Here is a 57,671-nt window from a genome sequence, read left to right as displayed (position 1 = left end):
GGCATTTTTAGCAGCCACTTTCAGCTGTTTATTAGCCAGATCGTAGATATAATAGTCGGACACACCTGAGCGACGGTATTTTCTCCTGAAATTGGTTTTGAAAACCAGGTGCTGCGCATCCTTTGACCATTGAAATGATTCATATGCAAATGGTGTTGATGAGCCGGGCAGGGTGATGCCTTTGCTGATAAAAACATTACGTTCCTTTAGCGTTGCAGGGTCTTTGATATTGATCGAGTCGCCTTCAATAAAGGAGTATTGATTACCTCCGTTTATCCAGTTAACACTTTTAGGACCAGATTTTCCCTTTAATTTGCGCCCTGCTGCCGAAGCATCGGCCAAACTGCTGTAAGTTGCTTTGTTTTGCGCTATTGATTGATGAGGCCATAGCATGCCAGAAACGCAAAGGCACATGAAAGCACCCTGCCAGAACTTTTTATTCATAATGAGGAGTTAAAACGTGCTAAACTAACAGAATTTCCCTATATGAACAACATATAACCAAATTGTTATACTTAATTTTTTCAGCTTAAAACGTATATTTACAGCTAAAATAACCGACCAATGCAAGGAAAAAGCCCCCAGGACTCCTATACGATAATGAATGAGCTGGTATTACCCAATGATACCAATACGCTAAATAACCTGATGGGTGGGCGTTTATTGCACTGGATGGATATTGCGGCAGCCATATCGGGTCAAAAACATTGCAACCGTATAGTGGTAACCGCCTCGGTTGATAATGTATCCTTTAAAAACCCTATAAAGCTGGGTGACGTGATCAGCATTGAAGCAAGAGTAACGCGTGCCTTTAATACTTCGGTTGAGATCAGGATGGATGTATGGGCGCAGAACATACCATCGGGCACACGAGTAAAAAGCAATGAGGCTTATTATACTTTTGTGGCGCTTGATTCAAACGGTAATACCGTATCGGTTCCTGAACTGATCCCCGGTACAGATGAAGAGATAGCTTTATACGATGGCGCCCTTCGCCGCAGGCAATTGCGCCTTATACTAAGCGGCAAAATGAAACCCGATGATGCTACGGAACTAAAGGCTTTATTTTTCGCTGCACAGCAATAGCATTATGGCCGCCAAGAAGAAACTCCCCTCACCCATTACCATACTTTTTATAGTAATTGTTATAGCGGCCATAGCAACCTGGCTTTTACCTGCCGGCGAATATAATTCACTTACTTATAGCAATAACACTTTTACAGTCTCGACTGCTGCCGGCGATAAAACACTCCCTGCCGCGCAGCATACGCTCGATAGCCTTAAAATACTGATAACGCTTGATAAATTTAAAAGCGGCGATATATTTAAGCCCGTTGCCATACCCGGCACCTATCATAAAATTAAAAGTAATAAGCAGGGCATCACTGAAGTGATAGAAGCACCGGTAAAGGGTTTGTATGATTCCAGCGACATTATATTTTTCCTGCTTTTTATAGGTGGCTTTATAGCCGTTTTACAGGAGACGGGGGCTTTAGAGCAAGGTATTGCCGCGCTATCTTACCGAATGAAAGGGCAGGAAGCATGGCTGATAATAATTATTACTTTCTTTTTTACTTTCTGCGGCGCGGCTGAAGGTATGGCTGAAGAAGGGCTTGCTTTTTATCCCATATTGGTACCACTATACTTAGCCGCGGGTTATGATCTGCTGGTACCATTAGCAGTAATATTCGCCGGGACAAATACCGGCAATATGGCTTCCTTTAGTAACCCATTCTCTACGGTTATTGCTTCCAATGCGGCTGGCATCAGCTGGACAGACGGCTTTACAGAGCGCGTAGTTTTCTTCGCAATAACTACAGCTATTACTATTTGGTATATTGTACGTTATGCCCAAAAGGTAAAAAAGGACCCGGCTGCCTCGCTTGTTTACAGGTTTGATGGCGCGGTTACCTCGCCATTCGCAGCTCTTGAACATGTGGAGGGCGCAAAAGTAAAACTGGGAGCAAAAAATGGCTTACAGATCTTCATTTTCCTCGCGGCTATCGGCCTGATGATCGGTGGATTTATCGCGGGCTGGTCGATGACAGCGGTAACAGCTTTGTTTGCAGTCGCGGCGGTATTAATGGCTGTTATAGGCCGGATACCCGAAAAGGTATTTATTCAGAAATTTATTGAGGGTGCAAAAGCGCTCTTATCCGTAGTACTGATAGTTGGCGTGGCCCGCGGTGTTACCTTTATTTTAAACGATGGCCATATCAGTGGTACGCTGCTGTACTATTCGGCTATGCTGGTGGGTAAAATGCCGGGGGTCGCATTTATACTAATGATGCTGGTATTGTATATGGTGTTTACGCTGTTTATCTCCTCATCATCGGGCATGGCGGTACTTACTATGCCTATATTTGGTTCGCTGGCGGTAATAATTGGTGTACCAGGTAAAGAGATCGTTAATGCATACCTCTTCGGCATGGGTATTATGGGGCTCGTCACGCCCACGGGCATGATGCTTCCATCGTTGGATATTGCAAGGGTAAGCGTTAAGGCCTGGCTGCGCTTTGCCTATCCGCTGATGATATTATTACTTATTGTTTCGGCGATATTTTTGGTGGTTGGGGTGTTGTAGTTTGTTGTTTGTTGGCGACAACGCCAACAAAGAGCGAACAAAATATGTAATTGATTATTATGACTAAACCTTACAGAGTTTTAACAATAATTGTAGTGGTACTTTTAGCATTAACTACCTTACACTTTGGTATTAAGTACTTAGGGGAATCGATACATCAAAAAGTTATTGCACACAAAAAAATGTATTGTTATGAAACTTATCACGAGGGTTATGTAAACCCAGCTATGTTTGTTAGAGATGAGTCTTTATGCGATTCATTGAAGCAATTCTACCAAAAACTAGAAAAAGGGATTCTAAGACCATATTTTAATTTTCAACCTTTTCTTGTTCCTTTAGATACCTGTGTTTATGTTTTAGGCTATGGTAAAGATTCAAGCATGGCAAAAATCGCTTTCTTTTACCAGTATAAAGGCCGGCATTTGTCGGCAACAGGTTATGTATATGCTCATACTTTGCATGAAAAGAGGATGTATAATGTAAAGAAATAATAAACAGCTTTTCCCATTTTAGCTTCTACCCTACTGTCATTTCGACCAGGTACGAGGAGAAAACTTATTCGATATACATATGGCGTATAGGTTCTCTCACTAACGTTCGAGATGACAAATACTTTTAAATGGGCATTCTATCTTTCTAAAATTCACTACATTTACCTAAACCTAAATAAGTTATGAAAAGATACCTGTTGCTTTTCGCGATGCTTTCGTTGCCGTTTATTTCACGTGCCGGCGCTAAGGATATAATGCCTGCCGATACCACATTGCACGTTGCTGCTCCGCATGATACCTTGCGGGATGGCTCATCCTACGAAAAAGCCATTATGATTGAGGCTACTACTGATTTCCAGGGTGTGAAAGATGAGTATGCATGGCTCAGGAAAAATTATCCGGGCAGTAAAACTACCAAGCAAGTATTAATGATGCACGATCAGAAGTCCTTTGATGTGCTGCACGTTATTACCGCAGATGGTAAAGAAATAGAGGTGTATTTTGATATCAGTAAATCGTTTGGGAAGATGTGATAAATAAAAAAACATGTCATTGCGAGGAGAAACGACGAAGCAACCTCGTCGCGTGTATATTGAACGCGACGAGGTTGCCACGCTATCGCTCGCAATGACATCTGGTAATTATAATGACTATTGAACTTACGCCATCTCCTCTTTTAATATCGTTAACGTATTCCCATTTTCTACATTACCAAAAAACGATACGCCAGCGGCACCATTCTTAAGCGCGTATTGAATACCCTGGCGGATCTCATCATCGCTTTTGAAATCCGACAAATATAAGCCTGCATACAGCGGAAATTTACCTGCTAAAAAGTGTGTTCCTTCTTTAACGGCATCGCCTATCCAGCTTACTTTTTCTTTATAAAAACCATGGTATATCATGGGGCAAACACCATCGAGGTTCCAGTTTGTCCAGTCCTGCCTTACGTTACGGCGGGCAACTTCGGGGGTCGGGAACACAGCTGCGGTTATCTTTTTCTTTTTGTCGTGGGCGATATCGCAAAGGCTGTTTACCACCCTGTTGATATTGCCATACCTGAATAAGCGCCATGAAAGGCTGGCCGACGGATATTGCAGCGAAGTTACATCAATACCATACTGATCTTTAAAATGGCTCTGGCACACATCGCAATAGCAAAAATCATAAGCTGGCAATTCCGTGGTTTGGTCGAGGTTGTAATGCTCCCAAAGATTTACCGGTAATATTACATCGCAATAGCGCACATAATCAAGGTGGATGCCATCTATATAATCCTTGTCCAATATATCGGTTACCTGTTGTTCTAAATACTGCTGTACTTCGGGGCGCGATGGGCATAACCAACGGTAATAATTCACATATGGCGGATGATCGGCACATGACTCACCATTCCTGTTCTTGCTATACCATTCCGGGTGAACGGTTACCAGCTCGGCACGGTTAAAGGTCCACATCCAGCGGTGAGCTTCCAATCCCTGCGCCTTTGCCGCGCGGAAATGTTTTTCGCTATCAGCCTCAAAAAAAACAGCATGAATACCGGCTTCCTTAAAAGCGGCATACCGCTTGTTAAGCATCTCCGGCGTATCTTTTGGGTCAGGGCCTATCCATACCCAATTTTTTATTTTTTTCTTTTTGGGCGATGCCAGATTTGCGGCCGCATTAGTTGTTAACGATAGTTGAGTAGCTACTCCTGCCAGCAGCCCGGCCTTTATAAATTCGCGCTTATTCATGTGATCTGTAGTTTATTGACTGTATGAGTCCTTCCTGGTTAATTGTCCAGGTTATTTTATCCTTATCATCGGTAATTAAGCCCATAAACTGGTGCTTAGTGGCTTCGAGTTGAAGCGTATTAGCCTGCTCGTTTACCGTTACCCTATCAGTAAGGCCGAGTTTATCGAGCGATAAAGCATATTCCCCATGTTGCCTGAACCACTCCTTTTCGCGGTAATAAATGAGCCATAAATAACGCTTTTGCTGTTCGGCATATGGCATAGTAAAGGTAACGTTATCATTGCTTTTGGTAAATAACAGGTATCCCCAGCGCTCGGGCATGTGCATAGCAATAAGGCCCTGCGGCGACCATACCCAATTGTGCTCCGGTTTATTATTGCCATTGCTATCCTTATCTTTTACATATTTACCGTTTATGGCTTTGGTATCCCACTCAACCCTCGAGAAATTAATACGCCATAGGGTACTGTCTTTTGGCGGGCGCGTATTCCAGCCTGTGCTTATTGACCTGAATGGGATGGCCATTTCTACCGTCCAGCCCCTATCTGTATCTGATGCATTATTAACGGTGCCCTGTACCTTAACTACCGACCGCATACCAGCAGCGTCCCAGCTAACCATAGGGTTACCGCTAACATTATAGGGTTTATTTAGAAACAGATCGAAGAGGGTATTTATGGCATTAACCTCTATCTCAAAATACTGGTGAGTAGTATTATTGGGGTTGATAAAGATCTCGAAATCATTATCATAATAAACAATATCATCATGATGTGTTTGGTAAGCCCACAGGTTTGGCTCCTGCAGTTTTGCAGCAATATACAGGCAGCTATCATCCCAAAGCATTTTTACCTGTGTTTTCAAGTATGGCTTAGGTTTCAGATCGCCCTCAATGTCCTGAAACTCCGCTGTCCAGGCCGCCTTTTGCCAAACCGCGTCATTAATATCGCCATCAATAACCGGTGGCGTATCAACATGGTGGATAACATAATTATCGGGCACGGTAAAAAGGTTTTCCAATCCTTTAAACGGCGATTGAGCTATTGCAGCAGGCACGGCAGAAAAAAACAAACCCGTTATTAATATACCTGTATAAAAAAGCGGTTTAACCCTTGATGTGTTAGTCATTGGGTTAAAATTAGTATTTTTTCACACAATTTAACAGGAAGATACTCCCTTATAACAAATATGTAGTACTTATTTAGGGTGATATTCGCACTTAGCTTCCCAGCTCAATGATGCGATCAAACTCCTCTCGTTTAAGTCCCATTACCGACAAACGACCTTGCCTTACCAAGCCAATATCCTTCAATTGCGTATCGGCTTTTATTTGCTCCAGTGTTACCGGGTTTTTCAGGCTTTCAACCGGTTCAAGGTCAACAACTACCCAGTTTGGATCTTCGGTAGTTGGGTCCTGGTAAAACTCTTTGGCTACTTTGGCTATACCTACAACAGCTTTACCCTCGTTGCTGTGATAAAACAGCACCAAATCGCCTTGCTTCATTTCTTTCAGGTTATTGCGTGCCTGGTAGTTACGCACGCCATCCCAAAAGGTACGGCCATCCTGGTTAAATTTTTGCCAGCTGTATTTTACGGGTTCACTCTTAACAAGCCAATAGTTCATTAGTATCAGAATTAAATTGAAGTAAAGATGTTAAAAAGAGATGATAATTTAAAGATGAATTTATGCAGACGTGTAGATGCAATCTACATGCATATTAGTCCGAAGTCAGGAGACTTCGGACAGCGCCTTGTCTTAGTTACTGATCGATTCCCTCTTAAATCTTCGCTTATATCTGGGAGTGCGTAATTGCAGTGATAGTTCTTTGGAGATTTTATCGTCATTAGCTATCAAACGTTTTTCCTGAACGGTGGTACTGATTAGTATTCCTGCAGATAGCAACACTATATTTTTGATAATGTACTGACCCAGCAAAGTTGGTGCAAACAAATTTGTTGTCCACGTTTCGTCAGGGAAAAAGAATAATGGCAGTGCAGTACCGGCCATCTGAAAATAAAGTAGCACCAGTATAAAGCTCAACCGGCGTTTAAATATTAAGCCTAATCCAATAATACATTCCCAGCAGGCCAGTATCGGAAGTGAGACCACTGGTTTGATATAACCAAAGCTTAGCTTTAAAATAGTTTTACCTGCTATAACTTCCGCGGCACTTAAGCCATGAAAGAATTTAAGTACACCAAACCAAAAGAAGACAATTCCGAGTGATACCCTTAAAATATCCATGCCATTCCTGGCTTTCCATTCAACTATAGTGGCTTCAGTAGCGATTACAAATTTGACTATTCTACGTATCATAGGTATGGCCCATCCTGATTAAACTTTTGCCGGCTATATTTTACGGATTCACTTTTAATAAGCCAATAGTTCATTTGTATAAGTATTATGAGGGGTAAAGATGTTAAAAAGAGATGGCATTGTAAAGATGAATTTATGCAGATGTGTAGACGCAGTCTACAGGCATAATGGTTCGAAGTCAGAGACTTCGAACAGCGTTTAGTGCAATATTTTAAACATCAACTCTTTCATCAAAGCACCATCATCAGCAGTTGATTCAACGCCCTTACTTTTCAGGTCGTACTCGCGCAGGTAACTGATGATCTGCATGGTTTTGCCGTAGCTGTAACTGCGGGCAGCCATTTCATAGTCCTTCACAAAATATGGGTTTACACCCAGTTCGCGGGCAAGGTTTTGTTGCGATTTATCCTTTACATAATGGTAAGCCAATACCTTACTGAAATAGTTATTCAGGTTACCCAGCATTAATACTATGGGGTTGGCTTTGGGGTTGGCCTCAAAATAATTGATAATGCGGTTTACTTTTAACACGTCTTTTTTACCAAGAGCGGTTTGCAGTTCAAACACATTATATTCCTTGCTTATACCGATGTTGTTTTGGATGAGATCAAGTGTGATCTCCTGACCGGGTGCTATATTAAGCATCAGCTTTTCCAGTTCATTGGCAATTTTTGAAAGATCGTTGCCCAGATATTCCGAAAGCATTAATGTCGCCTGCTGATTTGCCTTATAGCCTTTTTCATTTATGAAAGTTTCTATCCAACCGGGGATCTTACTATCATACAAGGGCGCCGACTCGTAAACCAGGCCATGTTTTTCAATTGCCTTGTATGTTTTTTTGCGTTTATCAAACTTGCCGTACTTATAGCAAAACACCAGTATGGTGCTTGGCAGCGGATTTTCAAGATAGTTTAATAAAGGGTTAATGCTTTTTTTATCGTCATCATCCTTACCCCATTTCATTTCCTGGGCCTCTTTTACCAGTACCACCTGGTAGTCGGCCATCATGGGGTAGCGCTTGGCAGCGTTTAGTACCGTCATTACATCGGTATCCTTACCATAAAGCACCGTCTGGTTAAACCCTTTTTCTGCCTCTGATAAAAGCTTATGCTCAACATAACTGCCTACCAGATCAATATAATAAGGTTCCTCGCCGTGCAGCAGGTACACAGGTTTGTATTTACGGTTTTTAAGATCTTTTAGTATATCCTCAGCAGCCATTTCAAAGTCAAAAATCAAAAGTAAAAATTCAAAAGCAATAGCGGAGGCTAAATCAAAAGTAAAAATTCAAAAGTCAAAAATATAGCTGCTATCATTCACTAAAATACCAATAACCATTTTGAATTTTTACTTTTGACTTTTGACTTAAATGCATGGATCAGTTACAACCGCTCACACTCCCGCCCTATCCTTTTAAAATAAGCGATAAAGATGGTGTGCTGACCATGTTTGACGAGATCCGGAAAAAGCACATTATCATCACTCCTGAGGAATGGGTGCGCCAGCATTTTGTGCAATACCTCATCAACCAAAAAAACTATCCAAAAACACTGATAAAACTGGAAGGCGGCCTTAAACTGCATGGTATGGCAAAACGCACCGATATAGTTGTGTTTAACCCTGCCGGGGAAAAGATATTAATGGTGGAATGCAAGGCGCCATCGGTAAGCATTAACCAAAAAGTATTCGACCAGATTGCGCGATATAACATGACGCACAAAGTAGCGCTGCTTGCCGTGAGCAATGGCCTGCAACACTACTATTGCAATATTGATTTTGAGGCCAGGCAATATGAGTTCATAGAAAACCTGCCCGATTACAGGGAGGTTAATACTCTTTAAACAGAGGTTGCAAGCGTGCTAATTTTCTCAAAAAGTTCATCAGGCTTAAATGGTTTTGATACATAATCATTCATCCCCGAATTAAAAACTCGCTCGCGTATATCAAACAAAGCTGATGCAGTAAGTGCTATGATGGGAATATTCGCCTTTTTAGGGTCGTGCATTTTCCTTATTTCAACGGCTGCATCAAAACCATTCAGTACCGGCATTTGCAGGTCCATTAATATAATATCGAAATCGCTGCTTTGTACCAGTTCAACCGCACGTTCGCCATTCTCCGCAATAGTTGGTGCCATGTTCCATTTTGAGAAAAGCTTTTTCATCAGCATTACGTTTACCAAATTATCTTCGGCTATTAATACACGCAAGCTGCTTAAACTATCGTTATTTTGAAGTTGCGCCTGTTTGTCTTCATCGCAGTGTTTAACGTTTCCTGCTGATACCGGGATCTCCATAGTAAACGAAAACTCCGAGCCTTCATCAACCTTGCTGGATACATTTATCTTTAATCCCTGTAATTCCAACAAGCGTTTTATAATCGCCAGGCCTAAACCTGTGCCGCCATACTGACGTGTTGCACTGATCGATTCCTGCGCAAATGGCTCAAATATGGCATCAAGGTTATCCTTGTTTATACCTATACCGGTATCCTTAACCATAAAATTCACAATAATGGAATCCTGCTTGTCTTCAACACAGGTAACATTTATCCATATATTACCTTTTTGGGTGAATTTTATGGCATTATTTACTAAATTATATATGATCTGCGCTAAACGTGTTGGATCACCGGATACTATTTTATTATTGAGCGTACAGTCAACATCAAGCTTATATAACAATCCCTTTTCTTCGGCCTTTAATTTTTGAGCGCCACAAATGCTTTGGATTAACTCAACCAAATTAAATTTAACCTGATCAAATACCAGTTTACCCGATTCTATTTTATCATAATCAAGCACATCGTTTACAATGCTCAGCAAATTGGTTCCTGAATATTTTAATATCTCCAGGTTCTCTTTTTGGTCATTTCTCGGGCTGTTCATTAAAAGCAGGTTGGTCATTCCTATAACCGCGTTTAATGGTGTCCTGATCTCATGTGACATGGTTGACAGGAACTCCGATTTTACTTCTGAGGACTTCTCGGCCCTTTTAATGGCTATTTCCAGTTGGGCATTTAACTCACATTGTGCTTTACTGGTTTTGTTAAGCTCTTTTATATTATTGTAAAAAGCACTGTAAAAGTGGCTGTGCATATAAAGTAACAGCACAAAATTGGCAATAATAGTAATAATAACCGTTGACTGATTTACTACCTCAGGCTGAAATGCGATATGATAAGGCATATTATACTGAATTGCCAGAAAAACCAATACTGCCACTATATTTATCATGGAGTAAAGTATCCCAAAGGCACGCCCAAGCATATAGAAACCGAAAATTATCACCAGTATAACTATCTGAACAGTAATAATATTTACATCCTGCAAGGTGATATAAATATTACCCAAATTAAGCAGTGTTGCCTGTATAAGCAAAGCATGTGATATGAATTTCCAATTTGGTTTATAGGTAAGTACCTTAAAAGAAACACCACATGATACCATCAAAATTATAATGATGGCTGTGTGTATTGGCTTGTGCTGAAAGTAAAGATTACCTGAAAGAGTGGCAAGCGCTACAAAAACTACCCCTAAACCATAATATAACAAACGGATACGGGCCTGATCAAGTACTGATTGGTCGTCTGAAAGTATATTATTAAGTGAGACATTTAAAAAATCCGGCTTTTTTCCCATGCCATTCTAAAAACAAAAATTGATAATAAAGGGTGAAGGATTTGATTAAAACACTACCGGGGTAATAGTACTGCTTTAATCAAATCCTTCACCCTTTCTACCATTTTATGCAATTAGTAAGCCAAAGAGGAAAGGCTCTCCTCCAGAAGTTTCAACTTAGCTTCGGCATCATTTTTTTTCTTTAACTCAACCTCAATTATTTCAGGTTTAGCATTATTCATAAAACGCTCATTACCAAGCTTTGCGTTAACTGATTTTAAAAAACCGTCGAGATATTCCTTTTCTTTCAGCAAACGGGCACGTTCCGCAACGGGATCCACGCTTTCATTTAGGGGAATATAAAATTCATCCGTGTGTACCATAAAGCTGATAGCGCCGCTTATTTTATCATCAACAATACTTAATTCGCTTATATTAGCCAGCTTTGCAATGATGGGTTCATAAGTTTTATAATTAAGCGCTGAACCCGATTTTAGCGATAGCCCCAATATTTCTTTTGGCGAAATTTGTTTACTGTTTCTAATATTTCTTATTTGCGCTATTACTTGTTTTACGCTCTCAGTTTCGGTAAGTAACTGGGTATTAGTTTCCCCATTGTTAGGCAATTGCGCAACAATACAACAATCCTGCTCGATCCTTTCCCCAAATAGCTCATCATGCCAAAGTTCCTCAGTAATAAAAGGCATAAACGGATGGAGTATTTTCAGAATATTTTCAAAGAAGGAAATGGTTTTCTGATAGGTCTCACTATCGATCGGATGCTGATAAACAGGCTTGATCATTTCAAGGTACCATGCACAAAAATCGTCCCATACCAGCTTGTAGGTAGCCATTAATGCTTCCGATAACCGGTATTGCGCAAAGTCGGCCTCAATCTCAACCAAAGCCTGGTTAAAGCGGCTATCAAACCATTCAATAGCTATTTGATTAGGGTTTGGTAAGCTGTTATCAACCTCCCAGCCTTTAATTAACTTAAAAGCGTTCCATATTTTATTAGCAAAGTTACGGCCCTGTTCGCAATAGCTTTCATCAAACATCAGGTCGTTACCCGCAGGTGAACACAGCAACATACCTACCCTTACGCCATCGGCGCCAAATTTTTCAATCAGGCCGATAGGATCAGGTGAGTTACCTAGTGATTTAGACATCTTTCTTCCCAGCTTATCGCGAACGATACCGGTTAAGTAAACGTTTTTGAACGGCACCGCGCCCCTGAACTCATGCCCTGCCATAATCATTCTGGCTACCCAGAAAAACAAGATCTCGGGTGCTGTTACCAGGTCGTTAGTTGGGTAATAATAATTGATATCAGCATTATTCGGATCTTTAAAACCATCAAAAACTGATATCGGCCACAACCATGATGAGAACCATGTATCAAGAACGTCTTCGTCCTGGGTTAAGTCTACTGTTGTGAGTTGAGAGTTGTCAGTTGTGAGTTTTTGAGCCTCAACCAACGCTTCTTCTGCTGTTTTAGCAATCACATACTGCCCGTTTGGTAAATACCATGCCGGTATCTGTTGCCCCCACCAAAGCTGGCGACTGATATTCCAGTCGCGCACGTTCTCCATCCAGTGACGATAGGTGTTCTCAAATTTTTCAGGGATTAGTTTTATATCGCCATCCAACACATAATCAAGCGCAGGTTTAGCCATCTCACCCATCTTGCAAAACCATTGCATAGATAGTTTGGGTTCAATAACCGCGTCGGTACGTTCTGAAAAGCCAACTTGAGATTTATATTCTTCAATTTTCTCTAATGAACCAGCGTCCTCTAATAGAGTCGCAATTTTTTTACGGGCGATGAAACGATCCTCGCCAACTAATATCTGCGCTTTTTCATTCAGTGTGCCATCATCATTTAAAATATCAATAACCGGCAGGTGATGTTTCATCCCCAGCTCATAGTCATTCAAATCATGCGCAGGCGTAACCTTTAAACAGCCAGTACCAAAATCCATGGTAACGTATTCATCTAATATAATAGGTATCTCCCTGTTAATTAAAGGAATAATAGCTTTTTTGCCATGCAGGTGAAAATATCTCTCATCATTCGGGTTGATACAGATAGCCGCATCAGCCATGATAGTTTCAGGGCGGGTGGTAGCGATGGTTAGGAAGTCGGAAAGTCCGGAAGATGGTAAGTCCGCAAGATCGCTTTCGGTCTTCCCGTCTTTCGGACTTTCGGACTTAACAGCATACTTAATATAATAAAGCTTCTGATTTACTTCCTTACGAATAACCTCTTCATCTGATACGGCAGTTTTTCCCTGCGGATCCCAGTTTACCATGCGCACACCTCTATATATCAGGCCTTTTTTATATAGATCAATAAAGGTATCTATAACGGCTTCCGATAGGTCATCATCCATTGTAAAACGGGTGCGGTCCCAATCGCATGACGCGCCTAATTTTTTAAGCTGATCGAGTATAATACCGCCGTATTTCTCTTTCCATTCCCAGGCATAGCTTAAAAACTCAGCCCGGGTAAGATCTTTCTTGGCTATGCCACGCTCTTTTAGCATGGCCACCACCTTTGCTTCAGTGGCTATGCTGGCGTGGTCGGTACCCGGTACCCAGCAGGCATTTTTACCCTGCATACGGGCACGGCGAATGAGCACATCCTGTATGGTATTATTTAACATATGGCCCATGTGCAAAACGCCGGTGACGTTTGGAGGTGGCATCACGATAGTATAAGGCTCACGCTCATCAGGCACCGACCTGAAAAACTTGTGCTGTAACCAATAGCTGTACCATTTATCCTCTGCTTCCTTAGGCTGATATGTTTTATTAGAAATACTCATAGGGTGCAAAAATAATTATTTTTAGTTCATAGTTGATGGTTCATAGTTGCATTTAGTTTTTTTTATAAAAGATTATTACTCTATTTCCATGATCTTGCTATGAACTATGAACCATCAACTATCATCCCAATTTTCTGCAACAATAATTTTACAAAAGCGCTGTTATACATACAAATGCACTCATTTTCATGAAAACATTACCTGTAAGGCCTTTAGTACATTACATCCTTAAAAAATCGGGGGTGTATGCTATAATTAATTGGTTTAATCGTTAGTGACATCCCCCTGCTTCACTCGTATTACCGATAAATTATTATCTTTAAAAGTTTAATCATGATCTCATTATGAATGTAAAGCCCTTTAACCTGGTGCTTGCCGGTGCATTATGCCTTTCGGTAAGCGCTTTTGCCTTTGATGGCGGTAAAAATCCTAAAACAAATCCTGTTCACCCTAAAAAATTTATTGACCCGGCTAATATGGACCAATCCATTAAACCCGGCGACAATTTTTTTGATTATGCCAACGGCAACTGGATAAAGAACAATCCTATCCCCGCTAAAGAAACCCGCTGGGGAAGTTTCAGCATATTGCACCAGGATAATACCGACAAATTATTAAAACTGCTGAATGAGGTTAGCGCAACTCCCGGCCAGCCAAAAGGAAGCCTGAAACAACGTGTGGGCGACTTGTATGCAAGTGGTATGGACACCGTTACAATTGATAAACTGGGCTACACGCCTATAGCAGGTGATCTGGCACGTATTGATAAGATAACCGACCTGAATGGCATTATCAGTGAAATAATATATGAGCGTTTAAACGGCATAGGAAGCCCGCTATTTGGCTTTGGTGTGGGCCAGGATGATAAACATCCTAATAAAAACATAGTGAACTTTAACCAGGGCGGCACAAGCCTGCCGGATCGTGATTATTATTTAAAAAGCAGTGCACGCAATCAGGCTATTCATGATGCTTACACAAAATACGTTACTACCCTGTTTACATTAACAGGAACCAATGCCGATGATGCAGCTAAAAATGCATCGACTATATTCAATTTTGAGAAAGTACTCGCTAAAGCGCAGTTAAGCCGTGTTGCCATGCGCGACCCTAATGTCACTTATAATAAATACTCGGTGACTTATTTCAGCAGCATTACCCCGCATTTAAACTGGGCGCAATTATTAACCGCGTTGAAAACACCGGGCCAGGATACCGTATTGGTTGCCGAACCTGCATTTTTTATGGCTGCTGATACTTTGTTGGCTTCTACCCCCATATCAGATCTGAAAGTATATTTAAAATGGAATATCCTTAAAGGATCAGCTGGTGCGTTAAGCGCTCCGTTTGTAAAAGCTAATTTTGATTTCAGCGCCGCTTTAAGCGGACAAAAAGTGCAGACACCACGTAACGAGCGGATGTCGGGCCTGGTTGATGGTAGTTTGGGTGAATTGTTGGGGCAATTATATGTAGAAAAATACTTTACACCTGCCGCCAAGCAATATATGATTGACCTGGTGAACAATCTAAAGGAAACCCTGGGCGACCGTATTAAACGCCTTGATTGGATGAGCGACGAAACCAAACAGCGAGCACTTAAAAAATTAGCTGCCTTTACCGTAAAGATTGGTTATCCTGATAAATGGCAAACTTATGATGGTGTTGTAATTGACCGTAACGATTATATGGGCAACCTAAGACGTTTAAGTACATGGAGATATAATTACAATGTTAGTCAGCTTGGTAAACCTGTTGATAAAAAACGCTGGGGAATGACGCCGCCAACAGTTAACGCTTACTACAACCCTGCAAATAATGAGATCGTTTTCCCTGCCGGGATATTACAGTTCCCTTTCTTTGATTTTGGTGCCGATGATGCTGTTAACTACGGTGGTATAGGCGCTGTTATCGGTCACGAAATGACCCATGGATTTGATGATCAGGGCCGCCAGTATGATGCTGATGGCACCCTGCGCAACTGGTGGACTACCACAGATGCCGATAAATTTAAAACCCGCGCCGACCAGGTAGTAGCACAATACAACGCGTTTACCGTGCTTGATTCCATCCATGTAAATGGTAAGCTGACCCTGGGTGAAAACCTTGCCGATCTGGGTGGTGTAAATATTGCTTACGAAGCATTTAAGAAAACCAAAGAAGGGCATTCAACCACAAAAATTGATGGTTTTACACCTGATCAGCGTTTCTTCTTGTCGTGGGCGCAGGTTTGGAGAAGCGCGCAAAGGCCTGAATCAGCCGCACAGCGTATCTTAACTGACCCGCACTCACCTGAGCAATACCGCTGCAATGCCCCGCTTACTAATATTGATGCATGGTATACCGCATTTAATGTAAAGCCTGGTGATAAGAATTATAAGAAACCGGAGGATAGAATTAAGGTTTGGTAAGTTTAGTCTGAAGTCTATAGCCTTAAGTACTGAGTCAAAGCCCTCTGTTTATTGGAGGGCTTTGTTCTTTATAAGCCAATTACTGACTTTAGACTTCTGACTCAAGTCTTACATACTATTCCATATCTTTGCCACAATTTATGATAATCCATCAGTTTTACGACAAAGGCTTAGCGCATGCCTCATACGCTGTTATCCACACAGGAAAAATGATCGTTATTGATCCGGCCCGTGACCCGCAGCCCTATTATAATTTTGCTACCCTGCATGAGGCCGATATTGTGGGCGTGATTGAAACACATCCACATGCCGATTTTGTAAGCTCACACCTGGAGATACACCAAACAACCGGCGCGATCATCTACGTAAGCAAGCTTACGGGCGCCGAATACCCCCACGAGAGCTTTGATGATGGCGATAGCATCGAGCTGGATGATATCCAATTAAAAGCTATCAATACACCCGGCCATTCACCTGATTCTATCTGTATTTTATTGCAGAATGAATACGGAAACGATGTAGCTATTTTCACCGGAGATACGCTGTTTGTCGGCGATGTTGGTCGCCCGGATTTGCGTGAGGACGTGGGTAATATCACCGCAAAAAAAGAAGAGCTTGCCCGCCAGATGTATCACTCTACCCGTGATAAGCTGATGAAGCTACCAGAGCAAACTACCGTTTACCCGGCGCATGGCCCCGGCTCGCTATGCGGTAAAAATATAAGCCCTGATCTGCACACTACCATCGGCCGCGAGTTGCGCGAGAACTATGCCCTGCAATTAATGGATGAGTTGCAATTTGTTAAAGCATTAACCGAGGACCAGCCTTTTGTACCCAAGTATTTTGGCTTTGATGTAGCGCTTAATAAGAAAGGTGCACCAGCCTTTGATGCCAGCGTTAACAGTGTTCCGAAAGTGGCTCACGATACCTTGCTTGAAAAAAACATATTGATTATTGATACCCGCCCTAATGAGGACTTCAGAAAAGGGCATTTAAAAGGCGCTATCAACCTGCAGGATGGTGGAAAATTCGAGACATGGCTTGGCTCAATAGTCGGTCCGGATGAACAATTTTATCTGATTGCCGGTAGCGAAAGTGAACTGGATACAATGATCGGTAAAACAGGAAAAATAGGATACGAAAAAAACATCAAAGCTGGATTACTGACGCCAGAGAACCTTCATGAAGTATCTACCGATCTTGATCTGGACGATTTTAAAGCAAACACCGATAACTACAACGTAGTTGATGTACGCAACTGGGGTGAGGTAAACGGCGGTTTGCTCTTTGATAATGCAACCACTATCCCACTACCTGAATTGCGTGAGCGTATAAAAGATATTCCAACTGATAAACCAATTGTGGTACATTGTGCTGCCGGTTACCGCTCTGCTGCGGCTACCAGTATTATAGCGGCTAGCATTAAGAATGTTCCGGTTTATGATCTGGGTGAGGAAATTACATCAATAGTAAATAATTAAAAAGGCTGTCATGTTGAACTTGTTTCAACATCCCACGTGCAAAGTTTACACCAGGCAGGTTAATCGTCCTGTGAGATCCCGAAACAAGTTCGGGATGACGGTGGGGATATATGAACTATCAACCATTAACTATGAATCCTGAACTAAAGATCGTTCAAACTGCCGATGGCTCCAATACTATCTTCAACAGCGAAGTTGGCGAAAACTACCATTCGCGTCACGGGGCATTGCAGGAGAGCAGGCATGTGTTTGTTGAATCCGGATTAAAGCATTTTTTATCGGCCAACAAAAACGATAGTGTAAGTATTTTAGAAGTCGGCTTTGGAACCGGGCTTAACTTTCTATTATCTGCCGATTACTGCACTGCTGAAAATATACAACTTGATTACACAGGCATTGAGGCGTATCCGCTCACAACAGAAATGATCGGCCAAACAGGTTACGATGCGTACTTAACCCCAACGTTATGGGATACATTCATTCATAATTACCCAAACTCATTACAACAGGAAGTTGAGCTAAATCCCAACTGCAAACTGCAAATCGCCCACTGCAAACTGTTAGATTTTCAGTCGCACAAGTTATACGATGTAATCTATTTCGATGCATTTGCTGCTGTACATCAGCCCGAAATGTGGGATGAAGCAGCGATCACCCATACCCTGAAATTTTTAAAATCCGGCGGTGTGTTTGTAACCTATGCTATTACGGGCAACTTAAAACGCACTATTAAGGGCTTAGGCCTAAAGGTTGAAAAAGCTCCCGGCGCGCCGGGGAAGAGGGAGATGTTGAGAGCGAGTAGATGTGCAGATTTGTAGATGTGCAAATATGCAGATGCGAACATATCTTTAGCTTATTCAATAAATCTATAATTCATTAATTCAATAATTGGCCAAAATCTGCACATTTGCATATACGCACATTTGCACATTAAAAATTTGCACATCAAAAACATGCCTTTAATCCCACCAATCACTGCCCCTACTCCTGCTACTGCGTTTGAAAGATTGCTCACCATTATGAATGACCTGCGGATGAATTGCCCGTGGGATAAAAAGCAAACGCTGGAGAGCCTGCGCCATTTAACAATTGAGGAAACCTATGAGCTATCAGATGCCATATTAAGCGGTGATATGCCCGAGATCCGCAAGGAACTGGGCGATATTATGCTGCACCTGGTTTTCTATGCTAAAATCGGTTCGGAAACTGGTGATTTTGATATAACCGGGGTACTCAATGGCATTTGCGACAAATTGGTTAACCGTCACCCGCATATTTATGGCGATGTGGATGTGCAGAACGAAGAGGATGTAAAACGCAACTGGGAACAGATAAAGCTGAAAGAGGGTAATAAATCTGTTTTAGGAGGTGTACCATTATCCTTGCCTGCACTTGTAAAAGCATCACGTATACAGGAAAAGGCCCGTGGTGTTGGGTTCGACTGGGAAGAAAAAAGCCAGGTATGGGCCAAAGTGGAGGAAGAATTACAGGAGTTTAAGGATGAATTTAATGTAGAGGATGAAAGCACTATCGACCATGAAAGGGCTGAAAGCGAATTTGGCGACCTGCTGTTCTCCCTCATTAACTATGCCCGCTTCATCAATATAAACCCTGAGGACGCTCTGGAAAAAACCAACCGTAAATTCATTAAGCGTTTTCAATACCTGGAAAGCAAAGCAAATGAAAGCGGCAAGCAATTACATGATATGAGTTTGGCCGAGATGGATGTATTTTGGAACGAGGCTAAGAAGTTATAATCAACTCTCAACTTATTGTCATTTCGACCAGAGGGAGAAATCTTCTGTAATAGACATAACCGTAATGCATATCGAAGAAGATTTCTCCCTCTGGTCGAAATGACAACCGGCTATTTAAACCTTATCGCCTTCACCGGCGATATTTTACTCACCAGCGTTGATGGTATGATCAATACCAACAAGCAAATAACCAAAGTACCCAAATTTAGCATTATCCCATCAAACCAGGTAAATTCTATCGGTACAAAGCTCATATAGTATGATGCCGGATCGAGTGTAAAAAAGTGGGTGTGCATTTGGAAAAAGCCCAAACCATAGCCTAAAACATTGCCCAATATTAAGCCAAGGCCGATCAGGTAAAAAGAATTATATAAAAATATCTGCTGAATGCTCCAGTTATTGGCCCCCATAGCCTTAAACATGCCTATCATTGATGTACGCTCCAATATCATGATCAACAGGGCCGATATCATGTTGATTACCGCTACAATCAGCATCAGCGTTAGCATTACTATAGTATTAACGTCCAACAGATTAAGCCACTCAAATATGGTTGGATAGCTCTGTATAACGGTATACGCTTTAAGTTTTGGCGATAATATCTCATCAATATCGGCGGCGGCAACTTGCAATTGCTCAAAATCATTTGCCCTGAGTTCATAACCGCCAATTTGGTTGGGATCCCAGTTGTTAAGGCGTTGTATTAATGACATCGCACCAACTACATAGGTTTTATCAACCTCGTCAACCCCTGAACTATATATCCCCACGATCTTAAACCGCCGCACGCGCATAGGCTGCTGTACAAAATACATGATCAGCTTGTCGCCCAGCTTTAGCTTAAGTCTGTTGGCTGTTTGCTCAGATATCATGATCTGTTTTTGCGCTTCCAGGGTATCGGTAAAATCAATAACGGTACCGGCTATCAGCGTTTTTTTGAAGAACGACCAGTCATAAGTTTTATCAACCCCTTTTAAAACAACACCCTCAATTTCGTCATTAGCCCTTATAATGCCCGTTTTGGTGGCGAAAGGCATAACGTAGGTAACCATCTTCGTCGCCAACGCTTTTCTAACAAAAGCGGAATCGGCTAAAAAGGGGGAGTTTTCGTAAGAATTATTCAGATCAAATTTTACTACCTGTATATCGCCCGCGAAGCCGCGGATCTTTTCCCTGATCTCTTTTTTAAAGCCACGTACTACGGCCAACGACAATATCATTACCCCAAGCCCGAGCATAATGCCTACTATAGCTATACGTACAATCAATTTTGAAAACGTACGCTTAGACTTAAAAGTAATACGACTGGCGATAAATGAAGCGAAGCCCAATGCAGAGATGTTTTTTGTACCTTCGCAAATATGCAGTTTTGCTGTTAAAAATGACGCCTAATTTATGATGATGAGGAAAAATATTCATTCGATCACTATAATAGCCTGTTTAATATCATATACTGTTGCCGCGCAAAACGTGCCTGCTGCCCGTCATAAAGCGTCGCACACAAAAACTGAAAAAATTATCCCGGGGGCCGACCAAACCCAGCTTTATGTTAATTACCTCAAGGGTAAGAATATAGGCATGGTGGTTAACCAAACTTCAGTAATTGGCGATAAACTGACACCGAGTGTGGATAGCCTGCTTAATCTTGGCATCAGCATAAAAAAGATCTTCGGCCCTGAACATGGCTTCAGGGGAAATGCCAGCAATGGCGCTACTGTAAATGACAGTACCGATCCTAAAACCGGTCTGCCGGTAGTTTCGCTATACGGCAATAAACATTATAAACCCACCCCGCAGGATTTAAAAGGCCTTGACCTTGTGATATTTGATATACAGGATGTTGGCGCACGTTATTATACTTATATATCAACCCTGCATTATGTAATGGAGGCCTGCGCCGAGAAAAATGTGGAGCTAATGATACTCGACAGGCCTAATCCCAACGGCTTTTATGTTGATGGCCCGATATTGGATACCGCATTTCATTCCTTTGTAGGTATGCACTCTGTGCCCATAGTACATGGCATGACCATTGCCGAATACGCTCAAATGATAAACGGCGAAGGCTGGTTAAAAAATCACGTGCAATGCAAGTTGAAGATCATTAAGGTTGCAGGGTATTCGCATAGTTCAAGTTATACTTTACCGGTATGGCCATCCCCTAATTTAAATTCGCAGCAATCTGTTTTGCTTTACCCGGGCTTGTGTTTGTTTGAGGGAACAACACTTAGTTTGGGCAGGGGAACCTATACGCCTTTTCAGGAGGTTGGGCACCCGGCTTTAAAGGATAAATATTCGTATAATTTTACGCCGGTTAGCATACCGGGCATGAGCGAAGATCCGCCGCAAAAAAACCAGGCTTGTTACGGCATCGACCTGAAGAATTATAATACCAACATCATAAAAACTACCGGCAGGCTAAATTTAAGCTGGTTAATTGAATTATATAAGGCGTTCCCTGATAAACAGCATTTTTTTAATGCGTATTTTGCAAAACTTGCCGGGGGCGATGAACTGAGAAAACAAATTGAGGCCGGCAAAACAGAACAACAGATCCGCTATAGCTGGGAGCCGGCGCTAAGCAAATACAAAAATATGCGCCGCAAATATTTGTTGTACAATTAAACAAATGTTTGTAAATTGTTACGTACTGTTTACAAACATTTGTGACTGACTTTTTTTACTGAATACATCACTTAATACCACGAAAAACCTTACCATGAGAATTGTATTTATGGGTACTCCCGCGTTCGCTGTAACATCACTTGATGCTTTAATTAAATCTGGCTGTGATATAGTGGGCGTTATTACAGCCCCTGATAAACCTGCTGGTCGCGGGCAAAAGATAAGCCAAAGTGCTGTAAAAGAATATGCAGTTGCAAATGATTTAAAGGTACTTCAGCCTGAAAAATTAAAGGACCAGGCTTTTTTGGATGAACTGCAGGCATTAGGGGCCGACCTATTTGTTGTAGTAGCTTTCAGGATGCTGCCCGATATTGTTTGGACTATGCCGATACGAGGAACTGTAAACTTACATGCATCATTACTACCCCAATATCGCGGCGCGGCACCAATAAACTGGGTGCTGATAAATGGCGAAAAGGAAAGCGGCGTTACCACCTTCTTTTTAAAACATGATATTGATACCGGTAACTTATTATTTACTGAAAAAATAACCCTGACCGGTAATGAAACTGCCGGCGAACTGCATGACCGCCTCATGAATAAAGGTGCAGGCCTGCTGGTAAAAACTGTTAAAGGCATTGAAAGCGGCAGGTACAGCGAATACCCGCAAAGTCAGCTGGTTGAAAATGAAGAACTAAAGCACGCCCCCAAAATATTTAAGGAAAATTGCCTTATTGACTGGAATCAGCCTACTGACAAAGTTTATAACCTCATCCGGGGCTTAAGCCCCATCCCTACTGCCTACACCTTACTCAATGGCAAAATACTTAAAGTTTATAAAGTTGAAAAACAGGAAACCAAGCCTGATATACAACCCGGCCATTTTGTAACCGACAATAAAACGTATCTATCATTTGCAACAGCTGATGGTTTATTAAACCTTGTTGATGTGCAACTTGAAGGTAAAAAGCGTATGGGTATTGAAGAGTTTTTACGGGGTGTTAAGCTGTAATTAATATTCCTCATTGTCATTTCGACCGGAGGGAGAAATCTTCTACGATTTGCATATTCGCCTTGCTAAAGAAGAAGATCCTTCACTAACGTTCAGGATGACAAAGGGATATATCCGACTCACGAATATCGGGCAGGGATGTCACCCTGAGCGGTAGTCGAAGGGTGAGCGCAGAGGCCTTTGCCCGCATACTTCGACTACCGCTCAGTATGACATCCTTTTTAATCTTCCAGATATCGTTCGGTATGACAAGGGTTTATGTATCAACCCAAAGTCAAAATAACGCCGCGTGTACTAACTTCTGCTTTATCTCGTTATTTTTGGAACGATTTTTAAATTACGGCATGGCAAATTATACCCATAGGATAGAACAGTTAAAGGCAGAAATCGAGCCCCTTCGCAAACAATTGATTGACCACAGATTATATAAACACATTAATTCACTTGCTGAATTAAGCGTTTTTATGGAACATCATGTTTTTGCGGTGTGGGATTTTATGTCGCTGTTAAAAGCCTTGCAGCAAAAACTCACCTGCACTACCCTGCCCTGGATGCCTGTTGGTAATGCCAATACCCGTTACCTGATCAACGAAATTGTTACCGGCGAAGAAAGCGACATGGATGAACATGGCAACCGTGTTAGTCATTTCGAGCTTTATTTAAACGCGATGGAACAGGCAGGTATACAGGCAAATGCCATTGACGACCTGTTTAATGAGCTTAACTACGGTAAAAATATTGACGAAGCCCTTATAGTTGCTGATATACCTTTAGCAGCCCGCAATTTTGTTCAGCATACTTTTGATGTAATTGATACTAACAAGCCGCATATACAGGCTGCAGTATTCACCTTTGGCCGTGAGGACCTGATACCTGATATGTTTATCAGCATAGTAAAAGAGATCAGTCAGCAGTTGCCTGGTAAAGTTGATACATTATTATACTACCTGCAAAGGCATATTGAGGTTGATGGCGACCATCACTCAAACCTCGCCTATCAAATGACGGCCGATCTTTGCGGTGAGGATGACCGTAAATGGAATGAAGCTTTAGTGGCAGTTAAAGAAGCACTGCAAGCCCGCATAGCCCTTTGGAATGGCATTTTGAATGCGATTAAAGCACATGTGGTGGTTGAGTAATGTCAAACATTGTCATTTCGAACGAGGTACGAGGAGAAACCTTCTGCGGCCTTGCATTAGCGCCATTTATTTTCGCAGAAGATCTCTCACTAGCGTTCGAGATGACAATTAGAATATATATTCTACAGCTTATTTAATTCATCAACCAGCATCTTACTTACCTTATTAAAATAGCGCTTTACACCATACCCCATTACGCATTGTACACCACGGGTAGCATTGGTTAAAAACACTTCATCGGCCTCGTATAATATATCGGGGTTAATTTGTGCTTCAGTTACTCCTATATTATTTTCAAGAGCGATTTTAATAATTACCTGCCGCATTATCCCTTCAACACAGCCCTCGCTTAATGCAGGGGTATATAAATGGTTTTGATACCACACAAATACGTTGGAGCTACCTGCCTCGCACAAAAATCCATTCTGATTTAGTAAAAAAACCTCGTCCAGCTTATTCTGGGCTTTAAAAATACCTGCCATTACATAGGTAAGCGAATTACAGGTTTTTATGTTCGATAAATAATTAGATGGCTTGGGCAGATCGGTAAAAATATCCATGATTAAACCTTTGCTATTCAAAAAATAGCGGGGCTCCTCAACGGGTGTTAGTTCAAGACAATAACCCATCCTGTTTTGGGTAGGCATATATAAACCCTCAGCATCGCGAAAAACGGTTAAACGCAGGCGGGCATGTTTGGCTTTGTTTCTTAAAGCCAGTTCTTCAGCCAGTTCCTTCAAAAACCAGGCATCCATTTGCGAGTAACCATCAATCTTAAGCGCTTTCATTCCGCGCTGCAAACGATCTGCATGCAGGTCGGCAAATTTGAGCTGCCCCTTCATCAGGCGCATGCTCTCAAACAAACCATCCCCATACCGGAATCCCCGGTTGGCTACGCTTAATAATTTGGTATCTGCAGGTACTATTTCCCCGTTAAAATTTATAAATGTCATCTTCAGATATGAGATTTGAGAACAAAAGTAGTTGTTTAAAGTTCTGCCTAATGTCAGAATCGATTAATTGGCCGGGAGATATTTTCTATCTCAAATCTAATGTCTCATGTCTGTGCAGTTGCATATTTCTGCCATTTTTGTAAAACCATTTCAAAGTCCTGTGGCAGCGGGGCTTCAAAAAACATACGTTTTCTTAATGTAGGGTGCACAAAGCCTAAGGTTTGCGCATGCAGGGCCTGCCGGGGCATTATCTCAAAACAATTCTCAACAAATTGTTTGTATTTGCTGAATACGGTGCCTTTCAATATCTTATCACCGCCATAGGTAGCATCGCTAAACAAAGGGTGACCAATATACTTCATATGCGCACGTATCTGGTGTGTACGGCCGGTTTCCAACTGGCATTCTATCAGCGTAACATAATTAAGGCGTTCAAGCACTTTATAATGCGTTACAGACCATTTTCCTTTCTCTGGATCATCATATATCGACATTACCCTCCTATCGGCAACGCTGCGGCCTATATAGCCGGTAACGGTTCCGTCCTGCTCCAAGTCGCCCCAAACCAGGGCTAAATATTTGCGGGTGATAGTATGCTCATAAAACTGGCGGGCGAGCCAGGTCATGGCGCGTTCATTTTTACTAATGAGCAACAGGCCTGATGTATCTTTATCAATACGGTGTACTAATCCTGGCCTGCCTTCATTACCCGGCAGGGTTGGTAATTGCTGAAAATGAAACACCAGCGCGTTTACCAAAGTGCCTGTATAATTATTATAACCCGGATGTACCACCATACCGGCAGCTTTGTTTACCACCAGCAGATCATCATCCTCATAAGTTATATTCAGGGGCAGATCTTCCGGGTAAACTTCTGTATCGCGCGGCGGGTGTGGTAGCACTACCGATATCACATCCAGTGGTTTAACTTTATAGCTCGATTTAATAGCCTTATCATTCACTAGCACATTACCCAGCTCAATAGCGTTCTGTATGCGGTTGCGGGAGGCATTCTCTACCCTGTGCATCAGGAACTTATCAATACGCAGCAACGACTGGCCCTTATCAACCACTATGCGTAGGTGCTCGTATAGGTCCTGTTCGTCCTGCTCGTTTATTTCCGCGTCATCAATCATTGGCGCAAAAGTAAACGTTTTACCGTAACTTTACTTTCCCGATGCCCACATACAAAAGTTTTTAATGAATATTGAACTTGAAATTTTCAGTCCCGTTCATCAGCTAAAAAATGAATTGTTTGACAAACAAGATCTAAAGGTTTTTATTAAGCGTGATGATCTCATCCACCCCCTGATTTCAGGCAATAAATGGCGCAAGCTAAAATATATCCTCAAAAAAGCATCCGACCAAAATAAAACCCACCTGGTAACCTTTGGCGGGGCCTACTCAAATCATTTACTGGCAACAGCGGCAGCTGCTGCAAAATTTGGTTTTAAAGCGACAGGCATTGTGCGCGGCGAAGAAGTTGAAAACGACACCTTGTTTTTATGCAAGCTGCATGGCATGCAATTAATTTTTGTTGAGCGGGAAAGCTACCGTGATAAACCTTCCCTGTTTAATAAATATTTTGCCGATGATGACGAAGCAATATTCATAGATGAAGGCGGCGCATCAGCCGAAGGCGCCAATGGCTGCGCCGAACTGGTTGATGAACTTACCGAAATTTACGATCATATCTTTTGCGCTTGCGGAACAGGTACAACCGCAGCGGGCATTATCAACGGCTTGCAAAAGCATCAGTTGAATACTGAATTTCATGCCATACCTGTGTTTAAAAATGGCGGTTTTATTAAGGATGAGATCGACAGATTCCTAATTACCCCAGCAGATTATCAATTACATACTGATTATCACTTCGAAGGCTATGCCAAAACTAATACCGAGCTAATCAATTTTATTAAAACTTTCGTGGCTGATACAGGGATATTGATCGAACCTGTTTATACGGGTAAGATGCTGTATGCCTTGTATGACCTGGCTGCTAAGAATTACTTTAAACCGGGGAGTAAGATTTTGGCAATACATACAGGTGGATTGATGGGGTTACTAGGGATGAAAGAGAAATTTTAACTTTCCTTTACAAATAGCGGTGAACTTATCGCGTATAGGTGTCACCCTGAGCGATAGTCGAAGGGTGAGCGCAGAGGCCTTTGTCCGCATACTTCGACTACCGCTCAGTATGACACCCTTTTCTAAATCTTCGAACACCTTGGTTTGGGATTTTTACGAAGAAATTCCGCCATCCGCACATCTGCACATTTGAAATATGCACATCAAATCATCCCGACCAATTTCGCTTTTGGTACAAAAACCAACTTTAGTTAATTTAAAGTTACTTTTTTGCAATTCGGTTCAAAAACCGCCTAAATTATTGTTTTTGGGCGGTTTTTAGTAGATTTGTATAAACACCAATTGATATGTATAACCTCCTAGTTTCACCAGAAAATGTACGGGCTTCGTTACAAAAGCATGTACTGGCCGATGGCTTCGACCTCACTTTTGATATGGAAAAAAGTAAGGGCGTTTATATTTACGATGCTAAGTATAAAAGAACCCTGCTCGACTTTTTTACCTGCTTCGCTTCTGTGCCCCTAGGGTATAATCACCCTAAAATGGTGAACGACGAGGAGTTCAAAAAGAACCTGATGTTAGCGGCCCTGACCAACCCATCAAATTCCGATATCTACACCACGCAATATGCGCAATTTGTAGACACTTTCGACCGTGTGGGTATTCCTGATTACCTGCCGCATGCTTTCTTTATTGCAGGGGGTTCGCTGGCCATTGAGAACGCCTTAAAGGTGGCAATGGACTGGAAGGTACAGAAGAACTTCGCGAAAGGTTATACCAAGGAAAAAGGATTTAAAGTGATCCACTTTGAGCATGCTTTTCATGGCCGCTCGGGGTATACATTAAGCTTAACCAATACCCAGCCCAACAAAACCAAATGGTTTGCCAAATTCGATTGGCCGCGGGTATCATTCCCCTATATTAAATTCCCTTATTCTGATACAAATCACGAAGATCTGTTAAAGAGAGAAGAGTTATCCATCGCCCAAATAAAACAGGCCTTTGAGGATAATAAGGATGATATTTGCGCCATTATAGTTGAGCCCGTACAATCAGAAGGTGGTGATAACCATGCCCGCAAGGAGTTTATGGAAAAACTGCGCATATTGGCCGATGAAAATGAAGCCATGCTGATATATGACGAAATACAAACCGGTGTTGGCTTAACCGGCAAATTCTGGTGCCACGAGCATTTTGGCGAAAAAGCCAGACCTGATATCATCGCCTTTGGCAAAAAAATGCAGGTTTGTGGCATTCTGGCGAGCAGAAGAGTGGATGAGATTGAGGATAACGTTTTCAATGTATCATCGCGCATTAATTCAACATGGGGTGGTAGTTTGGTTGATATGGTACGCGCATCCAAAATTATGGATATTATTGAGGAGGATAACCTGTGTGATAACGCCGCGCAAATGGGTGAATATTTACAAAGCCAGCTGCTTGATATTGCAAGCCGCAACTCCATCATAACCAATGTACGCGGCAAAGGACTGTTGGCAGCTTTTGACTTTCCGGATAAAACCACCCGCGATAAGTTTATTAACGTAGGTATGGATAATAACGTAATGTATTTAGGCTGTGGAAATAATAGTATCCGCTTTAGGCCGGCACTTATTATTAATAAGAGCCATATTGATGAAGGGCTCACTATTCTTGAAAAAATAAGCGGTAAATTATAACTTTTGTAATAATATTGCTACAAGTCCCTGTTTTTGACCCAAACAGGGACTTTTTTATTTTTAAAAATACTATAATCGTTTGATAACGTTAGTTGTGTATTAAATACCGAAAATAATACTTTTTATTTCGGGCGTTAAATACCTTAACTATTACGCATTTTTGTACAGAAAATAGCATAATAACATATCAGCAATTATTATGAGCAAACACATCGACAAACTAAAGAAACAACTTGCAGAAATAGCAGAAGTTGTAAATTCATTTAAATCAGAAGCCGTTCAGTTAAAAATAGTTGAAAAACTATTAGATGTGATAATTGATACCGAGAGAAGCGAAACGGAAGGGGTTGAGCTATTTACTAAAAAGGGTAAGCAACGATCAGACGATCATGATAACGACTCCGTAAATGGCCGTAAAAAACCGGGCGCTACAAAAGTTTTAAACCAACTGCTAAGCACCGATTTCTTTTATACCCCACGCTCAATAGCCTCTATTGCTAATTATTGCAAGGATAATTTCGATTCGGAATTTAAAACTTCGGAGTTATCGGGCATATTACTGAAGCTTGCGAATGAGCATAAGCTGAGAAGAGAAAGAAGCCACGATAATAACAGGTATGAGTATGTTTCTCTTTAGTCATTAGTCTAAAGTCTTTAGTCCTAAGTCAAATTTTCATATCCGACTCATGACTCTAAAGACCTTCGTTCGACTTTGGACTAACAATTAACGCAGATCAAACAAACTATCTACTCCAAAAATCTTCTTTGATGTAAAGCCTTCAGCATATTTCACCTGGATGCTTTTGCCAAACTCCAGTCCCCTGCCATCTATTATCTTAATAAACTCAGGCGATGAAATATAGGTTTGAGGCTCTCCTTTCCATTCGGGATTATAAAACTGCGATCCATAAGCCATTACACTATCAATCTTTTTATCCCAATAATCGGTAACATCTATTACTACATTAGGCTGAATGTATTGATCCTGAATAAAATGCAGTAATAAATGAGGTCGCCATGCTTGCTGCAGTTCACCCTCAAAATAAGTTTCTATTTTCCTGAGGCCCGATAAAAAAGTCGAGGTTTCAACCAGGTCGCTTGCACGCCCATGATCTGGGTGGCGGTCATAATGCGCATTGGTTATTATAATATCCGGCTGATATTTGCGGATCACTTCAATTACCTTTAACTGATATTCCTTGGTATTTTCAAAAAAGCCATCCGGTAATTCAAGATTATCCCGCAGTGTAAGCCCTAAAATCTCGGCTGCTGCCGCGGCTTCCTGCGCCCGTATCTCAGCTGATCCCCTGGTGCCCAGTTCTCCCCTGGTAAGGTCAACAATACCAACTTTTTTACCTAAGGCTATATGTTTTAAAATAGTACCGCCGCAGCCAAGTTCGGCATCATCCGGGTGTACGGGTAAAACCAGTATATCTAATTTAGTCATAAAATAAATTCAGTAATTACGTTTTTGCGGTAAGCAAACGCTCTATCTTTTTCCTGATCTTTGATGATGTAGGTTTAGTGAACGGAAAATAAAAATCAGTTATTAAGCCTGTTTTATCAATCAAAAACTTGTGGAAGTTCCAACGGGGTACAGAGTTGAGCTTGCCATTTTGCTTTTTATCGGCAAAAAACTTGTATAAAGGGTGCGCATACGGGCCTCTAACCCTTATCTTATCAAAAACAGGGAAGTTTGAACCATAGCTCTCACAAAAAGCGCCTATTGCCTCACCGTCCAAAGGTTCCTGCCCGCCAAAGTCATTTGATGGGAATGCAAGTATCTCAAAGTCACGGCCTGTAAATGCGTTTTTTAATGCTGCGAGGTCTTTTAGCTGGGGCGTAAAACCGCATTGGGAAGCGGTGTTAACTATTAATAGCACTTTATCCTTATATCCCTCCAGGCTTATCTCTTCACCGTCTAATTTTTGAACATCAAACTGATAGATGCTTTTGCTATCCATTATTAATTTTTAACAGAATCATAACCCGCTTGCTGAAGAATTGTTTCGATGTCCCGTTCTTCGTCCGGGTCGTACGTTTCTTTCAGGTTATGACCAAATATTTTGGCTACTGATTGCAGCATAAAAGCATCCAATCCGCCTTTTAATTGTGTAACTAACTCATAGCTGGTATTGCCGGTTTCCCTGTCAATCAGCTTAATTAAAACCTCACCCTGACTTATTGTCAGGTTCTCTATCTCTTTCTTAAATAAATCTTTTATCTGATCATTACAAGTAGTTATGAGCTGCTTTTGTTTGTGTTTATCGGCCGTAAGCGCCAGGTCACGTTGTAACTGCCTGTATCTCTGGCCCGCGAAGTGTGCGTATGGTATTACTTTATGTACATTATATACCAATCGGTTATAAGCATCCCTGTCAGCCTGGCTTTTAAACACACGCACATCACGAATATTAACCTGCTCGGTAACTATCCAGGGCACATATTCACCATCAAGAACAGTCATGTATGTTCTTATGGTATCATTTTTGCCTAATTTAGTTGGTGCAGGTTTTGGCGTTTGGGCCTTAACAACTCCAACCGCACAGCAAAACAGAATAAGGATACCAATAAATTTCATAATTTTACCTAATACAAAAATAATGCATTTTATTTTGTATTTTACAATTACCTGTTATTTATAATTTTGGTTACAAGTATATTACATTGCTTTTTGTTACGGAGAGATAGATGAAAGAGTTAGTGATTGATCTGGAAGTTGAAAAAAACGAGATATTAAAAAGATACCGCGCTTTGTTACGCGCGTGTAAATCTACCCTTGAAAAAGGTGATAAACGCATGATACGCAAGGCGTTTGATATGGCATTGGAAAGCCATGCAGCCATGCGCCGCAAATCAGGCGAGCCATATATATACCACCCTATTGCAGTAGCGCAAATTGCTGCCGAAGAAATTGGTTTGGGTACTACATCAATTGTGTGTGCCCTGCTGCATGATGTGGTGGAGGATACTGATGTTACGCTGGAGGATATTGAAAGGGAATTTGGTAAAAAGGTAGCCATGATCATTGATGGCTTAACCAAAATATCGGGCGTTTTTGATACCAACAGCTCATTACAGGCCGAGAATTTCCGTAAAATGCTGCTTACCCTGGCTGATGATGTGAGGGTGATACTAATTAAGCTGGCCGATCGCCTGCATAACATGCGTACCATGGAGTTTATGCCGCGCGATAAGCAGCTAAAACTTTCATCAGAAACTGTTTACCTGTATGCTCCCCTCGCCCACCGCTTGGGTTTATATGCCATAAAATCAGAGCTTGAGGATCTTTCCATGAAATATATGGAAAGGGAAACCTATCAGTTCATTAAAAATAAGCTGAATGAGAAAAAGGCTGAACGGGAGAAATTTATCCGTGATTTTATTGAACCGGTTAGAAAGGTAGTTGACGGGCAAGGGCTTTCAGCTGATATATTCGGCAGGCCGAAATCTATCCACTCTATCTGGAACAAGATGAAAAAGAAGTCGATACCCTTTGAGGAGGTATACGACTTATTTGCCATCCGGATAATACTGGACAGCACACCGGAAAACGAAAAGGCCGACTGTTGGAAGGCATACTCCATAATTACCGACCTGTACAGGCCAAACCCCGACAGGCTGCGCGACTGGATATCATCGCCAAAGGCAAATGGTTACGAATCGCTGCATACAACTGTTATGGGGCCGCGCGGCCAATGGGTTGAGGTGCAGATACGCACCACGCGCATGAATGAGATTGCCGAAAAAGGCTTTGCCGCACATTGGAAATATAAAGAATCATCAACCGATAGCGGACTGGACCTGTGGGTGCAAAAAGTAAGGGACCTGCTTAAAAATCCTGACTCAAATGCATTAGACTTTTTGGATGATTTTAAGATGAATCTTTTCTCTGATGAGATCTTCATTTTTACGCCAAAAGGCGCGCTTATTCAATTGCCGCTAAATGCAACCTCGCTCGATTTTGCTTTTGAGATACATACTGATGTGGGCGCAAGCTGTATCGGCGCCAAGGTGAACCATAAACTGGAACCGCTGAACTACAAGTTACAGAACGGCGACCAGGTGGAGATCATCACATCAAGCAAGCAAACCCCTAAGGAGGATTGGCTGAATTTTGTGGTTACCGCCAAGGCTAAAGCCAAGATAAAATCAGCATTAAAAGAAGAAAAACGCAAGATTGCCGAAACCGGCAAGGAGATATTGGAGCGTAAGCTTAAATCGTTAAAGATCACCTATAACTCCGAAAATATACATAAGCTGAGCTATTATTTCAAGCTGCCATCAACGCTCGACATGTTTTATAACGTGGCCAAAGGCCTTATTGACATGAAGGACCTGAAAGAGTATCAGGCATCAGAAAAAATAGTTGAAAACAAACCGCCTGACAGAATAGAGGTTGAGCAGGTACAAAGCCTGATCAGGAGTATTAAAGCCAAGGACAGTGATATGTTGCTGATTGGCGAGGATATGCAGAAGATTGACTACAAGCTGGCCAATTGCTGTAACCCTATCCCTGGCGATGATGTATTTGGCTTTGTTACCGTGAGCGATGGCATAAAAATCCACCGTACCAACTGCCCTAATGCCGCTAAACTAATGGCCAATTATGGCTACCGTATAGTAAAAGCTCGCTGGACCAATCAGCAGGAACTGGCATTTTTAACTGGCTTGCGTATTACCGGCATTGATGATGTTGGCTTAATAAACCAATTAACTACCGTAATATCCAACGATTTTAAGGTAAATATGCGATCAATTACTGTTGACAGCGATAATGGTATTTTTGAAGGTACTATTATGGTTTATGTAAATGACACCCATCACCTTGATAACCTGACCAAGAAATTAAAAACCGTAAAAGGTGTTACTTCCGTTACCCGCTTTGATTCGGCGGTGGAAAAAGCATCTTGATGTTGATTGGTGAATGGTTGATTAAGTGAATGGTTTAAAAACTACTCACCTAATCAACTCAATAAACCAATAACTAAAATTATCATTAACTTTACCCCTGTTAATAATTTATTATGCAGCAAGTAGAAACCATTGCATTGGTTAAAAATATTTTTGAGGCTTACCTCGAAAATAAGAACCTCAGGAAAACCCCTGAACGTTTTGCTATACTCGAAGAAATTTACTCCCGTAGCGATCACTTTGATGTGGAATCATTATATATCCACATGAAAAATAAAAAATATCGTGTAAGCCGTGCTACGGTATATAATACCCTGGAATTACTGGTATCGTGCGACCTGGTTACCAAGCACCAGTTTGGTAAAAACATGGCCCAGTTTGAGAAATCATACGGCTATAAACAGCATGATCACATCATTTGTATCAATTGCGGCAAGGTGGTTGAATTCTGCGATCCGCGTATTCAACAGATACAAAGCATGATGGGCGACCTGCTAAAATTTGAAATAAAACACCACTCTTTAAACTTATATGGTGATTGTGCAAAATTAAGAGCAGGTTTTTGTGACAGAAAAATATAACTTTGCCCCCTTTCATTAACATTCGATATAAAATTAATGGCTGTTGACGTATTATTAGGCCTCCAATGGGGCGATGAAGGTAAAGGGAAAATTGTTGACGTACTTAGTGCCGATTATGATCTGATCGCGCGCTTTCAAGGCGGACCGAACGCAGGGCACACCCTGGAGTTTGATGGTAAGAAATTTGTACTGAACACTATCCCTTCAGGCATATTTTTCAATAACACCCTAAACCTTATTGGTAATGGTGTGGTTATTGACCCTATTACCCTTAAAAAAGAAATAGAAAAATTGAAAGATGCCGGGCACGATCTTTTAGCGAAGAAAAACCTGGTTATAGCTAAAAAGGCACACCTTATTTTACCTACCCACCAACTGCTTGATGCAGCATCTGAAAAGAAAATGGGCGAAGGTAAGATCGGATCGACCTTAAAAGGTATTGGCCCAACTTATATGGACAAAACCGGGCGTAATGGCCTGCGTATTGGAGATATAACCCTGCCTGATTTTAAGGAACGCTACCAAAAGCTTGTTGATAAGCACGTATCAATGCTGCAATCCCTGTATGGTGATGTAGCTGATTTCTCTGAACGTGAAAAAGCATTCTTTGAAGCTGTAGATCTGATCAAACAATTCCCGCTGGTTGATTCTGAGCATTTGGTTAATGATTTTATTAAACAAGGCAAAAAAGTTTTAGCCGAAGGTGCGCAAGGTACTATGCTTGATATCGACTTTGGTTCATATCCGTTTGTTACTTCATCAAACACTACAACTGCAGGTGCATGTACCGGTTTAGGTATAGCGCCTAATAAAATTGGTGAGGTGATCGGCATTTTCAAGGCTTATTGCACACGCGTTGGCGGTGGCCCATTCCCTACTGAATTAAACGATGAAACCGGTGAAGAACTACGCCGTATAGGCCATGAATTTGGCGCTACCACAGGCAGGCCACGCCGTACCGGCTGGATAGATCTTCCTGCGTTAAAATATGCTATAATGCTTAACGGGGTTACCGAACTGGTAATGACAAAGGCTGATGTTTTAAGTGGTTTTGATAAGATCTACGCTTGCACTCACTATAACTATTTAGGCGAGGTTATCGATTATATGCCATATGATATATGCGCTGTTGAACCAATTCCGGTTTTAAAAGAAATTGATGGCTGGCACGAGGATATCACAGGCATTACTGAATTATCAGAAATACCTGCGAAATTGCAATCATACATCAAATTTTTAGAGCAGGAACTAGGTGTTCCGGTAAAATATTTATCAGTTGGACCGGACAGGGTTCAAACGTTGGAATTATATTAATAATTTCACTAAGGCTCGCGTCATTGCGAGATACGAAGCAATCTCTATACTGTACAAAGCGGATAGAAAGGCTTAGAATCTCCAATACCGACCTGCCTAAGTAGAGATTGCTTCGTACCTCGCAATGACGAGGGGCTATTTACAGGTTGATTAATTTGTAAAGTGATAACAAACACAAACGATCTTCAAAAATTCAAACAACAGGCCCTGCAATGGGCCTGTGTTTTTGATGCGGTTTGCTACCTGGATTCCAATAATTTCAATGATCCTTACTCCAAGTTTGATACGCTTATAGCCATTGGTGCAAGGCACGAACTGATAGCAGAATCAGGCAATGCTTTTGAGGCATTAGCCCAGTTTCGTGATGAAAATCAAGGTTGGATGACGGGCTTTTTCAGCTATGATCTGAAGAATGAACTGGAGCAATTAACTTCATCCAATACCGATCAGCTTGAATTTCCCGGCTCATATTTCTTTGTGCCGCAGTATCTCATCATTATAAAAGGTGATAAAATAGAGATACTGGCCGATGATTCTGCTTATGTTTTGGAGCAGATTGAGCAGCAATCGCTGAGTTTTCCACAACAATACCCTGCTTTAAATCTTCAATCCCGTTTTAGTAAAGATGAATATTTGAATGCAGCGGAGAAGATAAAACAGCATATCAGTCGTGGGGATATATATGTGACCAATTTTTGCCAGGAATTTTTTGCGGAGCATGCGGAGATTGATCCTTTAGCCACATTTTTAAAGCTGAACGCTATTTCGCCAAACCCTTTTGGTGGCTTTTTTAAGTGGAAGGGTAATTATATTCTATCAGCATCGCCCGAGCGCTTTTTGGCAAAACGGGGTAATAAGCTTATCTCCCAACCTATAAAAGGCACTGCAAAAAGAGGTAAAACTCAGCAGGAAGATGAGGCCATTAAACAACAATTAAGGACTCACACCAAGGAGTTACAGGAAAACGTAATGATAGTTGACCTGGTGCGCAATGACCTCACCAAATCAGCCAAACCGGGCACTGTTAAAACTGAGGAACTGTTCGGCATTTATAGCTTTAACCAGCTGCATCAAATGATATCGACAGTTGTGTGTGAACTGCAGGATGGCCTTTCAGTTATTGACGCCATAAGGCACAGCTTTCCGATGGGCAGCATGACCGGCGCGCCAAAGATCAGTGCTATGCGGCTGATGGAACAATACGAGCGCAGCAAAAGGGGCGTATACTCCGGCGCGATGGGCTATTTTAGTCCGGATAATGACTTTGATTTTAATGTGGTGATCCGCACATTACTATATAATTCAACTAAACACTATCTATCATTTCACACAGGCAGCGCTATCACCTACCATGCCAATGCAGAACAGGAATATAAAGAATGTTTATTAAAAGCGAAGGCTATTCTGGAAGCGCTGGGGCAACCCGCAGCTTATTAGTCATCCGAACACTAATATCCGAGCCATCAGCAAAAAAAACAGAGTATGGTTTTACACTTAAATAAGGCTCAAATTCTTTTCCATATAGACGAACAATATCACCCTCAAAAATACTGTCTTTAACTTCGGCTACCTGCCATGATATATGCTCAACCTGGTATTCCATGGTTAACTTATCACCTAATGCATTATAACCCCAGTAATGCTCAAAAATAAATTCCTCGGGGCTACCGGTTTGTATGGGTGTAAACGTATCGCTTACTATACCACCAAGTTTATTCCATTTGCCTTTTAATTTCCATTCGTATAAAAAATCAGTGTGATTCTTGCAGCAACGCGTGATGGAATGGCGCATAGGTAAGGCGCGGTAATGTTCATTATATAAATTATTGGCAATAAGAGCAATGAGGCTTTTAGGTACTATTTCACTAATAAAAACTGCTCCGCGTTTCCACTCCTTTCCATCAAAATGCTTTACATAAAAACGCAGGTTTACTTCTTCAAAGTTTATATGCTCTGGCCATTTTATGCCTAATACGCTGGTTTCTTTAAATAAAAAACCCACCATACTTACCAGGACTTTGCCTTGCCATAAGTCGAGAACGGTATAAGCCGGTAAATATGGTTTTAATATTTCCGGATCAACTTCGTAATTGAGCATCAACAGGTTTTTCCATTGTGCCTTTAAAAAACTGGAGGTGCTCATGCAGGGGTAACGCTTATTGAGCGCATATGTTTATCAGGTTGTTTTTCTCTTGAATAGATTCACTTTGGATTCTGTGCCTTTCAGCAAACGTTCAATATTTTTTTGGTGGGTAACTAATATCAGCAGGCACATACACATGCCATATATAATTACCGACCGTATATACATCGGGAAAACAAACGTTACGCAAATCGGGTAAGTAAAACCCGCTATAATCGAACCCAGGGATACATAACGGGTAATTAAAAGTACTGTAATAAATACGCCTACACACACTAAAGCGGCAGGTAAATTAATAGCCAATATCATCCCAAACAAAGTTGCTATACCCTTACCTCCCCTGAAACCTGCAAAAATTGGGAATAAGTGGCCCATTACCGCGGCAATACCTAATGCAAGCGCGTAATTAATATAAGCCGCAGAATTATAGGCACCTGTGGTTGATACCCCTATAAAAAAGGCAAGGTTGGTTGCCGTCCAGCCTTTTAAAATATCGATAAGCATTACCGGGATACCGGCTTTTTTCCCGAGTACCCTGAAGGTGTTTGTCGCGCCGGCGTTGCCGCTGCCATATTCACGTACATCCACATCAAAAAATGCACGCCCAATCCATACCGCAGTAGGGATCGATCCACACAGATAGGCCAGTATGAGCGCTGAAATCGGATAGATTGATATCATCTCACCACAATATTACTAAATTGAAATCATACTAAAATGATAAACTTAAATTAAAGGTAATAATTAGTAAACAGAGATTGGTTATTAGTGATTAGAACTTTGTTACAGTTAATACTAATCTCTAACCACTAACCTCAAATCACTAAATTACGCTTTCACCGCTTTTAAACTTAGGTCGAGGCTTTTTACAGAATGGGTTAAAGCACCAACGGAAATATAATCAACCCCGCAATCCGCATACCGGCGTATATTATCAACGGTAATACCTCCCGAAGCTTCCGTAATATATCTTCCTTCAATTATATTTACGGCAGTACAGAGCTCGTCAAAGCCAAAATTATCTAACAATATGCGGTCAACCCCACCGGTTTGCAGTACCTGTTCTACTTCCTCAAGGTTACGTACTTCTATTTCAATGGCTAACTTTTTGTTTAGGCCGGTCACATAATTGCGCGCACTTTCAATCGCCTCTCTAATACCGCCTGCATAATCAACATGATTATCCTTTATCAGTATCATATCATACAAACCAAAACGATGGTTTACCCCTCCGCCTATGCGTACTGCCCATTTCTCAAAGTAGCGCATGCCGGGTGTGGTTTTGCGGGTATCTAAAACCTTAGTGTTCGTGCCTTTTAACAGATCCACAATTTCGCGGGTTTTGGTGGCAATACCGCTCATGCGCTGCATGCAGTTCAACACTAAACGCTCGGCAGTTAAAATATTCCGCACATTGCCTTCAACCTCAAATGCTACATCTTTCGGTTTAACAACAGCCCCATCTTTTAAAAAGATATTCAGTTTAAACTGAGGGTCTATAACATGAAATATTTCGGCAGCCAGTTCAACACCAGCCAGTACGCCATAATCTTTTACTAAAAGTTTTGCTTTGCCAACAGCGTCGGCAGGTATGGTTGCCAGTGAGGTGTGGTCGCCATCGCCCACATCTTCTTTTAATGAACTAATGATAAACTGGTCTATAAGTTCTTTGTCCAAATCGTTGTCTTTTTTTTGAAAGCTCAAAAGTAAGAACAATTAGAATATTATTTAGCTTTTTCAGCTTCAATACGCAATTCAATAATTTTCATGGCGCCTTCCGTTTCATTAAGGGTATAGGCAATACGATAAGTACCACCTGTGCTTTTGAGGATTACCACTCCAAAAAGGAATTTTTGGTTGGAGTTTACCTTATGTAACAATTGCACATGCTGGGGTTTATTTTTGCTGAAGAAATTATTTAGAGCATCCTCTACCTGTCGTTTGGAATAGGTATTCTCCTGCCCCATTACAGTCATCTCAACTGTTGACGCGCAAAGCTTTACAATTTCGGGTGTGTTGCCCTGTTTTATGAAACCGGCTATATTATCAATTTTATCCGACTGAAAAGCAGCGGTAAAAATGAATAAGATAACAACCGATGACAAGTAAATAAACCTCATATTAATATATACGTAATATAGCTAAAATCTGCTTCAAAGAAAAATTGAACAGAGATAAATATTATTCCGTAATGTACAACGTGGCCTTTATATTTGCATTGTGGAAAAACAGAAAAAAGTTACATTAATTATACTAGACGGCTGGGGTTACGGCCGTAATGATGAGTCGAACGCTATATTAGCTGCTGATACTCCTTTTGTTGATTCTTTATTGGCGAACTACCCGCACTCAAAGCTGGAAGCATCGGGCATGGCAGTAGGTTTGCCCGAAGGGCAGATGGGAAATTCAGAAGTTGGGCACATGAATTTAGGTGCAGGCCGCGTAGTTTACCAGGAGCTGGGCCGTATACACAAAGCGGTTTTAGATAACGAATTACCAACCAACCCGGTATTAAAAAACGCTTTTGAATACGCGAAAGCCAATGATAAGGACGTACACTTCATTGGTTTAGTATCCGATGGTGGTGTACACTCGCATATAAAACATGTAAAAGGTCTGGTTGATGCTGCCGGTGTTTACGATCTGAACAATGTTTTCATACATGCTTTTTTAGATGGCCGTGATACTGACCCAAAATCAGGGTTAAATTTCATAACTGATCTTGAACAATATATTGAACCAACCCCGGTAAAAATAGCCTCGGTTATTGGCCGTTATTACGCTATGGACCGCGACAATCGCTGGGAACGCGTAAAACTGGCTTATGACCTGATGGTTAATGCCGATGGCGAAGCTACTCAGGATGTACTGGCATCGATAAAAAAATCATATACTGATGGTGTTACCGATGAATTTATTAGACCGATAGTACATGTTGATGCTGATGGTAAACCGCTGGCTGTTATAAAAGATGGCGATGTGGTGATCTGCTTTAACTTCAGGACCGACCGTGGCCGTGAGATCACTATCGCGCTTACACAAAAATCTTTCCCTGAATATAACCTGCACCCGCTTAACCTGCATTATATTACCATGACCACCTATGATGAGACATTTAAAAATGTACAGGTGGTATTTACCAAAGAGGATTTAAGCAAAACCCTGGGCGAAATTTTGGAAGAGGCTGGCAAAAACCAGATCCGCATAGCTGAAACGGAAAAATATCCGCACGTAACTTTCTTCTTCTCAGGTGGCCGTGAAAAGGAATTTGCTAACGAAAAACGTTTACTGGTACCATCGCCAAAAGTGGCAACGTATGATCTGCAGCCCGAAATGAGCGCGGAAGGTATACGTGATGCCATTATCCCTGAATTGATCAGCGGTTGGCCTGACTTTGTGGTACTGAACTTTGCCAATACCGATATGGTTGGCCACACAGGTGTATTTGAAGCCGTTGTTAAAGCCGCTGAAACTGCCGACAGGTGTACACAGGCTGTTGTTGAAACAGGCTTAGCTCATGGTTATTCATTCATTATCCTGGCTGACCACGGTAATGCTGACTACATGGTTAATGACGATGGATCGCCGAATACAGCACATACTACCAACCTGGTACCGTGCATTATAATTGATAATGATGTAAAATCAGTAAAAGATGGCAAGCTTGGCGATGTTGCACCTACTGTATTAAAACTTTTAGGCGTTGCCATACCTGCAGAAATGACCGGGAATGTATTGGTATAAATCAAAAACAAGGTTTGCAGTCGCTTTAGCAGCAGTTATATTCACTATAGCCTGTTTAAGCGCCTGCAAACCTGCTATAAAGGAAACCGGCGCCCAATTAAAATATTTTGATATAAAAGGATATTTTGAGAAGGATTCGGCACGCCTTAGCAAATTAAACCCGCTCGTTTTTAAAACGGTGGTGCATAATGGCGTTAGCGAAAGCAAAAAAGTACACATAGCAAACTGGGGCGCCGAACTGAACTTCTTTAAATCATCAGACATTAACAGGCCAGCCTGGCGGGATAGTTATACCATTGAGGCCGACAGCAATATTTTAATATACAGGGCAAAAGACATCGACCTGAAAACCCGGGAAATAGTTATTAAACTGGATAAAGGAAAAGTAAAATGGATATTGATAGGTAATTACACCAAGAATTTGCTGTATACCACCCGCGAAAAATTAAGCTATTTTCCTGATTCGCTTTATATGGTCGAAAAAATGCAGGCTGTAAGGGTGATAGGGATTAACAATTATAAGATAACCGGAGCTTTTACTCAATGATGAGCAACAACATCTGCCAGTTTTATTTTTGAAAGCTCCATTAAGGATGAGATATCAGACCGTGTAGGGTCGCTGCTCAATACCTTTTCAAAATCAGTAATTGAGGCTTTTAATGCATTAATAGCCCTGTTTTTATCGTAAAAATGTGGCGTTGGCTGTAGTTTAAATACAGCATAATCACGGTAGGCTATACCCCTGTTCTGGTAAAATTTAATATCTGAGGGGTCGGTGTTGATTTCTATGGCTTTGGTAAAGTCATATATCGAGCCTAACATATATTTTTCCTTATCGGCTGGTGAAAGCTGGGGATCCTTAGCCATATAGCATTTTGCCCTTGCCCTGTAGTAGTAAGCAGATGCATCAGCCGGTTTAATGGAAATAACTTTGGTATATGCTGCTATGGATTTTTTGTAATTGTCGCTATGGTAATAGGAATAGCCTAGCATCCAAAGCGCGTTAACATCGGTTGAGTCGGCTATACAGCCACGCTCAAGCTGCTGAATGGCGGCTTTAAAATCCCCATCCATAAAAGCCTGTTGTCCTAATTTAACATAAGCGTTCTGGGCAAATGTGCTTTCAATCGTAGAGAAAATCAACAAAGATACTATGACCGATAACTTCATCCGGGGACTATTGTCAAACAAATTTAATACAACATTAACTAAAATTGCAAGTAAATATTATACATAGTGTGTATTTGTTTGCAAATATTTATTAACAATCAGCGTTTCTTATAGTTACAGCATGACTTTTTTTCATCTTTAATTACAATTCCTGTTTATTTATAAAAACCGGCAATAGATTTACAATAAACACATAATCAATTTGTTATGTCATTACAATAAATATTATAACAAGATATCGTATCTTGGCATAAGTGTTGGCATATAGTAGTTAATAGTCAAAAAATGCTATTCTAAATTGCACCTGTAATATACAGGGTGACAACATGGCGTTTTTTTTATCATATAAAAAGAGGTTTTTGATGAGTTTTGATCCGTACGATTTTAAGAGTGCTATGCCGATGTTGAACGATGATGCTGAATTTTTTCCGCTAATGTCATCAGAGGATGAAGCCGAGATGAATAATGAGCTGGTTCCGGACATTTTGCCCATACTGCCTTTACGTAATACTGTGTTATTTCCCGGCGTGGTGATCCCTATCACTGTTGGCAGGGATAAATCTATAAAGCTGATCCGCGATGCCAATAAAGGCGACCGGATGATAGGTGTAGTTTCGCAACAGGATGTGGGTATTGAAGATCCTACCTTTAACCAGCTTAATAAAGTAGGTACTGTTGCCCTGATTATAAAAGTACTGCAAATGCCTGATGGTAACACAACTGTTATCCTGCAAGGCAAAAAACGCTTTATTTTAAGGGAAGAAATACAAAGCGAGCCTTATATTAAGGCTGCCATTGATTCATTTAAAGAAGTAAAGCCAAAAGAGGATAAAGAATTTAAAGCCATGATCTCGTCTATAAAAGACATGGCCATGAATATTATCCAGCTTTCGCCAAACATACCTAGTGAGGCAGGCATTGCTATCAGGAATATTGAAAGCAGTTCATTTTTGATAAACTTTATATCATCAAACATGAACGCTGATATGACTGCCAAGCAAAATTTGCTGGAGATCGCCAATCTGCGTGAGCGTACCAACCTGGTTTTGGAACATTTAACTTTGGACCTGCAAATGTTGGAACTAAAGAACCAGATACAAACCAAGGTGCGTGTCGATCTGGATAAGCAACAGCGTGATTATTTCCTGAACCAACAGCTAAAAACTATACAGGAAGAACTGGGCGGTAATTCGCCTGACCTGGAGATCGATAGTTTACGTGAACGTGGTAAAAAGAAAAAATGGGCCAAGGATGTTAATGACCATTTTAATAAAGAGCTTGACAAATTAGCCCGCATAAACCCTGCCGCGGCAGATTATTCGGTACAGATAAATTACCTGGAGCTATTGCTCGATCTGCCATGGAACGAGTTTACTAAAGATAACTTCGACCTTAAACGTGCCCAAAAGGTATTGGATAAGGATCATTTTGGTTTAGATAAGGTAAAACAACGCATCATAGAATACCTGGCCGTGCTTAAATTAAAGCATAATATGAAAGCCCCTATCCTTTGTTTGGTTGGCCCTCCGGGAGTTGGTAAAACTTCATTGGGCAAATCAATTGCAAAGGCATTGGGCCGTAAATATGTGCGTATGGCTTTAGGCGGTATCCGCGATGAAGCTGAGATACGCGGTCACCGTAAAACATACATAGGCGCTATGCCGGGCCGTATCATAACATCAATAAAAAAGGCCGGGGCTGCAAACCCTGTGTTTATTTTGGATGAGATTGATAAAGTAGGTAATGATTTCAGGGGCGACCCATCTTCTGCCCTGCTTGAAGTACTCGACCCTGAACAAAACAGCACTTTTTATGATCATTATGTAGAAATGGATTTCGACTTGTCGAACGTCATGTTCATCGCGACAGCAAACTCACTGAGCAGTATACAGCCGGCATTGCTTGATCGTATGGAGATCATTGAAGTTAATGGCTATACCATCGAAGAAAAAATAGAGATCGCCAAACAACATTTATTGCCTAAACAACGTGAGGCACATGGTTTAAAAACCAAGGATGTAGTTATTAAAGGTGATGTACTTGAAAAAATAGTTGAGGATTACACCCGTGAGTCTGGCGTACGTGCATTGGAGAAAAAAATTGGCTCGGTAGTACGTGGGGTAGCAAAAAGCATTGCGCTTGAGGAGCCTTATAATAATACCGTAAGCAAACCTGATGTTGAGCGAATTTTAGGCGCGCCTATATATGATAAGGACCTGTACGAAGGCAATAACGTAGCGGGTGTGGTAACAGGTCTGGCCTGGACATCGGTTGGCGGCGATATATTGTTTATTGAGGCTAGTTTAAGCCCCGGTAAAGGCCGTTTAACCTTAACAGGTAGTTTGGGTGATGTGATGAAAGAATCGGCTACTATAGCCATGGCTTACCTGCGTGCGCATTCCTCTTATTTTGATATCAACCCTAAATTGTTTGATCTGTGGGATGTACATATACACGTACCTGCGGGCGCTACACCAAAGGATGGGCCATCGGCTGGAGTAACTATGTTAACTGCGCTTACATCGGCCTTTACACAGCGTAAAATCAAGCCTCACCTGGCCATGACCGGCGAGATCACCCTGCGTGGCCGTGTTTTACCTGTTGGTGGTATTAAAGAAAAAATACTGGCCGCAAAACGTGCCAATATTAAAGAGATAATACTTTGCAAGTCGAACCAAAAGGATATACTGGAAATTAAGGAATCATATATTAAAGATCTTCAGTTTCATTATGTAACCGATATGCGCGAGGTAATTAACCTTGCCCTTTTAAATCAACAGGTTGATGACGCGCTTGATCTTACAGTAAAGGAAGAAACTAAACCTGTTTTGAGTTAAGCAGTATTCTTATTTAGTTTAATAATTGTAATCACATATTTTCATAAAGCCTCCCGTATAAGGAGGCTTTTTATATTTTTGAACATTATTTTATCCGTCTTTAATGAAGTTTAAACTACTACTCTCTCTCCTATTCGTTTTTGCAAGTATTAATTTATTTGCTCAAGCACAGCACAGCACCGAAATTGGTGTAGAAACCGACAATGATTCTTACCTGCTTCGAGGATCAGACAGGTATTATACAGATGGTATTTATTTCTATTACCGCCATGCCTTATCAACCGATGGGAATGATAACCTGAAGAATAAAGTATTGGGGTTTGAATTCGGCCAAAAAATATTTAACCCGCAGGCAGGCAGCGTAGCGGATATTTATGGAGTGGATCATGCAGACCTTGTAGACCGGCCGTTTGCAACTTATTTATATGTGGGATCGACCTTAAACCTTCTGTATGCCAATGAAAGCAACCTGAAACTGAGCGCACAATTAGGCATAGTTGGCCCCGATGCTTTTGGCAAACAAGTACAGGATTGGGTGCACAAGACCTTTGGCTTTTACCACCCCAGCGGCTGGGAATACCAGATAAAGAATGACCCGGAGATCAACCTTTCTGCCGAATATAACAGGTTACTTGCGCGCACCACTGGCGTTGATATTTCATTCAGTTCATATGGTAACCTAGGCAATGGGTTTACCGGGGCGGGATTGGGTTTCCTGCTTAGGTTGGGTAATTTTAACCAGTTATTTAATTCCGTAAGTACACAAAGTACAGCTTCGCAAGGCAATAAAATAACACCGCTGCACAAGCATGAATTATTTTTTTACTATAAGCCGCTCATTAATTATGTAGCCTATGATGCTACCATACAAGGTGGTTTACTGGAAACACATCACGAAGCCGGCAGCCAGGAAATTACTTTAGATAAAGAACCTTTTATTTTCAGTAATCAATTAGGCGTGGATTTTACGACAAACCGTTTCACATTTGATGTTGCCGCCATTGTACATACCCGGGATACAAAGGAAATGATCCGCTCAACTCATCAGTGGGGAGCAATTACGGGGATGTACCGCTTTAAGTGATCAGTCTTGAGTCTATAGTCTTAAGTCCAAAGTCATTATCTAAATCTAAATAGACTAATGACTTAAAACTGCAGACTTCCGACTAAAAGATCATTCATCAAACTTACTTTTCCTGCCTTCCTTTTTAGCAGCGTTTAATCGCTTATTTTCAAGTCGCGCCGCTTTAGCTGCTTTGCTTACACGCGTGGCCCTGCGGACCTTGGGTTTATGCAGGGCATTTTTGAGCAATATGATCAGTCGCTCAATGGCTTTTTCCTTGTTGAGGTATTGGCTGCGCTCCTCATCGCATATTACCTGTATATAGCCATCCTTATTAAACCGGGATTGTAGTTTATCTTTTAGTAAGTCTTTTTCCTCATCAGTAAATAAAGTTGAATCACCTATAGAAAACAACAGTTCCACCTTACTTGATACCTTGTTTACATTTTGCCCACCTTTACCCCCGCTCCTTGATGTTTTATAGGTAATTGTTTTTTGCAGTGATTCTTTATTGAGGTTCATTGTTTGCTAGTGAGTGGTTTATTAGGTTGATTAAGTGGGTAGTTAACCAGAATTAAATGAATTTATGAGATTTTCAGGATATTGTCTGAACCTTGATTTATAAGATTACATGATGTCCTTGATTTTATTGGCCTGACATCATGTAATCATTCAATCAGGAAAATCAAGGTCCAGAAAAAAAAATCGGCTGAATCAAAAAAATCAATCAAAATCAGCGGTAAATTTCTCCGTCTTCACACCAAATTTATTCAAAAAGTCAACACCTTCATCACTTGGCAGGCCTTTGTATTCAGCATAGGAATGCTGAAAGAAAACATGCTTTATACCTGCGGAGAAGATCAGTCGCGCGCAGGCAAGACAGGGCGATAGCGTAGTATAAAGTGTAGCGCCTTCCAATTTAGCACCATTCTTAACGGCGTATAGAATAGCATTCTCTTCGGCATGCAATGCTAAGGAGCAGCTATTACGAGAGTCGCGCGGGCAGCCGACCTCGGGCCATTCCTCATCGCAGTTATGGGTGCCTGACGGCGGCCCGTTATACCCAATGGAAATAATACGGGTATCCCGCGTTAAAACAGCTCCGACCTGGGCCTTAATGCAATGAGAGCGTTGGGCCAGGTCGGATGCCAGATTCATGAAAATATGATCGAAACTTAACTTGTTCATTGTTCAGTGGTTCATTAGTTCACTGGTGCATTAGTTCATTGGTGCAATAGCGTAAATACCAGTGGATGGGTAAGAAAGCGATACCAATGAACTAATGCACCAGTGAACTAATGAACTATAAAATATTAATGTCCGCCTTTTGCTTCTACGTGATCGAGGTCGATACCTTGTTTTTGTAACTCACGGCTAACTTTCCATGCAAAATAGGTAAGGTAAGCAAAGCCTAATACCGGAACTATGTAGGAGAAGTGTATCCCGCTCATACCTGCTATCAGGTTGTTGCTGCCATCGGCAATTTTACCCTGTAGTGGTGGAATAATTGAACCACCTAATATCATCATGATTAAAAATGCAGAACCCTGGCTGGTATATTTACCTAAACCTGTGATAGCTAACGAGAATATAGATGGCCACATAATTGAGCAGCATAAACCACCGCTGATGAACGAAAATGTAGCTACCCTGCCTGTTGTAAATAAACCTACCAATATAAAGATCATACCAAGCACACCTAATGTAGATAAAGTACGTACTGGTTTTTGTTGACCAATAAAGAAAGCTACAACCAATATAGCTACACAAACTGCATATACATATAAGTTACTTACATCAACACCGGTTATTGCATTTACTACCAGCACTAAACCAAATGCTATAAATGGCACTAAAACATATAGTACATATTTTGTTGTTTTTGATAGATCAAAAGCACCTATAGAACCTGCAAAACGGCCGATCATTAAACTCCCCCAGTACAATGAAATATATGGTGCAATTTCTGATTCGCTAAATGAACCGAACGCAGGAGTTTTTAATAACGAGCCCATATTACTTTGTATAGTTACTTCGGTACCCACATAAGTAAATATGGCCAACATACCTAAAATTAATTGCGGGTATTGCATTGCGCCCCAACCATGGCTGCTTTTTTTGGCGGCAAATATGGTACCCACCAATGTAAATACAATAATAGCCAGCGAAGCGTAAACGAAATACTGACTAGGAATTGAAGTTGCTTTGCTGATAGGATCAGCAGCAAGGATCAATAAAAACGCAATAAATATTACAAAAAGTGGTGTATTTGCTTTCGTGCTTGCCTCTATTTCTTCATCGCTGGTTACTGTTGGCAGTTTTGATACCCAGAAGAATATAGCAACAGCTATAAATAAGCCTGCAAGTATGTAGTAGAGGTTATCAACTGATGATATTTTCACATCTGCTGCCGCAATTTTTGCTGATGCCGATCCAAATAATACGAAACCAACCACAATCGGGCCTAGTAAAGCGCCTATATTATTTACGCTGCCTGCAAAATTTAAACGGTTTGAACCGGTTTCAGGCGGCCCTAAAGCTACCACAAACGGGTTTGCAGCGGTTTGTTGTAATGAAAAGCCCACAGCTATGATAAAAAATACGGTTAAGATTAAGCCAAATGAGCCTGATGCAACGGCCGGGATCATACCCAATGCACCTGCTGCCGATATTACAAGGCCAAGTATAATACCATTTTTATAGCCTAACTTATTAAGTATATCAACCTTGCTGAATTGCGATGCAAAGTATAATATCAATGATCCGATAAAATAACCACCGTAAAAGGTAAAATCAATTAGCTGTGATTCAAATTGCGATAAACTAAAGTGTGATTTGCAAAACGGTATAAATACACCATTTGAGGCCGCTAAGAAGCCCCAAAAGAAAAAAACGATGATAAGGGTGTACAGCGCAGAGCCATAACTTTTGGTTTTGTCTTGTTCCATTGTTTATTGTAGGTTATAAAAAAGTATTATCAGGGCACTAACATAGACAAATTTTATAATTCAGGTTGAAATTTTTTGAATTAATAAATCGGTATAGCAAACTTTTCTTTGTTTAAGAGATAAAAATTGCATATTCGCATACTCAAAACTGAAACTATTATTAATGATAGAAGCTGTTATCTCGGGGATTGGATTTGGATTAGTGCTGACGTTTCTTACAGGCCCGGTATTTTTTGCTCTAATTAAAACCAGTATTGAAAAAGGTTTTCATGCTGGTGTTGCATTAGCCTTAGGCGTAGTATGCAGTGATATGGTATTTGTAGGCGCTTTACTATTCGGCGCACAATACTTTGATGTATCCGCACATGATAAAACTATTGCCGGTGTTGTAGGCAGTGTTATTTTATTTATCATCGGCATTTATTATATCTTCAAAAAGGCCGAGGTTAGCTATAAAGTTACAGTCCCCACACGGCTACACAAGGCTGGTTACTTTCTGAAAGGCTTTTTTATGTGCATTTTTAACCCTACCATCCTGCTGCACTGGACATTTGTTATCGGCACCGCCAGTACCGTTTACCATGAGGGGGTACATAACCGGGCGCTTAAAATAGGCATCATGTTTTTAACCATATTGATTGTACAATTTGGTATGGATACTACAAAAGCCTTTTATGCCGATAAACTCCGCGACCGTATATCAGTTAAATTTATACACCGGTTAAATGAGATAGCAGGTGTAGCATTGATCATCGCCTCCCTTATTATCTGTGATAAACTGGTTACTCATTTTGTATTCTCGGCGCCGGCAGCTTCTTAGGTCAGTTCCTTCATCAGCTTATCAAAAGCTTCGCGCAACTCAGCAAGTTCCTGCTCCAGTTTAGCTACACGGGCTTCTAAACCGCTTGATGGTTTATTAGCAACTTCATCAGCATAATCTTCATTTACATCAGGTATACCAGATAATAAATGCGCGTAACGCACTTCTTTTTGTCCCGGACGGCGGGGCAGTTGCAATACAAATGGCGGTTCGGTTGTAGTTAACCGCTCCAAAACTTCCTGTACTTCTTCTATCGATTCAAACTCATGTAACCTGCCTGAGTTGGTATTTAGTTCGCCCGGAGTTTGCGGGCCCCTCAGCATTAATAAACACATCAGCGCAACCTCAGCCGGTATAACCGGAAATACAATGGCAAAATTATGTTTGAATTTTACCGAACGATCGGAACCACCCGTAGCGGTCGAAATCAATCCACGCCTTTTTAATGTGTTCAGCGCAGTGGCAACGGTGTCTTCATCATATTGCACCACCGGTTTACGGCTGGTTTTTTGATTACAGGCCGCCACCAGGCTATTGATGGTCATGGGGTAATAATCGGGTGTGGTTTTGCTTTTTTCCATTAATACGCCCAGTACGCGCAGCTCCGGGGCATCAAGTACGGGTAAAGTTTGTAGTGAATCCATGCGCCAAATATAAACATCAGTTTTGTAAGTAAAAGTTAAGATAATTTGATTGAAAACCGGTTAATTTGTAATTGGTATGTCGCTATTTATTACATCATTAAACTCGGGGAGCAACGGCAACTGCTATTACATTGGTAATGAGCACGAAGCGATTTTAGTGGATGCAGGTATCTCCTGCCGCGAAACCGAAAAGCGCATGAAGCGGCTGGGCCTTTCCATTAATAAAGTAAAGGCGATCTTTATCTCGCATGAGCATACCGACCATATCAGCGGCATCCCGGTGCTGGCAAAAAAGTTTAATATCCCCGTTTACATTACGCCGGGCACACTCAAACACCTGAATGTTAATTTTGAGGATTACAGCTTTATAAATTTCATAGCCCATGAGGCGGTTATGATAGGCGAACTGGCAGTAACTGCTTTCCCCAAATTTCATGATGCATCGGAGCCGCATAGCTTTATTGTTACCTGCCGGGATATTACGGTTGGCATATTTACTGATATCGGCGTAGTTTGCGATAACCTGATAGCTAACTTTCAAAAATGTCATGCTGCTTTCCTGGAAGCTAATTATGATGATGAAATGCTGGACAACGGCGGATATCCCTATCATTTAAAACGACGTATCCGTGGCGGCAACGGGCACTTATCAAATAAACAGGCACTGGAGCTTTTCATCAACCATAAGCCTGCCTATATGAGCCACTTATTGCTGGCGCACCTTTCAAAAAACAATAACGACCCGAGCTTAGTTTATGAGCTGTTTAACAGTCATGCTAATGGTACTGAAGTAGTTGTAGCTTCGCGATATGAGGAAACACCTGTATATTATATTGGTGGTACCGAGGTTATTGGTGGCAGGGCTAAGCAACTGGCGTTTGATTTGTAGAGAGGCTATTTTGAAAGGGTGTCATGCTGAGCGCTAGTCGAAGCATGAGCGTAAAGGCCTGCCCACATGCTTCGACTAGCGCTTAGCATGACACCCACACTTATTATTCTATTATTGCTTACTATCCACCTCTCTCCTATACTCCTGTATAGCTTTTACAATAGACTTGACGATCTCCGCCTGACCGGTTGCGGAATTGAGGTAATCTTCTTCGGTGGGGTTATTGATGAAGCCGGTTTCTATTAATACAGCAGGCATCGCGCTGTGCGCTAAAACCAGTACCCCCTGCTCCTTTACGCCTAATACCTCACGATCACCGGTGGCCTTGAACTGATCCATTAGCAGATCCCCAAACAGGATGCTTTGCTTACGGTATTTTTGCATGTAAGCATTTAACACAATGAGGTTGGTAGGGTCACTCTCATCGTAACTTTCATAGGTTTGCTTGTAGTTCTTCTCAATATATATAGATGAGTTTTCACGGATCGCCTCCAATTGCTCGCCTTTGCGGTGGATGGCATAAACTAATACCATTATCCCTTTTTGCTTATGCGCGATGCTTGCCGTACCCTCGGGCGATGAGTTACAGTGAATGGATATAAACAGGTTAGAATGATTTTCGTTGGCGATCTCTGAGCGCCGGTTTAGTTCAATAAAGGTGTTATCATCACGTGTCATGATGACTTTTATGGATGGCATGGCATCATTTATGGCATCCCTTAGTTTTTTGGCGATGGATAGCGCTACTGTTTTTTCAAGCGAATAAGAACCATGAGCACCGGGATCCTTGCCACCATGACCAGCATCAATTACAATTGTTCGTACTTTAAAGGGTTTTGTTTGTGAGGTATCTCCCGGATTGACAAAGGAGGTGAATACAGGACTGCAAAACAAAGCAAAACAGATAAGCGCTTTTAGTCCCCGGATGTTATTTCTCATTAATTATTCGTTTTGCGAGTAGTACGCATTGTTGTTGTTAAAAGGTATAAAGCAACAACTAAAAATTAGCAATAAGGTTGAATTATTTTTTATTTTCTTTTTTGCTGCATTTCGGGCACAGGCCACTGGCATACAGTGTGAAGTTTTCGGCCTTAAAACCAGCCGGAAGATTAATTGACGGCAGGTTAAGATCATTTAAACAATATACATTGTTACACACCGTACAATTGAAATGCAGGTGCTCATCCTGGTGGTTATGCTCTTCACAATTGGAATGGCAAATAGCGTAGTTTGCCGTACCATTTAAGTCGAAAACTTTATGAATGATACCCTTTTCCTCAAACACATTAAGGATACGGTAAAGCGTAACGCGGTCAACATCATGCATCAAATTCTCCAGATCGGGCTGGGAAGTAGCAGTATTTTTTGATGACATCATTGACAAAACCCTTAATCTGGGCCCTGTTTTTTTTAAATGATGATGATCAAGCAAATGTTCAAACCGGTTATCGTTTTGTACTTGTGGCATTAAATTAATAATTGATTATCAAGTATATAAAATTACTATGAAAGGAACGTTATTCTTACCAAAATCTTACAAAGATACATACCAATGCAACAAAATTGCACCTGAATTATCTTTATTTTACTTTCCAATTATTTAATAATCGTTTAACAATTACAGAATATTCCATCGCAAATACTATTTTTGCGCCTCTAATAAAAAAAGTGTGCCCCAAATAGGTTTAAGTATAAAAGACAGATGGAAGCTAGCCTGCAATACAGGGCCAAAGCGATTGAGACTGATAAGCGGTTCAATCATCATCTTTGCTATTATAATTTATCTTCCCTATTTTTTTAGAGGTATTGAACAAAGGCAGGGCGTAGTGTTGCATGACTGGCTATTGGCCCAGGTACCACCGCATAACGTATCAGTTGCTATATTTATTATAATTTGGGGCACAGGCCTGTTGATATTATACAGGGCTCTTTACAAACCATCCATCTATCTTGTATATGTATGGTCGCTTATATTTGTGTGTATCGCACGCATGATAAGCATTAGCGTTGTGGCCTTAAACCCGCCAATAGGCTTAATACCGCTCTCCGATCCGCTTACCGGTGTATTTTACGGGCATGCCATTATTACCAAAGACCTATTCTTCTCTGGCCATATCACCACAGTAATGTTGACATTTTTATGCCTTGAGAAAAAAAACGACAAAATAATTGCCTTCTTTTCCATTATAGCAATAGCTATTTTACTGATTATCCAGCACATACATTATACTATAGATATTTTAGCCGCGCCGGTTATTACGTATACGGTTTACAGGTTTACACTGTACCTGCTTTTCTAATCCGGCAATTCGTCAGTTATATCAAGTCTGGCTACACCAATTCTATCGTCAGCCATTCCATAATACAGGTCGAACCTGTTAGGTGTACCCAGATCATGCCTGCAATCAATCCCTGTCGGGAATACTACATTGGCAATCAGCCCAACCTGCTCATCAGGGTTATCGGGCTTTAAAACAGGTTGTGGCGAACGGTATAATATATTAGCCGGGTTGTCCTTATCCAGTATCATCACCCCTGCCGAATACACCAGCCGCTGTTTTTGATCGCCTGTGCCTTCGGTTTCATGCACACCGTGATAAACGATCATCCAGCCATGTTTGGTTAAAACCGGTGGCGTACCGCAACCTATTTTCAGTTTTTCCCAATCAGCTTCGGGCGCGGCTAAACGGTGGTGCGAGGTAAATTTGGCCCCCTTAACAGGTATATGTTCATTTAATTTAACCGGGCGGTAGGATATCCAGATGCTTTCCAGGTGTATATCAATTTGTTTCGATCTGGATTTTTTCATCATCTCCTCAGGACTGGTACCCGGAAATAGCGGACGGTGTAATAAACCAAGTTCCGGATGACCGGATGGATTGGGTATTGCATCAGGAAAAGTACAGGAATCCTTATTATCCACACCCTGAAACTCAATATGCTTGTAAGGACTAAAGCTAGCTAAGCCTACCCTTTCCCAATGCGGCAGATCATTAGAACGCGCTAAGGCTATTCTTGGGCCATTAGGGCCAAATGCTACATAGTTCATTACATAATGCTGTAACACCGTATTATAAGTAATGCGCGGATCTTCGCAGCCGCCACCATCCGGACGCTTTTCGTAATCTGCTTCGGGCTCCAAAGCTATACCTATGCGTTCAACACCTACCGGATCGCCGGCATCATTAAATTTAACACGTGCTATACCTATGCGTGAATAATTGCCCTTAGCCACCAGACGTGGGAATAAATATAAATGTCCATCCGGCCCACGTACCGCAGCCGGATTTAGCACACCTTCAACTTCCATTGCATTACCAGGCTCAGGTGTCATCAATGTGCCCAAACGCTGCACTTTAAATTCAGGCATCTTGTTTCTTCTCCTTTTTAATTTCAAGTGTAGATATTTTACCGCCCAGGCATGATATAATCGTTTCAATAACACGCTTGGTTTCATCAGGGTCGCGTACCTGTATGGAGTCGGCCCCGGTTGTGCTGGCCGGATAATCATTACCTCCTTTAAATAAAGCATCGCCAATAAAAATCATTTCACTGATCTTGATACCCAGTACCTTTTTTAATTTACGCATGCCATAAGCCTTGTCAATACCCGGCTTGGTAATATCAATTGAGGTAGCGCCACCCATTTGTACCGAAAATTCGGGCAAGGTTTTATCCAGTATATCTTTTATCTTTTTGCGCTTTACAAATTTGGGATCCCATACCTTTTTCTCATCCAAAGGCGCTTTTTGCCCCAATGCCGAATAAGTGATCTGGCTGCCCCTGTCCTCGATGGTTTCGCCCCATGTTTTTTTGACTTCAGTTTTCGATTCCTTTATAGCAGCGTTCAGCGAATCGATGATCTTTGTTTTCTCTTCATCGGTAAAATCCTCCGAATAAAGTTTTTCCCAGCCTTTCTTATATTGATAGAACTTAGTACCACAGGTTGGCAAAATTGACAGATGTTTCAGGTGCTTATCCTGCGGCAGATGAGACAATACCTGTTTTTCAAACTGGGGCCAGTCGCCGCCAGATATGATGGCTACATGCACAATATCAATTAAACGGCTAAATAATTTGGCCATTTCAGGATCTAACGCTGCTTTGCTTTCGGCAAGCGTGCCATCCAAATCAAATACAATTAGTTTTTTCATAATTTATATGGTCATCCCCGCAGGGATAATGCTTAGGTTTTAATTTTCAGGTATGGCTATTTCCAGCAGGTTTATTTTGCCTTTCGGCGAACAATTAAGCACACCCAGCACAGCCGGAATGAGCATTACATCGCCTTTAGTAATGAGATAATCGGTACCATCATAATGCACCGCCCCTTCCCCATCCACGCATACCAGTATACGAGGTACATCTTCAGCCCCTACTGAAAACTGATCTTCAGTTTGGATGCGCCATAAAATAAAATGTTCGTTATTAAATAACTGCTCACGCAGTATCGGGAGGGCCGATTCAATTTTTGGTTTTACCGGCTCAACATCGGTGATATTAAAATCGATACAGGCAATGGCTTTATCTACATCAAGCTCTCGTGGTTTACCTGTTTTTGCATCAACCCTGTCCCAATCATACAAACGGTAAGTGGTATCGCTGTTTTCCTGTACCTCAAATACTACAACATCGGCCAAAGTGTGTACAGTACCTGAATGGATGAACACGGCATCGCCATCTTTTGGTGTAAAATTGTGGATATAATCGGCAACTTTATGTACTGCAAGCGCTTTGCGTAAGTCTTCGGCATTTGTACCTGGTTTTAACCCGGAATATACGAGCGCTTTTTTGCCTGTTTCTAAAACTACCCATGCTTCCGTCTTTCCGGTATCGCCCGGCGGGATATATTCCTTTTGATCGTCGGACGGGTGTACCTGTATCGATAGCACTTCCTTACAATCCAAAAACTTCAGCAATAAAGGAAAACGATCAAACGTTGAGGCAAGTTTACCCATGATATTCTCAGGGTATTGCGCAAAAAGTTGGGTTAAAGTATAGCCCTGGTATAAGCCGTTGGTAACTACGCTGGCATGGTCGTCCCTGTCGCTCAATATCCAGGCTTCGCCTACCGGGCCTTGGGGCAATGGTTCTTTAAGTAGACCGGCCAGTCGCCTGCCTCCCCATAACCTGTATTGGTATATTGGTTTAAATAGTAAAGGGTGTAATGTTATATCGTTCATGGTTATAATAAATATAGCCGCTTGCAGTTAATATATTGCAGCTTGTTTACCCATAACACGCATAGTACTATTATGTTGATGTATTTTAATAATAATACATTCAAATTGCTTAAACAGGTGATTAAACCTTTTACAATTTGAATTGTCTATTATACATCGGCACGTTAATTGCCTTATTGTTATAGATTATGAAAAGGTTAAATAGAAATATCATTATGTTAGGCTTAAGCGGACTGTTATGTCTGTTTTTTGCCGTTCCCGCCAGTGCACAGCACGGACATGGCGGTGGTGGTGGCGGTCATTCCGGTGGTGGTGGCGGCAGTGGTCATTTTAGTGGTGGCGGTGGCGGTCACTTTAGTGGTGGTGGCGGTGCACACTTTAGCGGTGGTGGCAGAGCAACCTATTCAGGCGGCAATAGAGCAGCTTATTCAGGTGGCAATCGCGCTTATGCAGGTAGGGGTGCTTATGCAGGCGGCAACCGTGCCTACGCAGGCCATGGCGTTTATGCCGGAAGAGGCAGTGTAACGGCTTACAGAGGTGGAGCATACAGAGGCGGATATTATGGCCGGGGTGGTTACCGTGGCGGATATTACGGACGTGGCTATGGTGGCTATTACCATGGGTACGGCTATCGCGGCAGGTTTGGTTACGGTGGTTATTATTACCACGGTGGCTTTTATGGCAGCCTATATGGCCCGCGCATTGG

55 protein-coding genes (2 of these 55 running past the window's edge) are annotated in these 57,671 nt (G+C 41.4%); 27 read left to right on the top strand and 28 right to left on the bottom strand.

Annotated features, from left to right (window positions below):
* Positions 1 to 444 carry the 5' portion of a S9 family peptidase gene (locus BLU33_RS07495; protein ID WP_197684579.1) on the bottom strand. 1,809 nt of this gene lie to the left of the window's left edge, so the window shows 444 of its 2,253 coding nt (coding positions 1-444); the start codon lies at positions 442 to 444; the stop codon falls past the left edge of the window.
* 120 nt (positions 445 to 564) lie between these two features.
* Between BLU33_RS07495 and BLU33_RS07490 the strand changes: the two genes are divergently transcribed.
* From BLU33_RS07490 to BLU33_RS07475, 4 genes are all read left to right on the top strand, one after another.
* Positions 565 to 1,086 carry an acyl-CoA thioesterase gene (locus BLU33_RS07490; RefSeq protein ID WP_091370865.1) on the top strand — a complete coding sequence of 174 codons (522 nt, stop codon included), beginning with the start codon at positions 565 to 567 and terminating at the stop codon, positions 1,084 to 1,086.
* Between the two features lie 4 nt (positions 1,087 to 1,090).
* The gene (locus BLU33_RS07485) at positions 1,091 to 2,584 is read left to right on the top strand and encodes a YfcC family protein (RefSeq protein ID WP_091370864.1); all 1,494 of its coding nucleotides are present in this window, start codon (positions 1,091 to 1,093) and stop codon (positions 2,582 to 2,584) included.
* A 59-nt stretch (positions 2,585 to 2,643) separates the two neighbouring features.
* Positions 2,644 to 3,075: a hypothetical protein gene (locus BLU33_RS07480; protein ID WP_091370862.1), complete on the top strand. Its 432-nt coding sequence runs from the start codon at positions 2,644 to 2,646 to the stop codon at positions 3,073 to 3,075.
* Positions 3,076 to 3,257: 182 nt separating this feature from the next.
* Complete coding sequence (locus tag BLU33_RS07475) at positions 3,258 to 3,608, top strand: hypothetical protein (RefSeq protein WP_091370860.1); 351 nt, start codon at positions 3,258 to 3,260, stop codon at positions 3,606 to 3,608.
* Positions 3,609 to 3,734: 126 nt separating this feature from the next.
* On the opposite strand, the gene BLU33_RS07470 is transcribed toward BLU33_RS07475, so the two are convergent.
* The 5 genes from BLU33_RS07470 to holA all read right to left on the bottom strand — a co-directional run bounded on the left by BLU33_RS07470 (position 3,735) and on the right by holA (position 8,347).
* Entirely contained in the window at positions 3,735 to 4,808 is a 1,074-nt protein-coding gene (locus BLU33_RS07470) for a family 10 glycosylhydrolase (RefSeq protein WP_091370858.1), read from the bottom strand.
* Positions 4,801 to 5,937 carry a carbohydrate-binding family 9-like protein gene (locus BLU33_RS07465; protein WP_091370856.1) on the bottom strand — a complete coding sequence of 379 codons (1,137 nt, stop codon included), beginning with the start codon at positions 5,935 to 5,937 and terminating at the stop codon, positions 4,801 to 4,803. Before BLU33_RS07465 ends, BLU33_RS07470 begins: the two co-directional genes overlap by 8 nt.
* A gap of 91 nt (positions 5,938 to 6,028) precedes the next feature.
* Positions 6,029 to 6,433, bottom strand: a complete 405-nt coding sequence (locus BLU33_RS07460; RefSeq protein WP_091370854.1) for an EVE domain-containing protein — start codon at positions 6,431 to 6,433, stop codon at positions 6,029 to 6,031.
* 132 nt (positions 6,434 to 6,565) lie between these two features.
* Positions 6,566 to 7,126, bottom strand: a complete 561-nt coding sequence (locus tag BLU33_RS07455) for a hypothetical protein (protein WP_091370852.1) — start codon at positions 7,124 to 7,126, stop codon at positions 6,566 to 6,568.
* 198 nt (positions 7,127 to 7,324) lie between these two features.
* Complete coding sequence (gene holA / locus BLU33_RS07450; protein ID WP_091370850.1) at positions 7,325 to 8,347, bottom strand: DNA polymerase III subunit delta; 1,023 nt, start codon at positions 8,345 to 8,347, stop codon at positions 7,325 to 7,327.
* A gap of 152 nt (positions 8,348 to 8,499) precedes the next feature.
* Between holA and BLU33_RS07445 the strand changes: the two genes are divergently transcribed.
* Complete coding sequence (locus tag BLU33_RS07445; RefSeq protein ID WP_091370848.1) at positions 8,500 to 8,967, top strand: type I restriction enzyme HsdR N-terminal domain-containing protein; 468 nt, start codon at positions 8,500 to 8,502, stop codon at positions 8,965 to 8,967.
* Here BLU33_RS07445 and BLU33_RS07440 read toward each other — a convergent pair.
* Both BLU33_RS07440 and BLU33_RS07435 read right to left on the bottom strand, forming a co-directional pair.
* Positions 8,964 to 10,766 (bottom strand): ATP-binding protein, encoded by a 1,803-nt coding sequence (locus BLU33_RS07440; protein WP_091370846.1) that lies wholly within the window; start codon positions 10,764 to 10,766, stop codon positions 8,964 to 8,966. The genes BLU33_RS07445 and BLU33_RS07440 overlap by 4 nt on opposite strands.
* Before the next feature lie 113 nt (positions 10,767 to 10,879).
* Positions 10,880 to 13,573, bottom strand: coding sequence for a valine--tRNA ligase (locus BLU33_RS07435; protein ID WP_091370844.1), 2,694 nt, complete (start codon positions 13,571 to 13,573; stop codon positions 10,880 to 10,882).
* Positions 13,574 to 13,917: 344 nt separating this feature from the next.
* On the opposite strand from BLU33_RS07435, the gene BLU33_RS07430 reads away from it, so the two are divergent.
* From BLU33_RS07430 to mazG, 4 genes are all read left to right on the top strand, one after another.
* Positions 13,918 to 15,981 (top strand): M13 family metallopeptidase, encoded by a 2,064-nt coding sequence (locus BLU33_RS07430; protein ID WP_091370843.1) that lies wholly within the window; start codon positions 13,918 to 13,920, stop codon positions 15,979 to 15,981.
* A 140-nt stretch (positions 15,982 to 16,121) separates the two neighbouring features.
* Positions 16,122 to 17,462: an MBL fold metallo-hydrolase gene (locus BLU33_RS07425; protein ID WP_091370841.1), complete on the top strand. Its 1,341-nt coding sequence runs from the start codon at positions 16,122 to 16,124 to the stop codon at positions 17,460 to 17,462.
* A gap of 131 nt (positions 17,463 to 17,593) precedes the next feature.
* Positions 17,594 to 18,280 carry a tRNA (5-methylaminomethyl-2-thiouridine)(34)-methyltransferase MnmD gene (gene mnmD / locus BLU33_RS07420; RefSeq protein WP_091370839.1) on the top strand — a complete coding sequence of 229 codons (687 nt, stop codon included), beginning with the start codon at positions 17,594 to 17,596 and terminating at the stop codon, positions 18,278 to 18,280.
* A 135-nt stretch (positions 18,281 to 18,415) separates the two neighbouring features.
* Entirely contained in the window at positions 18,416 to 19,219 is an 804-nt protein-coding gene (mazG, locus tag BLU33_RS07415) for a nucleoside triphosphate pyrophosphohydrolase (RefSeq protein WP_091370837.1), read from the top strand.
* Between the two features lie 110 nt (positions 19,220 to 19,329).
* Here the strand turns inward: mazG and BLU33_RS07410 are convergent, their stop codons facing one another.
* The gene (locus BLU33_RS07410; RefSeq protein WP_232009415.1) at positions 19,330 to 20,487 is read right to left on the bottom strand and encodes an ABC transporter permease; all 1,158 of its coding nucleotides are present in this window, start codon (positions 20,485 to 20,487) and stop codon (positions 19,330 to 19,332) included.
* A 127-nt stretch (positions 20,488 to 20,614) separates the two neighbouring features.
* On the opposite strand from BLU33_RS07410, the gene BLU33_RS07405 reads away from it, so the two are divergent.
* The 3 genes from BLU33_RS07405 to BLU33_RS07395 all read left to right on the top strand — a co-directional run bounded on the left by BLU33_RS07405 (position 20,615) and on the right by BLU33_RS07395 (position 23,995).
* Positions 20,615 to 21,844, top strand: coding sequence for an exo-beta-N-acetylmuramidase NamZ family protein (locus BLU33_RS07405; protein ID WP_317040564.1), 1,230 nt, complete (start codon positions 20,615 to 20,617; stop codon positions 21,842 to 21,844).
* Between the two features lie 94 nt (positions 21,845 to 21,938).
* Positions 21,939 to 22,856, top strand: a complete 918-nt coding sequence (fmt, locus tag BLU33_RS07400; protein WP_197684578.1) for a methionyl-tRNA formyltransferase — start codon at positions 21,939 to 21,941, stop codon at positions 22,854 to 22,856.
* 209 nt (positions 22,857 to 23,065) lie between these two features.
* Positions 23,066 to 23,995, top strand: coding sequence for a DUF3050 domain-containing protein (locus tag BLU33_RS07395; RefSeq protein WP_232009414.1), 930 nt, complete (start codon positions 23,066 to 23,068; stop codon positions 23,993 to 23,995).
* A 122-nt stretch (positions 23,996 to 24,117) separates the two neighbouring features.
* Here BLU33_RS07395 and BLU33_RS07390 read toward each other — a convergent pair whose 3' ends face one another.
* On the bottom strand, positions 24,118 to 24,948 hold the full coding sequence (locus BLU33_RS07390) for an aminotransferase class IV (protein WP_317040563.1): 831 nt from the start codon (positions 24,946 to 24,948) through the stop codon (positions 24,118 to 24,120).
* A 104-nt stretch (positions 24,949 to 25,052) separates the two neighbouring features.
* A complete protein-coding gene (locus BLU33_RS07385; RefSeq protein WP_091370827.1) occupies positions 25,053 to 26,084 on the bottom strand; it encodes an RluA family pseudouridine synthase in 1,032 nt (343 codons plus the stop codon).
* Between the two features lie 64 nt (positions 26,085 to 26,148).
* On the opposite strand from BLU33_RS07385, the gene BLU33_RS07380 reads away from it, so the two are divergent.
* From BLU33_RS07380 to BLU33_RS07370, 3 genes are all read left to right on the top strand, one after another.
* Entirely contained in the window at positions 26,149 to 27,036 is an 888-nt protein-coding gene (locus BLU33_RS07380) for a 1-aminocyclopropane-1-carboxylate deaminase/D-cysteine desulfhydrase (RefSeq protein WP_091370824.1), read from the top strand.
* Positions 27,037 to 27,383: 347 nt separating this feature from the next.
* On the top strand, positions 27,384 to 28,715 hold the full coding sequence (lat, locus tag BLU33_RS07375; RefSeq protein WP_091370822.1) for an L-lysine 6-transaminase: 1,332 nt from the start codon (positions 27,384 to 27,386) through the stop codon (positions 28,713 to 28,715).
* A gap of 199 nt (positions 28,716 to 28,914) precedes the next feature.
* Entirely contained in the window at positions 28,915 to 29,352 is a 438-nt protein-coding gene (locus BLU33_RS07370; RefSeq protein ID WP_091370820.1) for a hypothetical protein, read from the top strand.
* 87 nt (positions 29,353 to 29,439) lie between these two features.
* On the opposite strand, the gene bshB1 is transcribed toward BLU33_RS07370, so the two are convergent.
* Genes bshB1 through BLU33_RS07355 form a run of 3 tightly spaced genes read right to left on the bottom strand, consistent with a single transcriptional unit; the run spans position 29,440 to position 31,296 of the window.
* The gene (bshB1, locus tag BLU33_RS07365) at positions 29,440 to 30,162 is read right to left on the bottom strand and encodes a bacillithiol biosynthesis deacetylase BshB1 (protein WP_091370817.1); all 723 of its coding nucleotides are present in this window, start codon (positions 30,160 to 30,162) and stop codon (positions 29,440 to 29,442) included.
* A 16-nt stretch (positions 30,163 to 30,178) separates the two neighbouring features.
* A complete protein-coding gene (locus BLU33_RS07360) occupies positions 30,179 to 30,679 on the bottom strand; it encodes a glutathione peroxidase (RefSeq protein WP_091370814.1) in 501 nt (166 codons plus the stop codon).
* Between the two features lie 2 nt (positions 30,680 to 30,681).
* On the bottom strand, positions 30,682 to 31,296 hold the full coding sequence (locus BLU33_RS07355; RefSeq protein WP_091370812.1) for a DUF4294 domain-containing protein: 615 nt from the start codon (positions 31,294 to 31,296) through the stop codon (positions 30,682 to 30,684).
* Between the two features lie 110 nt (positions 31,297 to 31,406).
* Between BLU33_RS07355 and BLU33_RS07350 the strand changes: the two genes are divergently transcribed.
* The 4 genes from BLU33_RS07350 (at position 31,407) to BLU33_RS07335 (ending at position 36,961) form a co-directional block, all read left to right on the top strand.
* Positions 31,407 to 33,629, top strand: a complete 2,223-nt coding sequence (locus tag BLU33_RS07350; RefSeq protein ID WP_091370809.1) for a RelA/SpoT family protein — start codon at positions 31,407 to 31,409, stop codon at positions 33,627 to 33,629.
* Between the two features lie 113 nt (positions 33,630 to 33,742).
* Entirely contained in the window at positions 33,743 to 34,210 is a 468-nt protein-coding gene (locus tag BLU33_RS07345; protein WP_091370807.1) for a Fur family transcriptional regulator, read from the top strand.
* Positions 34,211 to 34,246: 36 nt separating this feature from the next.
* On the top strand, positions 34,247 to 35,524 hold the full coding sequence (locus BLU33_RS07340) for an adenylosuccinate synthase (RefSeq protein WP_091370805.1): 1,278 nt from the start codon (positions 34,247 to 34,249) through the stop codon (positions 35,522 to 35,524).
* A 162-nt stretch (positions 35,525 to 35,686) separates the two neighbouring features.
* Entirely contained in the window at positions 35,687 to 36,961 is a 1,275-nt protein-coding gene (locus tag BLU33_RS07335; RefSeq protein ID WP_091370804.1) for an anthranilate synthase component I family protein, read from the top strand.
* Here the strand turns inward: BLU33_RS07335 and BLU33_RS07330 are convergent.
* From BLU33_RS07330 to BLU33_RS07315, 4 genes are all read right to left on the bottom strand, one after another.
* Positions 36,924 to 37,667 carry a YqjF family protein gene (locus BLU33_RS07330; protein WP_091370802.1) on the bottom strand — a complete coding sequence of 248 codons (744 nt, stop codon included), beginning with the start codon at positions 37,665 to 37,667 and terminating at the stop codon, positions 36,924 to 36,926. The two genes, BLU33_RS07335 and BLU33_RS07330, sit on opposite strands and share 38 nt — an antisense overlap.
* A gap of 33 nt (positions 37,668 to 37,700) precedes the next feature.
* Positions 37,701 to 38,348: a glycerol-3-phosphate 1-O-acyltransferase PlsY gene (plsY, locus tag BLU33_RS07325; RefSeq protein ID WP_091370800.1), complete on the bottom strand. Its 648-nt coding sequence runs from the start codon at positions 38,346 to 38,348 to the stop codon at positions 37,701 to 37,703.
* Positions 38,349 to 38,495: 147 nt separating this feature from the next.
* Complete coding sequence (gene nadC, locus BLU33_RS07320; RefSeq protein ID WP_091380297.1) at positions 38,496 to 39,344, bottom strand: carboxylating nicotinate-nucleotide diphosphorylase; 849 nt, start codon at positions 39,342 to 39,344, stop codon at positions 38,496 to 38,498.
* A 47-nt stretch (positions 39,345 to 39,391) separates the two neighbouring features.
* Positions 39,392 to 39,787 (bottom strand): DUF4783 domain-containing protein, encoded by a 396-nt coding sequence (locus BLU33_RS07315; RefSeq protein WP_091370798.1) that lies wholly within the window; start codon positions 39,785 to 39,787, stop codon positions 39,392 to 39,394.
* Positions 39,788 to 39,887: 100 nt separating this feature from the next.
* Here BLU33_RS07315 and gpmI point away from each other — a divergent pair, with 100 nt between their 5' ends.
* The gene (gene gpmI / locus BLU33_RS07310; RefSeq protein WP_091370796.1) at positions 39,888 to 41,411 is read left to right on the top strand and encodes a 2,3-bisphosphoglycerate-independent phosphoglycerate mutase; all 1,524 of its coding nucleotides are present in this window, start codon (positions 39,888 to 39,890) and stop codon (positions 41,409 to 41,411) included.
* Entirely contained in the window at positions 41,398 to 41,958 is a 561-nt protein-coding gene (locus tag BLU33_RS07305; RefSeq protein ID WP_091370794.1) for a hypothetical protein, read from the top strand. Before gpmI ends, BLU33_RS07305 begins: the two co-directional genes overlap by 14 nt.
* On the opposite strand, the gene BLU33_RS07300 is transcribed toward BLU33_RS07305, so the two are convergent.
* Positions 41,952 to 42,581, bottom strand: coding sequence for a tetratricopeptide repeat protein (locus BLU33_RS07300; RefSeq protein WP_091370792.1), 630 nt, complete (start codon positions 42,579 to 42,581; stop codon positions 41,952 to 41,954). The two genes, BLU33_RS07305 and BLU33_RS07300, sit on opposite strands and share 7 nt — an antisense overlap.
* A gap of 362 nt (positions 42,582 to 42,943) precedes the next feature.
* On the opposite strand from BLU33_RS07300, the gene lon reads away from it, so the two are divergent.
* Entirely contained in the window at positions 42,944 to 45,418 is a 2,475-nt protein-coding gene (lon, locus tag BLU33_RS07295; protein WP_394331790.1) for an endopeptidase La, read from the top strand.
* A gap of 103 nt (positions 45,419 to 45,521) precedes the next feature.
* Positions 45,522 to 46,502, top strand: coding sequence for a lipid A deacylase LpxR family protein (locus BLU33_RS07290; protein ID WP_091370790.1), 981 nt, complete (start codon positions 45,522 to 45,524; stop codon positions 46,500 to 46,502).
* A 90-nt stretch (positions 46,503 to 46,592) separates the two neighbouring features.
* Here the strand turns inward: BLU33_RS07290 and arfB are convergent, their stop codons facing one another.
* The 3 genes from arfB to BLU33_RS07275 all read right to left on the bottom strand — a co-directional run bounded on the left by arfB (position 46,593) and on the right by BLU33_RS07275 (position 49,429).
* Positions 46,593 to 47,003: an alternative ribosome rescue aminoacyl-tRNA hydrolase ArfB gene (gene arfB / locus BLU33_RS07285; RefSeq protein ID WP_091370788.1), complete on the bottom strand. Its 411-nt coding sequence runs from the start codon at positions 47,001 to 47,003 to the stop codon at positions 46,593 to 46,595.
* Positions 47,004 to 47,204: 201 nt separating this feature from the next.
* A complete protein-coding gene (locus tag BLU33_RS07280) occupies positions 47,205 to 47,669 on the bottom strand; it encodes a deoxycytidylate deaminase (RefSeq protein ID WP_091370787.1) in 465 nt (154 codons plus the stop codon).
* Positions 47,670 to 47,794: 125 nt separating this feature from the next.
* The gene (locus BLU33_RS07275) at positions 47,795 to 49,429 is read right to left on the bottom strand and encodes an MFS transporter (RefSeq protein WP_091370785.1); all 1,635 of its coding nucleotides are present in this window, start codon (positions 49,427 to 49,429) and stop codon (positions 47,795 to 47,797) included.
* A 163-nt stretch (positions 49,430 to 49,592) separates the two neighbouring features.
* On the opposite strand from BLU33_RS07275, the gene BLU33_RS07270 reads away from it, so the two are divergent.
* Positions 49,593 to 50,249, top strand: coding sequence for a LysE family translocator (locus BLU33_RS07270; protein WP_091370783.1), 657 nt, complete (start codon positions 49,593 to 49,595; stop codon positions 50,247 to 50,249).
* Here BLU33_RS07270 and BLU33_RS07265 read toward each other — a convergent pair.
* Positions 50,246 to 50,893, bottom strand: coding sequence for a YceH family protein (locus BLU33_RS07265; RefSeq protein ID WP_091370781.1), 648 nt, complete (start codon positions 50,891 to 50,893; stop codon positions 50,246 to 50,248). The genes BLU33_RS07270 and BLU33_RS07265 overlap by 4 nt on opposite strands.
* A gap of 76 nt (positions 50,894 to 50,969) precedes the next feature.
* Between BLU33_RS07265 and BLU33_RS07260 the strand changes: the two genes are divergently transcribed.
* On the top strand, positions 50,970 to 51,782 hold the full coding sequence (locus tag BLU33_RS07260) for an MBL fold metallo-hydrolase (protein WP_091370779.1): 813 nt from the start codon (positions 50,970 to 50,972) through the stop codon (positions 51,780 to 51,782).
* Between the two features lie 111 nt (positions 51,783 to 51,893).
* Here the strand turns inward: BLU33_RS07260 and BLU33_RS07255 are convergent, their stop codons facing one another.
* Together BLU33_RS07255 and BLU33_RS07250 are read right to left on the bottom strand one after the other, a co-directional pair.
* The gene (locus BLU33_RS07255; protein WP_091370777.1) at positions 51,894 to 52,721 is read right to left on the bottom strand and encodes an N-acetylmuramoyl-L-alanine amidase family protein; all 828 of its coding nucleotides are present in this window, start codon (positions 52,719 to 52,721) and stop codon (positions 51,894 to 51,896) included.
* An 82-nt stretch (positions 52,722 to 52,803) separates the two neighbouring features.
* Complete coding sequence (locus tag BLU33_RS07250; protein WP_091370775.1) at positions 52,804 to 53,250, bottom strand: Fur family transcriptional regulator; 447 nt, start codon at positions 53,248 to 53,250, stop codon at positions 52,804 to 52,806.
* A 202-nt stretch (positions 53,251 to 53,452) separates the two neighbouring features.
* On the opposite strand from BLU33_RS07250, the gene BLU33_RS07245 reads away from it, so the two are divergent.
* A complete protein-coding gene (locus BLU33_RS07245) occupies positions 53,453 to 54,082 on the top strand; it encodes a phosphatase PAP2-related protein (RefSeq protein ID WP_232009413.1) in 630 nt (209 codons plus the stop codon).
* Here BLU33_RS07245 and BLU33_RS07240 read toward each other — a convergent pair.
* Genes BLU33_RS07240 through BLU33_RS07230 form a run of 3 tightly spaced genes read right to left on the bottom strand, consistent with a single transcriptional unit; the run spans position 54,079 to position 56,965 of the window.
* On the bottom strand, positions 54,079 to 55,152 hold the full coding sequence (locus tag BLU33_RS07240) for a glycoside hydrolase family 130 protein (protein ID WP_091370773.1): 1,074 nt from the start codon (positions 55,150 to 55,152) through the stop codon (positions 54,079 to 54,081). The genes BLU33_RS07245 and BLU33_RS07240 overlap by 4 nt on opposite strands.
* Positions 55,145 to 55,936: an HAD-IIB family hydrolase gene (locus BLU33_RS07235; protein ID WP_091370772.1), complete on the bottom strand. Its 792-nt coding sequence runs from the start codon at positions 55,934 to 55,936 to the stop codon at positions 55,145 to 55,147. The genes BLU33_RS07240 and BLU33_RS07235 overlap by 8 nt, the downstream gene beginning before the upstream one ends.
* A 39-nt stretch (positions 55,937 to 55,975) precedes the next feature.
* Entirely contained in the window at positions 55,976 to 56,965 is a 990-nt protein-coding gene (locus tag BLU33_RS07230) for a type I phosphomannose isomerase catalytic subunit (protein WP_091370770.1), read from the bottom strand.
* 188 nt (positions 56,966 to 57,153) lie between these two features.
* Between BLU33_RS07230 and BLU33_RS07225 the strand changes: the two genes are divergently transcribed.
* Positions 57,154 to 57,671: the start of a DUF6515 family protein gene (locus BLU33_RS07225; protein WP_091370768.1), read on the top strand. Its footprint extends 565 nt past the window's final position; only the first 518 of its 1,083 coding nucleotides appear in the window; its start codon is at positions 57,154 to 57,156; its stop codon lies beyond the right edge, outside the window.

The sequence above is a fragment of the Mucilaginibacter mallensis genome, assembly GCF_900105165.1.
Taxonomy (GTDB): Bacteria; Bacteroidota; Bacteroidia; order Sphingobacteriales; family Sphingobacteriaceae; genus Mucilaginibacter; species Mucilaginibacter mallensis.
This window is presented reverse-complemented; position numbering and strand designations above follow the sequence as displayed.

Coding starts and splice junctions, on each gene's coding strand:
- BLU33_RS07490 (WP_091370865.1), top strand. CDS start 565: ATGCAAGGAAAAAGCCCCCAGGACTCCTATACGATAATGAATGAGCTG.
- BLU33_RS07485 (WP_091370864.1), top strand. CDS start 1,091: ATGGCCGCCAAGAAGAAACTCCCCTCACCCATTACCATACTTTTTATA.
- BLU33_RS07480 (WP_091370862.1), top strand. CDS start 2,644: ATGACTAAACCTTACAGAGTTTTAACAATAATTGTAGTGGTACTTTTA.
- BLU33_RS07475 (WP_091370860.1), top strand. CDS start 3,258: ATGAAAAGATACCTGTTGCTTTTCGCGATGCTTTCGTTGCCGTTTATT.
- BLU33_RS07470 (WP_091370858.1), bottom strand. CDS start 4,808: ATGAATAAGCGCGAATTTATAAAGGCCGGGCTGCTGGCAGGAGTAGCT.
- BLU33_RS07465 (WP_091370856.1), bottom strand. CDS start 5,937: ATGACTAACACATCAAGGGTTAAACCGCTTTTTTATACAGGTATATTA.
- BLU33_RS07460 (WP_091370854.1), bottom strand. CDS start 6,433: ATGAACTATTGGCTTGTTAAGAGTGAACCCGTAAAATACAGCTGGCAA.
- BLU33_RS07455 (WP_091370852.1), bottom strand. CDS start 7,126: ATGATACGTAGAATAGTCAAATTTGTAATCGCTACTGAAGCCACTATA.
- holA (WP_091370850.1), bottom strand. CDS start 8,347: ATGGCTGCTGAGGATATACTAAAAGATCTTAAAAACCGTAAATACAAA.
- BLU33_RS07445 (WP_091370848.1), top strand. CDS start 8,500: ATGGATCAGTTACAACCGCTCACACTCCCGCCCTATCCTTTTAAAATA.
- BLU33_RS07440 (WP_091370846.1), bottom strand. CDS start 10,766: ATGGGAAAAAAGCCGGATTTTTTAAATGTCTCACTTAATAATATACTT.
- BLU33_RS07435 (WP_091370844.1), bottom strand. CDS start 13,573: ATGAGTATTTCTAATAAAACATATCAGCCTAAGGAAGCAGAGGATAAA.
- BLU33_RS07430 (WP_091370843.1), top strand. CDS start 13,918: ATGAATGTAAAGCCCTTTAACCTGGTGCTTGCCGGTGCATTATGCCTT.
- BLU33_RS07425 (WP_091370841.1), top strand. CDS start 16,122: ATGATAATCCATCAGTTTTACGACAAAGGCTTAGCGCATGCCTCATAC.
- mnmD (WP_091370839.1), top strand. CDS start 17,594: ATGAATCCTGAACTAAAGATCGTTCAAACTGCCGATGGCTCCAATACT.
- mazG (WP_091370837.1), top strand. CDS start 18,416: ATGCCTTTAATCCCACCAATCACTGCCCCTACTCCTGCTACTGCGTTT.
- BLU33_RS07405 (WP_317040564.1), top strand. CDS start 20,615: ATGATGATGAGGAAAAATATTCATTCGATCACTATAATAGCCTGTTTA.
- fmt (WP_197684578.1), top strand. CDS start 21,939: ATGAGAATTGTATTTATGGGTACTCCCGCGTTCGCTGTAACATCACTT.
- BLU33_RS07395 (WP_232009414.1), top strand. CDS start 23,066: ATGACATCCTTTTTAATCTTCCAGATATCGTTCGGTATGACAAGGGTT.
- BLU33_RS07390 (WP_317040563.1), bottom strand. CDS start 24,948: ATGACATTTATAAATTTTAACGGGGAAATAGTACCTGCAGATACCAAA.
- BLU33_RS07385 (WP_091370827.1), bottom strand. CDS start 26,084: ATGATTGATGACGCGGAAATAAACGAGCAGGACGAACAGGACCTATAC.
- BLU33_RS07380 (WP_091370824.1), top strand. CDS start 26,149: ATGAATATTGAACTTGAAATTTTCAGTCCCGTTCATCAGCTAAAAAAT.
- lat (WP_091370822.1), top strand. CDS start 27,384: ATGTATAACCTCCTAGTTTCACCAGAAAATGTACGGGCTTCGTTACAA.
- BLU33_RS07370 (WP_091370820.1), top strand. CDS start 28,915: ATGAGCAAACACATCGACAAACTAAAGAAACAACTTGCAGAAATAGCA.
- bshB1 (WP_091370817.1), bottom strand. CDS start 30,162: ATGACTAAATTAGATATACTGGTTTTACCCGTACACCCGGATGATGCC.
- BLU33_RS07360 (WP_091370814.1), bottom strand. CDS start 30,679: ATGGATAGCAAAAGCATCTATCAGTTTGATGTTCAAAAATTAGACGGT.
- BLU33_RS07355 (WP_091370812.1), bottom strand. CDS start 31,296: ATGAAATTTATTGGTATCCTTATTCTGTTTTGCTGTGCGGTTGGAGTT.
- BLU33_RS07350 (WP_091370809.1), top strand. CDS start 31,407: ATGAAAGAGTTAGTGATTGATCTGGAAGTTGAAAAAAACGAGATATTA.
- BLU33_RS07345 (WP_091370807.1), top strand. CDS start 33,743: ATGCAGCAAGTAGAAACCATTGCATTGGTTAAAAATATTTTTGAGGCT.
- BLU33_RS07340 (WP_091370805.1), top strand. CDS start 34,247: ATGGCTGTTGACGTATTATTAGGCCTCCAATGGGGCGATGAAGGTAAA.
- BLU33_RS07330 (WP_091370802.1), bottom strand. CDS start 37,667: ATGAGCACCTCCAGTTTTTTAAAGGCACAATGGAAAAACCTGTTGATG.
- plsY (WP_091370800.1), bottom strand. CDS start 38,348: ATGATATCAATCTATCCGATTTCAGCGCTCATACTGGCCTATCTGTGT.
- BLU33_RS07315 (WP_091370798.1), bottom strand. CDS start 39,787: ATGAGGTTTATTTACTTGTCATCGGTTGTTATCTTATTCATTTTTACC.
- BLU33_RS07305 (WP_091370794.1), top strand. CDS start 41,398: ATGTATTGGTATAAATCAAAAACAAGGTTTGCAGTCGCTTTAGCAGCA.
- BLU33_RS07300 (WP_091370792.1), bottom strand. CDS start 42,581: ATGAAGTTATCGGTCATAGTATCTTTGTTGATTTTCTCTACGATTGAA.
- lon (WP_394331790.1), top strand. CDS start 42,944: ATGAGTTTTGATCCGTACGATTTTAAGAGTGCTATGCCGATGTTGAAC.
- BLU33_RS07290 (WP_091370790.1), top strand. CDS start 45,522: ATGAAGTTTAAACTACTACTCTCTCTCCTATTCGTTTTTGCAAGTATT.
- arfB (WP_091370788.1), bottom strand. CDS start 47,003: ATGAACCTCAATAAAGAATCACTGCAAAAAACAATTACCTATAAAACA.
- BLU33_RS07280 (WP_091370787.1), bottom strand. CDS start 47,669: ATGAACAAGTTAAGTTTCGATCATATTTTCATGAATCTGGCATCCGAC.
- BLU33_RS07275 (WP_091370785.1), bottom strand. CDS start 49,429: ATGGAACAAGACAAAACCAAAAGTTATGGCTCTGCGCTGTACACCCTT.
- BLU33_RS07270 (WP_091370783.1), top strand. CDS start 49,593: ATGATAGAAGCTGTTATCTCGGGGATTGGATTTGGATTAGTGCTGACG.
- BLU33_RS07265 (WP_091370781.1), bottom strand. CDS start 50,893: ATGGATTCACTACAAACTTTACCCGTACTTGATGCCCCGGAGCTGCGC.
- BLU33_RS07260 (WP_091370779.1), top strand. CDS start 50,970: ATGTCGCTATTTATTACATCATTAAACTCGGGGAGCAACGGCAACTGC.
- BLU33_RS07255 (WP_091370777.1), bottom strand. CDS start 52,721: ATGAGAAATAACATCCGGGGACTAAAAGCGCTTATCTGTTTTGCTTTG.
- BLU33_RS07250 (WP_091370775.1), bottom strand. CDS start 53,250: ATGCCACAAGTACAAAACGATAACCGGTTTGAACATTTGCTTGATCAT.
- BLU33_RS07240 (WP_091370773.1), bottom strand. CDS start 55,152: ATGCCTGAATTTAAAGTGCAGCGTTTGGGCACATTGATGACACCTGAG.
- BLU33_RS07235 (WP_091370772.1), bottom strand. CDS start 55,936: ATGAAAAAACTAATTGTATTTGATTTGGATGGCACGCTTGCCGAAAGC.
- BLU33_RS07230 (WP_091370770.1), bottom strand. CDS start 56,965: ATGAACGATATAACATTACACCCTTTACTATTTAAACCAATATACCAA.